Origin of the sequence: Mesorhizobium sp. M0189, assembly GCF_040322135.1 — a bacterium.
In the GTDB taxonomy this organism is placed as follows: domain Bacteria; phylum Pseudomonadota; class Alphaproteobacteria; order Rhizobiales; family Rhizobiaceae; genus Mesorhizobium.
Genome location: NZ_JAMYSW010000016.1, coordinates 1 through 53358, shown reverse-complemented (window position 1 = coordinate 53358; position 53358 = coordinate 1). Strand labels below are relative to the sequence as shown.

61 protein-coding genes and 1 tRNA gene (1 of these 62 only partly in view) are annotated in these 53358 nt (G+C 62.5%); 23 read left to right on the top strand and 39 right to left on the bottom strand.

The annotated features are described in order from the left end of the window. The 6 genes from NKJ09_RS24905 to NKJ09_RS24880 all read right to left on the bottom strand — a co-directional run. Positions 1-1731, bottom strand: partial view of a hybrid sensor histidine kinase/response regulator gene (locus NKJ09_RS24905; RefSeq protein ID WP_352495489.1) — the 5' portion only. It extends 558 nt beyond the left edge of the window; 1731 of the gene's 2289 nt are visible here — the first part of the coding sequence; it begins with the start codon at positions 1729-1731; its stop codon lies beyond the left edge, outside the window. An 88-nt stretch (positions 1732-1819) separates the two neighbouring features. Then, positions 1820-2809 carry an acrylyl-CoA reductase (NADPH) gene (gene acuI, locus NKJ09_RS24900; protein WP_352495488.1) on the bottom strand — a complete coding sequence of 330 codons (990 nt, stop codon included), beginning with the start codon at positions 2807-2809 and terminating at the stop codon, positions 1820-1822. Between the two features lie 52 nt (positions 2810-2861). Next, positions 2862-3338, bottom strand: coding sequence for a signal peptidase II (lspA, locus tag NKJ09_RS24895; RefSeq protein ID WP_023718949.1), 477 nt, complete (start codon positions 3336-3338; stop codon positions 2862-2864). A 26-nt stretch (positions 3339-3364) separates the two neighbouring features. Continuing rightward, positions 3365-4228: a TrmH family RNA methyltransferase gene (locus tag NKJ09_RS24890; RefSeq protein ID WP_023718950.1), complete on the bottom strand. Its 864-nt coding sequence runs from the start codon at positions 4226-4228 to the stop codon at positions 3365-3367. Continuing rightward, positions 4229-5293 carry an RsmD family RNA methyltransferase gene (locus NKJ09_RS24885; protein ID WP_352495487.1) on the bottom strand — a complete coding sequence of 355 codons (1065 nt, stop codon included), beginning with the start codon at positions 5291-5293 and terminating at the stop codon, positions 4229-4231. 89 nt (positions 5294-5382) lie between these two features. After that, the gene (locus NKJ09_RS24880; RefSeq protein ID WP_352495486.1) at positions 5383-5868 is read right to left on the bottom strand and encodes a DUF1772 domain-containing protein; all 486 of its coding nucleotides are present in this window, start codon (positions 5866-5868) and stop codon (positions 5383-5385) included. A gap of 124 nt (positions 5869-5992) precedes the next feature. Here NKJ09_RS24880 and NKJ09_RS24875 point away from each other — a divergent pair, with 124 nt between their 5' ends. Both NKJ09_RS24875 and NKJ09_RS24870 read left to right on the top strand, forming a co-directional pair. Beyond that, positions 5993-6676, top strand: coding sequence for a helix-turn-helix transcriptional regulator (locus NKJ09_RS24875; RefSeq protein ID WP_023718953.1), 684 nt, complete (start codon positions 5993-5995; stop codon positions 6674-6676). Positions 6677-6762: 86 nt separating this feature from the next. Beyond that, positions 6763-7131, top strand: coding sequence for a VOC family protein (locus NKJ09_RS24870; RefSeq protein ID WP_031193999.1), 369 nt, complete (start codon positions 6763-6765; stop codon positions 7129-7131). Positions 7132-7237: 106 nt separating this feature from the next. Here NKJ09_RS24870 and lhpI read toward each other — a convergent pair whose 3' ends face one another. From lhpI to sppA, 4 genes are all read right to left on the bottom strand, one after another. Next, positions 7238-8203: a bifunctional Delta(1)-pyrroline-2-carboxylate/Delta(1)-piperideine-2-carboxylate reductase gene (gene lhpI / locus NKJ09_RS24865; protein ID WP_023718954.1), complete on the bottom strand. Its 966-nt coding sequence runs from the start codon at positions 8201-8203 to the stop codon at positions 7238-7240. 51 nt (positions 8204-8254) lie between these two features. Then, positions 8255-8587, bottom strand: a complete 333-nt coding sequence (locus tag NKJ09_RS24860) for a DUF1049 domain-containing protein (RefSeq protein WP_352483587.1) — start codon at positions 8585-8587, stop codon at positions 8255-8257. A 49-nt stretch (positions 8588-8636) separates the two neighbouring features. Then, complete coding sequence (locus NKJ09_RS24855; RefSeq protein WP_006200394.1) at positions 8637-8921, bottom strand: integration host factor subunit beta; 285 nt, start codon at positions 8919-8921, stop codon at positions 8637-8639. Positions 8922-8999: 78 nt separating this feature from the next. Continuing rightward, a complete protein-coding gene (gene sppA / locus NKJ09_RS24850) occupies positions 9000-9956 on the bottom strand; it encodes a signal peptide peptidase SppA (RefSeq protein ID WP_352495485.1) in 957 nt (318 codons plus the stop codon). A 305-nt stretch (positions 9957-10261) separates the two neighbouring features. On the opposite strand from sppA, the gene lptC reads away from it, so the two are divergent. The 6 genes from lptC (at position 10262) to ptsN (ending at position 15512) form a co-directional block, all read left to right on the top strand. Continuing rightward, on the top strand, positions 10262-10975 hold the full coding sequence (gene lptC, locus NKJ09_RS24845) for an LPS export ABC transporter periplasmic protein LptC (RefSeq protein WP_023718957.1): 714 nt from the start codon (positions 10262-10264) through the stop codon (positions 10973-10975). Continuing rightward, positions 10962-11573 (top strand): LptA/OstA family protein, encoded by a 612-nt coding sequence (locus tag NKJ09_RS24840; RefSeq protein WP_023718958.1) that lies wholly within the window; start codon positions 10962-10964, stop codon positions 11571-11573. The genes lptC and NKJ09_RS24840 overlap by 14 nt, the downstream gene beginning before the upstream one ends. After that, complete coding sequence (lptB, locus tag NKJ09_RS24835) at positions 11573-12391, top strand: LPS export ABC transporter ATP-binding protein (protein WP_023718959.1); 819 nt, start codon at positions 11573-11575, stop codon at positions 12389-12391. Before NKJ09_RS24840 ends, lptB begins: the two co-directional genes overlap by 1 nt. 197 nt (positions 12392-12588) lie before the next feature. Next, the gene (rpoN, locus tag NKJ09_RS24830) at positions 12589-14115 is read left to right on the top strand and encodes an RNA polymerase factor sigma-54 (RefSeq protein WP_023718960.1); all 1527 of its coding nucleotides are present in this window, start codon (positions 12589-12591) and stop codon (positions 14113-14115) included. Between the two features lie 288 nt (positions 14116-14403). Then, positions 14404-14988, top strand: coding sequence for a ribosome hibernation-promoting factor, HPF/YfiA family (gene hpf / locus NKJ09_RS24825; protein ID WP_352483585.1), 585 nt, complete (start codon positions 14404-14406; stop codon positions 14986-14988). A 59-nt stretch (positions 14989-15047) separates the two neighbouring features. Next, positions 15048-15512 (top strand): PTS IIA-like nitrogen regulatory protein PtsN, encoded by a 465-nt coding sequence (gene ptsN, locus NKJ09_RS24820; RefSeq protein WP_023718962.1) that lies wholly within the window; start codon positions 15048-15050, stop codon positions 15510-15512. A gap of 71 nt (positions 15513-15583) precedes the next feature. Here the strand turns inward: ptsN and NKJ09_RS24815 are convergent, their stop codons facing one another. Beyond that, complete coding sequence (locus NKJ09_RS24815; RefSeq protein WP_352483584.1) at positions 15584-15841, bottom strand: BQ00720 family protein; 258 nt, start codon at positions 15839-15841, stop codon at positions 15584-15586. A 63-nt stretch (positions 15842-15904) separates the two neighbouring features. Then, positions 15905-16330, bottom strand: coding sequence for an Hsp20 family protein (locus NKJ09_RS24810; RefSeq protein ID WP_023718964.1), 426 nt, complete (start codon positions 16328-16330; stop codon positions 15905-15907). 144 nt (positions 16331-16474) lie between these two features. Here NKJ09_RS24810 and NKJ09_RS24805 point away from each other — a divergent pair, with 144 nt between their 5' ends. Continuing rightward, positions 16475-17416 (top strand): nucleoside hydrolase, encoded by a 942-nt coding sequence (locus NKJ09_RS24805; protein ID WP_352483583.1) that lies wholly within the window; start codon positions 16475-16477, stop codon positions 17414-17416. Positions 17417-17422: 6 nt separating this feature from the next. Here NKJ09_RS24805 and NKJ09_RS24800 read toward each other — a convergent pair whose 3' ends face one another. The 6 genes from NKJ09_RS24800 to NKJ09_RS24775 form a co-directional block, all read right to left on the bottom strand. Next, positions 17423-17659: a hypothetical protein gene (locus NKJ09_RS24800; protein ID WP_023718966.1), complete on the bottom strand. Its 237-nt coding sequence runs from the start codon at positions 17657-17659 to the stop codon at positions 17423-17425. Between the two features lie 249 nt (positions 17660-17908). Next, a complete protein-coding gene (locus NKJ09_RS24795; RefSeq protein ID WP_023718967.1) occupies positions 17909-18229 on the bottom strand; it encodes a hypothetical protein in 321 nt (106 codons plus the stop codon). Between the two features lie 98 nt (positions 18230-18327). Beyond that, the gene (locus tag NKJ09_RS24790) at positions 18328-18942 is read right to left on the bottom strand and encodes a LysE family translocator (RefSeq protein WP_023675274.1); all 615 of its coding nucleotides are present in this window, start codon (positions 18940-18942) and stop codon (positions 18328-18330) included. Positions 18943-19045: 103 nt separating this feature from the next. Beyond that, positions 19046-20506 carry an amidase gene (locus NKJ09_RS24785; RefSeq protein WP_352495483.1) on the bottom strand — a complete coding sequence of 487 codons (1461 nt, stop codon included), beginning with the start codon at positions 20504-20506 and terminating at the stop codon, positions 19046-19048. A 6-nt stretch (positions 20507-20512) separates the two neighbouring features. Beyond that, complete coding sequence (locus NKJ09_RS24780) at positions 20513-21421, bottom strand: ribokinase (RefSeq protein WP_352515835.1); 909 nt, start codon at positions 21419-21421, stop codon at positions 20513-20515. A 112-nt stretch (positions 21422-21533) separates the two neighbouring features. Then, positions 21534-22427 carry a methylated-DNA--[protein]-cysteine S-methyltransferase gene (locus tag NKJ09_RS24775; protein ID WP_352495482.1) on the bottom strand — a complete coding sequence of 298 codons (894 nt, stop codon included), beginning with the start codon at positions 22425-22427 and terminating at the stop codon, positions 21534-21536. A 114-nt stretch (positions 22428-22541) separates the two neighbouring features. On the opposite strand from NKJ09_RS24775, the gene NKJ09_RS24770 reads away from it, so the two are divergent. After that, positions 22542-23357 carry a class I SAM-dependent methyltransferase gene (locus NKJ09_RS24770; protein WP_352495481.1) on the top strand — a complete coding sequence of 272 codons (816 nt, stop codon included), beginning with the start codon at positions 22542-22544 and terminating at the stop codon, positions 23355-23357. Positions 23358-23360: 3 nt separating this feature from the next. Here the strand turns inward: NKJ09_RS24770 and NKJ09_RS24765 are convergent, their stop codons facing one another. Beyond that, the gene (locus tag NKJ09_RS24765) at positions 23361-23855 is read right to left on the bottom strand and encodes a DUF2244 domain-containing protein (protein ID WP_023718973.1); all 495 of its coding nucleotides are present in this window, start codon (positions 23853-23855) and stop codon (positions 23361-23363) included. A gap of 22 nt (positions 23856-23877) precedes the next feature. Here NKJ09_RS24765 and nth point away from each other — a divergent pair, with 22 nt between their 5' ends. After that, positions 23878-24699: an endonuclease III gene (nth, locus tag NKJ09_RS24760; RefSeq protein WP_352495480.1), complete on the top strand. Its 822-nt coding sequence runs from the start codon at positions 23878-23880 to the stop codon at positions 24697-24699. A 34-nt stretch (positions 24700-24733) separates the two neighbouring features. Here the strand turns inward: nth and NKJ09_RS24755 are convergent, their stop codons facing one another. The 4 genes from NKJ09_RS24755 to NKJ09_RS24740 form a co-directional block, all read right to left on the bottom strand. Then, positions 24734-26245, bottom strand: coding sequence for a tripartite tricarboxylate transporter permease (locus tag NKJ09_RS24755; RefSeq protein WP_023718975.1), 1512 nt, complete (start codon positions 26243-26245; stop codon positions 24734-24736). 9 nt (positions 26246-26254) lie between these two features. After that, entirely contained in the window at positions 26255-26722 is a 468-nt protein-coding gene (locus NKJ09_RS24750; protein ID WP_023718976.1) for a tripartite tricarboxylate transporter TctB family protein, read from the bottom strand. A 76-nt stretch (positions 26723-26798) separates the two neighbouring features. After that, a complete protein-coding gene (locus NKJ09_RS24745) occupies positions 26799-27776 on the bottom strand; it encodes a tripartite tricarboxylate transporter substrate-binding protein (protein ID WP_023718977.1) in 978 nt (325 codons plus the stop codon). Between the two features lie 184 nt (positions 27777-27960). Beyond that, positions 27961-28416: a DUF2214 family protein gene (locus tag NKJ09_RS24740; RefSeq protein ID WP_023718978.1), complete on the bottom strand. Its 456-nt coding sequence runs from the start codon at positions 28414-28416 to the stop codon at positions 27961-27963. A gap of 227 nt (positions 28417-28643) precedes the next feature. Here NKJ09_RS24740 and NKJ09_RS24735 point away from each other — a divergent pair, with 227 nt between their 5' ends. From NKJ09_RS24735 to NKJ09_RS24710, 6 genes are all read left to right on the top strand, one after another. Next, entirely contained in the window at positions 28644-29183 is a 540-nt protein-coding gene (locus NKJ09_RS24735) for a GNAT family N-acetyltransferase (RefSeq protein ID WP_352483639.1), read from the top strand. 203 nt (positions 29184-29386) lie between these two features. Then, entirely contained in the window at positions 29387-30364 is a 978-nt protein-coding gene (locus tag NKJ09_RS24730) for a Bug family tripartite tricarboxylate transporter substrate binding protein (protein WP_352495479.1), read from the top strand. Between the two features lie 155 nt (positions 30365-30519). Further along, positions 30520-31053, top strand: coding sequence for a tripartite tricarboxylate transporter TctB family protein (locus tag NKJ09_RS24725; RefSeq protein WP_023718981.1), 534 nt, complete (start codon positions 30520-30522; stop codon positions 31051-31053). Positions 31054-31057: 4 nt separating this feature from the next. Further along, positions 31058-32581 (top strand): tripartite tricarboxylate transporter permease, encoded by a 1524-nt coding sequence (locus NKJ09_RS24720; protein ID WP_352483579.1) that lies wholly within the window; start codon positions 31058-31060, stop codon positions 32579-32581. 15 nt (positions 32582-32596) lie between these two features. Further along, the gene (locus NKJ09_RS24715) at positions 32597-33781 is read left to right on the top strand and encodes a CaiB/BaiF CoA transferase family protein (protein ID WP_023718983.1); all 1185 of its coding nucleotides are present in this window, start codon (positions 32597-32599) and stop codon (positions 33779-33781) included. 19 nt (positions 33782-33800) lie between these two features. Next, positions 33801-34652, top strand: coding sequence for a citryl-CoA lyase (locus NKJ09_RS24710; protein WP_023718984.1), 852 nt, complete (start codon positions 33801-33803; stop codon positions 34650-34652). Between the two features lie 71 nt (positions 34653-34723). On the opposite strand, the gene NKJ09_RS24705 is transcribed toward NKJ09_RS24710, so the two are convergent. The 14 genes from NKJ09_RS24705 to NKJ09_RS24640 all read right to left on the bottom strand — a co-directional run bounded on the left by NKJ09_RS24705 (position 34724) and on the right by NKJ09_RS24640 (position 47675). Next, positions 34724-35233 carry an NUDIX hydrolase gene (locus tag NKJ09_RS24705; RefSeq protein ID WP_023718985.1) on the bottom strand — a complete coding sequence of 170 codons (510 nt, stop codon included), beginning with the start codon at positions 35231-35233 and terminating at the stop codon, positions 34724-34726. A gap of 126 nt (positions 35234-35359) precedes the next feature. Next, on the bottom strand, positions 35360-35665 hold the full coding sequence (locus NKJ09_RS24700; protein WP_023718986.1) for a hypothetical protein: 306 nt from the start codon (positions 35663-35665) through the stop codon (positions 35360-35362). A 147-nt stretch (positions 35666-35812) separates the two neighbouring features. Next, complete coding sequence (locus tag NKJ09_RS24695) at positions 35813-36505, bottom strand: response regulator transcription factor (RefSeq protein WP_023718987.1); 693 nt, start codon at positions 36503-36505, stop codon at positions 35813-35815. Continuing rightward, positions 36502-39237 (bottom strand): DUF4118 domain-containing protein, encoded by a 2736-nt coding sequence (locus NKJ09_RS24690; RefSeq protein WP_352495478.1) that lies wholly within the window; start codon positions 39235-39237, stop codon positions 36502-36504. Before NKJ09_RS24690 ends, NKJ09_RS24695 begins: the two co-directional genes overlap by 4 nt. A 52-nt stretch (positions 39238-39289) precedes the next feature. Next, on the bottom strand, positions 39290-39859 hold the full coding sequence (kdpC, locus tag NKJ09_RS24685) for a potassium-transporting ATPase subunit KdpC (RefSeq protein WP_352495477.1): 570 nt from the start codon (positions 39857-39859) through the stop codon (positions 39290-39292). 12 nt (positions 39860-39871) lie between these two features. Beyond that, on the bottom strand, positions 39872-41965 hold the full coding sequence (kdpB, locus tag NKJ09_RS24680; RefSeq protein ID WP_352495476.1) for a potassium-transporting ATPase subunit KdpB: 2094 nt from the start codon (positions 41963-41965) through the stop codon (positions 39872-39874). Next, positions 41962-42171: a hypothetical protein gene (locus NKJ09_RS24675; RefSeq protein ID WP_031194001.1), complete on the bottom strand. Its 210-nt coding sequence runs from the start codon at positions 42169-42171 to the stop codon at positions 41962-41964. Before NKJ09_RS24675 ends, kdpB begins: the two co-directional genes overlap by 4 nt. 7 nt (positions 42172-42178) lie before the next feature. Next, entirely contained in the window at positions 42179-43882 is a 1704-nt protein-coding gene (gene kdpA / locus NKJ09_RS24670) for a potassium-transporting ATPase subunit KdpA (RefSeq protein ID WP_352495475.1), read from the bottom strand. Positions 43883-43907: 25 nt separating this feature from the next. Then, a complete protein-coding gene (locus NKJ09_RS24665; RefSeq protein ID WP_023675300.1) occupies positions 43908-43997 on the bottom strand; it encodes a K(+)-transporting ATPase subunit F in 90 nt (29 codons plus the stop codon). 335 nt (positions 43998-44332) lie between these two features. Next, positions 44333-45814 carry a hypothetical protein gene (locus tag NKJ09_RS24660; protein WP_352495474.1) on the bottom strand — a complete coding sequence of 494 codons (1482 nt, stop codon included), beginning with the start codon at positions 45812-45814 and terminating at the stop codon, positions 44333-44335. Positions 45815-45975: 161 nt separating this feature from the next. Next, positions 45976-46158 carry a hypothetical protein gene (locus NKJ09_RS24655; RefSeq protein ID WP_036244723.1) on the bottom strand — a complete coding sequence of 61 codons (183 nt, stop codon included), beginning with the start codon at positions 46156-46158 and terminating at the stop codon, positions 45976-45978. Next, positions 46158-46346 carry a DUF3606 domain-containing protein gene (locus NKJ09_RS24650; RefSeq protein ID WP_023718995.1) on the bottom strand — a complete coding sequence of 63 codons (189 nt, stop codon included), beginning with the start codon at positions 46344-46346 and terminating at the stop codon, positions 46158-46160. The genes NKJ09_RS24655 and NKJ09_RS24650 overlap by 1 nt, the downstream gene beginning before the upstream one ends. A 255-nt stretch (positions 46347-46601) precedes the next feature. Next, positions 46602-46832: a hypothetical protein gene (locus NKJ09_RS24645; protein WP_023718996.1), complete on the bottom strand. Its 231-nt coding sequence runs from the start codon at positions 46830-46832 to the stop codon at positions 46602-46604. Positions 46833-47240: 408 nt separating this feature from the next. After that, positions 47241-47675: a DUF3597 domain-containing protein gene (locus tag NKJ09_RS24640; protein ID WP_352483570.1), complete on the bottom strand. Its 435-nt coding sequence runs from the start codon at positions 47673-47675 to the stop codon at positions 47241-47243. A gap of 319 nt (positions 47676-47994) precedes the next feature. Between NKJ09_RS24640 and NKJ09_RS24635 the strand changes: the two genes are divergently transcribed. The 4 genes from NKJ09_RS24635 to NKJ09_RS24620 all read left to right on the top strand — a co-directional run bounded on the left by NKJ09_RS24635 (position 47995) and on the right by NKJ09_RS24620 (position 50564). Next, a complete protein-coding gene (locus NKJ09_RS24635; protein WP_031194003.1) occupies positions 47995-48420 on the top strand; it encodes a cupin domain-containing protein in 426 nt (141 codons plus the stop codon). 120 nt (positions 48421-48540) lie between these two features. Then, positions 48541-49149, top strand: a complete 609-nt coding sequence (locus tag NKJ09_RS24630; RefSeq protein WP_352495473.1) for a YdeI/OmpD-associated family protein — start codon at positions 48541-48543, stop codon at positions 49147-49149. 462 nt (positions 49150-49611) lie between these two features. Continuing rightward, positions 49612-49884 (top strand): hypothetical protein, encoded by a 273-nt coding sequence (locus NKJ09_RS24625; RefSeq protein ID WP_031194005.1) that lies wholly within the window; start codon positions 49612-49614, stop codon positions 49882-49884. Positions 49885-50156: 272 nt separating this feature from the next. Then, on the top strand, positions 50157-50564 hold the full coding sequence (locus tag NKJ09_RS24620; protein ID WP_023719001.1) for a heme-copper oxidase family protein: 408 nt from the start codon (positions 50157-50159) through the stop codon (positions 50562-50564). A gap of 419 nt (positions 50565-50983) precedes the next feature. Here the strand turns inward: NKJ09_RS24620 and NKJ09_RS24615 are convergent, their stop codons facing one another. Together NKJ09_RS24615 and NKJ09_RS24610 are read right to left on the bottom strand one after the other, a co-directional pair. Beyond that, on the bottom strand, positions 50984-51472 hold the full coding sequence (locus NKJ09_RS24615; protein ID WP_352495472.1) for a GNAT family N-acetyltransferase: 489 nt from the start codon (positions 51470-51472) through the stop codon (positions 50984-50986). Positions 51473-51655: 183 nt separating this feature from the next. Beyond that, positions 51656-51745: transfer RNA gene (locus NKJ09_RS24610), tRNA-Ser, on the bottom strand. A 420-nt stretch (positions 51746-52165) separates the two neighbouring features. On the opposite strand from NKJ09_RS24610, the gene NKJ09_RS24605 reads away from it, so the two are divergent. Continuing rightward, on the top strand, positions 52166-52489 hold the full coding sequence (locus NKJ09_RS24605; RefSeq protein ID WP_023719002.1) for a hypothetical protein: 324 nt from the start codon (positions 52166-52168) through the stop codon (positions 52487-52489). Positions 52490-52561: 72 nt separating this feature from the next. Further along, positions 52562-53224 carry a peptide-methionine (S)-S-oxide reductase MsrA gene (gene msrA / locus NKJ09_RS24600; protein ID WP_352483568.1) on the top strand — a complete coding sequence of 221 codons (663 nt, stop codon included), beginning with the start codon at positions 52562-52564 and terminating at the stop codon, positions 53222-53224. The last annotated feature ends 134 nt before the right edge of the window (positions 53225-53358 follow it).

Below are 53358 nucleotides of genomic sequence, written 5' to 3'. Positions count from 1 at the left end.
GCGGTCGGTCGGCGCGATCAGCGTCACCGCCTCGCAATCGACAAATCCGCTCTGGCGCAGGCGCCTGAGCAGCCTGCCGTCGCTTTGCTCCATGGCAGCATCGACCAGAAGCACGTTGCAGCCCTCGGCGAAAGGGGCGGCCTGGGCGGCGGCGGCGGCCAGATCGACCGTTCCGCCATTGGCGCGAATGGTGCGGGCGATGGCTTCGGCCTCGACCAGGTTCTTCGACACGATTACCGCATGCCGGCCCAACAGCGCGTTCTGGCGGATCTGCAGCGCCTCGACGGCGGAAATAGCGGGAATCTCGAAGACGAATTCGGATCCCTGGCCAAGCCGGCTCGACACCGAGATAGTGCCGCCCATCGCCGTCACCAGGCGCTTGGAAATCGCGAGACCGAGGCCGGCACCACCATGCGTACGGGTCGAGGTGCCGTCAGCCTGTTCGAAGTCCTCGAAGATGCGCTCCATGTCCTCCTCGCGCAGACCGGGGCCGGTGTCGGTGATGGTGAAGCGGATGCGGTTGGTGGTTTCGGTGCGGACGCGGCCGATGCTTGCCAGGACGCCGCCGCTGTCGGTGAACTTGACGGCATTGCCGATAAGGTTGAGCAGCACCTGCCTGACCCTGCCGGGGTCGGCGGTGATCAGCTGCGGCACGTCGGGTTCGACATGGCAGCCGAGGCCGATATCCTTGGCAAAAGCCCGCGCCGCCAAAAGCTCGATGACATTGTCGGCGATCTCGCGCACCGACATCGGTTGCGGTTCGGGATCGAAGCGGCCGGCCTCGATCTTGGAATAGTCGAGCAGGTCCTCGATCAGCGCCAGCAGCGCGCTGGCCGAGGTCGAGATGGCGCCGACATAGGTCCGCTGCTCGGGCGAAAGGCTGGTGTCGGCGAGAAGCCGGGCCATGCCCATGATGCCGTTCATCGGCGTGCGTATCTCGTGGCTGACGGTGGCGAGGAAGCGCGATTTGGCCTGGCTCGCATATTCGGCCCGTTCGCGGGCGGTGATCAGCGAGGATTCGGCGCGTTTGCGGGCGGTGATGTCACGGGCGATGGCGCGATGCGAAACGGCGCCGCTGTCCTTGTCGCGCACCGACAGCTCGATCCAAGAGAACCAGCGTGGGCCGTCCGGCGTGCGAATGGCGACATCAGTGGAACTCAGGCATTCATGGTCGGAAAAGGCGGCGTCGGGAACGATGCCGACATCGATGCCTAGTTCCGCCAGGGTCTTGCCGGCGAGGTCGCGCTGGTCGGTTTCGACAAGGTCGGCGAAAACCTTGTTGGCGTAGACGATATGGCCGTCGCGGTCGCGGTGGACGACGAGATCGCCGAGTGCATCGATCAGACCGCGAAAGCGCTCCTCGCTCTCCTGCATCTCCCACATGCGGTCGGCCAGCGTCTCGATCTCGGCGCGACTGCGGGCGGTCGTGGCATCGAGCAGGGCCACCGCGCGACGCTGGGTGCGCCTGTTGCGCAGATGCATGGCGAGCCCGGCGATGGCTGTCGCCAAAAGGCCAATGGTGATGAAGATCGGCGCTCCGGTCAGATGCGACAGGCCTGCCAGCACGATGATGGCGACGAGAGTCAGGAAGGGCAGGCCGTGGCGGTTGGCGTCCGGCAATTCCGGCGCCAGCGGCGGCGCGGCGACAAGCTGCCGCCCTGACGCCTCGGGGGCCGCCCGGTCGGCCCGTTCGGCTGGTTCCGCCTCTCTGATGCCGGGTTCCGCAATCATACGGAATTCCTGCCAGACAGAGCTTATTGAAGGTTGTGGTTGATCGTTCGAATTTTAGCGGTCGCGCTCTTTTTTTCCCTTTGGAGCCTCACATGTCCACCACCACGCGGCCGCGGATCTTGCCCTCGACGATGTCATGCGCGGCGCCGATGATGCCGTCGAAGCCGATGCTCGTCGACAGGCTGGCAAGCTTTGCGTGATCGAGATCGGTGCCGATGCGGCGCCAGGCCTCGATGCGGACCGCCTTGGGCGCCATCACCGAATCGATGCCGAGCAGCGAGACGCCGCGCAGGATGAACGGGGCGACGCTTGCCGGCAGGTCCATGCCGCCGGCGAGGCCGCAAGCGGCAACGGCGCCGCCATAGGAGGTCATCGACAGGACGTTGGCCAGCGTGTGGCTGCCGACAGCGTCGATGCCGCCGGCCCAGCGTTCCTTGGCTAGCGGTTTTGCAGGCTGCGCAAGCTCGTCGCGTGAAATCACTTCCGCGGCACCGAGGTCGGTCAGATAGGGGCTTTCGGCACTGCGGCCGGTCGAGGCGATGACGTGATAGCCGAGGCTGGACAGGATCGAGACCGCGACCGACCCGACGCCACCGGCAGCGCCCGTCACCACCACAGGGCCGCGGTCGGGCACGATGCCGTGGCGCTCCAGCGCGATGACGCAAAGCATGGCGGTGTAGCCGGCGGTGCCGACCGCCATCGCATCATGCGGGCTCATGCCGTCCGGCAGCGGTACCAGCCAGTCGCCCTTGACGCGGGCGCGTCCGGCAAAGGCGCCGAAATGCGTCTCGCCGACGCCCCAGCCGTTCAATATGACCTTGTCACCCTCGCGCCAGTCGGGATTGGAAGACGAGATGACGGTGCCGGCGAAATCGACGCCCGGCACCAGCGGCCAGCGGCGGATCACCGGCGCCTTGCCGGTGATTGCAAGGCCGTCCTTGTAGTTCACCGTCGTCGCCTCCACCGCGACGGTGACGTCGCCTTCCATCAGGTCTGCCTCGGTGAGCTCGGTCACCGCGACCGACTGGTTTTTCTCGGCGTCGCGCGAAACGAGGATGGCTTTGAAGGCTTCGGGCATTTTTTCTCCTCGGGCTTGCAAATAAGAAATGTGCGGTGCCGGGCGAGTGAGGTCAATCGCTCGATGTTCCGCGCCACCAGCCAATGAGCTCATCGAAGACGACCAGCACGGCACCGACCGAAATGAAGGCATCGGCGAGGTTGAAGATCGCGAAGGACCAGACCGGCGTGTGAAACAGAATATAGTCGATGACATGGCCATAGGCAGCGCGGTCGATCAGATTGCCGAGCGCGCCGCCGACGATCAGCGCGAAGCCGACGCGGGCAAGCAGGTGGCCGGGCGGCGTGCGGGCCGCAAGATAGAGAACGAAAGCGACCACCAGAACCGCGACGACCACCAGGCCGGTGTCGCCGAAGGACGAAAACAGCGAAAACGCGATGCCGGTGTTGTAGGTGCGGTACAGCGCCAGGAACGGCAGGAGATCGAGCCTTTCCTGGAAGGCAAGGCCGGTCTCGACCAGATATTTCAGCCACTGGTCGAGCGCTATCGCGGCGACAACCAGAAAAGCGTAGGGGCTCCAGGACTTCATGGTTTGCAGTTTCACGGTTTGGGATGTCACGATCGGGCATCCTCCGGGCCGAGCTTCAGCGCGCCGCGCCGGATCTCGAACAGCATGACGCCGGTGGCCACCGCAAGGTTGAGCGAATCGGCGCGGCCTGCCTGCGGTATCCGCAGCAGCTTGTCGCAGCTTGCGGCAAGCTCGTCAGGCAGGCCTTGCTGCTCGTTGCCCATCATCAAAAGCACCGGGCCTTTTGAAAAATCGACCGAGCGGTAATCGACCGCACCCTTAAGATGGGTGCCGGCGACGAGGCCGGGAAAGCTCTTTCGCCAGGCGAGAAAAGCCTCGGCCGACGCCTTGGCGACCGGCACGGCGAAGATCGAGCCCATGGTGGCGCGTACCGTCTCGACCGAAAAGGGATCGGTGGTCTCGCCGACCAGGATGACGCCTTTGGCGCCGACGGCGTCGACCGTGCGGATGACGGTGCCGAGGTTGCCGGGGTCGCGGACGCGGTCGAGCACCACCCAGACGTCGCCATCATGGGCGCGAATGTCCTTCAGCGGCAGCAATTTCTGCGAGAACACGCCGACGACCATTTGCGGATTGTCGCGGCGGGTGATGGCGACCAGCACGTTTTCCGAAACTTCAAGTACGGTGCCGCCGGCGGCAACCGTGCGCGCCGCAACTTTTTCAACCGCCGCATTGCCACGTCCGGCCTTGGCGAAAACCAATGTCCTGATAGACCAGCCGAGATCGAGCGCGTCGATGACCAGCTTCAGGCCTTCGGCCATGAAGGCATTCTGCTGGTCGCGGAATTTCTTCTGCGCGAGCGCCTTGATGTCCTTGACCAGCGGATTGGCGAGGCTGGTGACTTCCTTCACCTGCCCTGGCGCGCCCGCGTGCCGTTCGTACGCACTCATTCAGGCCACCCAGCGCGAGAACAGCGAGGTCGAAAGCGCCCGGCCGGCGGATTTCTCGCGGATGATCAATTCGCCGGATTCGACCGTGCCGCCCATGCCGGCGAAGGTGTCGCGCATCAAGGCGTGGATGGCGAAGAAAGAGGCGCGGATCGAATAGGCGGTCAGCACCACAGCGAGCGGCTTCGGCGTCAGGATCGCACGGCAGATGTCGGTCAGCGCCGGCAAATCTTCGAACAGATGCCAGACCTCGCCCTTCGGTCCGCGGCCATAGGCGGGCGGGTCGAACAGGATGATGTCGTAGCGGCTGCCGCGGCGCTCCTCGCGCTCGGCGAATTTCACGGCATCGTCGACGATCCAGCGGATCGGCCTTTGCGACAGGCCCGCCATCTCCTGGTTTTCGCGCGCCCAGCCGATCGCCTTCTTGGAAGCATCGACATGGGTGACCTCGGCGCCGGCACGCGCCGCCACCAGCGAGGCAAGACCGGTATAACCGAACAGGTTCAGCACCTTCACCGGCCGTTTTGCCGCCGCAATCAGCCCGGCCATGTGGTCCCAGTGCGAGGCCTGCTCGGGAAAGACACCGACATGGCGAAACGAAGTGAAGCGGCCGAGATAGTCGATGCCGTCATGCTTCATCGGCCAGGTCTCGCCGAGCGGCGTCTTCGGAAAGCGCCAGCGGCCGATGCCTTCCTCGTCGGTATCGCCGGTGAAAATGGCATCGGCGCGTTCCCAGTCCCTGGCCGGCAATGCCTTTTGCCAGATCGCCTGGCCCTCCGGCCGAACGATGCGGTAGGGGCCGTATTGCTCGAGCTTTTCTCCGGCGCCGCTGTCGAGCAGCGCGTAATCCTGATTGGCGCCGACTTCGAGGATCAGCGGCAGATGTTCGGCAGGCAGCGCGCCATCGCGGCGCGAAAGTGGGCGCGGCGCTGCTTTCTGCTCGGACCGGTCCTGCGGTTTCGTCTCCGGACCAGCGGTTGGATTGGCGTCGCGCCGCCGCGGCTGCTCTATCCCGCCTTTTTTCGCGGGCGGGCGGCTGTCGCGGCGTTTGTCGCGAAAAGGTTTCAAGAAGGCGCATCTCCGGACGGCGGCTGCGCCGCTTCTGCCACAGCGAATTGACCGGCGCAACAAAAGGGCTGCAGGCGTTTGCGAACGGATCAGCCACGCCTGATCGACAGCAGCCCGACTGCGAGCGCGATGAAACCGACGGCCTTGAAGCCGGTGACGACCATATGGCCGGCTTCCCAGCGGCTCCGGATAGCTTCGAAATTGCCCGGGATCGGTCCAGGCACCCAGGTGGCCAGGACATCGTTTGCCGGTTTGACGAGCGCAACCCACGCGACAAGCGCCATCAGATAAAGCATGGTGGCGGCCAACACCCACCAGAATGCCGGGCGGTCGCCGCGCAGCATCCATGCGAGGAGCCCCGGACAGGCGACGGCCGCCACGTCCAGCGGTGCGCCGACAGTCAAAAAGAACTGGAACTGAGCATTGAAGACCGTGGTTTCTCGCCAGAGCGAAGGCGGCCATCTGGTCAGCCGCGGCACCGATTCCAGTACGTGGGCGAAGGATGGTCCGAGGCTTAGGGCAGCACCGGTGGCGGTCAAAACAGACCAGAACAACAGAAGACCGCGTATATCCATAATGGCCAGACAACGGCGTCAGGCCGCATACGTTCCGGTCGGCGATCATCCTGCTTGCCGCCGAAAGCGCAGGCGCACTATCGTCCATCCAAATTGGGCATCCATCCAAACCGGGTTGCGATCCATGTCCCGCGCCGAACGCCTGCTCGACTTGATCCAGATCCTGCGCCGGCATCGCCGGCCAGTCAGCGGCCGCAGCCTTGCCGGCGAAATGGGTGTGTCGATCCGCACGCTCTATCGCGATATCGCCACGTTGCAGGGGCAGGGCGCACCGATCGAGGGCGAGGCGGGGCTGGGTTACGTGCTCAGGCCAGGCTTCATGCTGCCGCCCTTGATGTTCACCGACGAGGAGATCGAGGCGATCGTGCTCGGTTCGCGCTGGGTGGCCAAGCAGCCGGACTGGCGGCTTGCCAACGCCGCCACCGACGCGCTGGCCAAGATCGCCGCCGTGCTGCCGGACGATTTGCGCGAAGAGCTCGATGCCTCGACGCTGCTGGTCGGGTCGCGCACCGAGGTCACCGAAGGCATCGATCTCGGCGTGGTGCGGCAAGCCATCCGCGAGGAGCACAAGTTGAGCTTTGTCTATCGCGATGCCGGCGGCGCTGCCTCCGAGCGCACCGTCTGGCCGTTTGCACTCGGCTTCTTCGACAAGGTGCGCGTCGTCGCGGCGTGGTGCGAGATGCGCCAGGATTTCAGGCACTTTCGCGCCGATCGGATATCCGGCCTCAACGCCACCGAGACGCGTTATCCGCGCCGTCGCCAGGTGCTGCTCAAAGAATGGCGGGCGACGCTCGACAAGCCAAGCTAAGGCTGCCGCTCAGTTAAGACTGCTGCCAGAATCTGGCAGTGGTGCACGCTATGCTGCTCCAGTCGAAACCATCTGGAGAGCAATTCATGACACCGCCCAATTTCGTCATCCTCTATGTCGACAAGCCTGAGCAAAGCGGCGCCTTCTACAGCGCGCTGCTCGGACGCGAGCCGGTCGACACCTCGCCGACCTTCGTGTTGTTCGTGCTCGACAACGGCTTCAAACTCGGCCTCTGGTCGCGTCATACCGTAGAGCCGGCCGCGGCGGCCGCAGGCGGTGGCGCCGAGGTCGTCTTTGCGTTGGATACGCCTGGCGCTGTCGACACCACCCATGCCGAGTGGGCCGACCGTGGGCTGACCATCCTGCAGAGCCCGACCGACATGGATTTCGGCCGCACCTTCGTCGCGCTCGATCCGGACAACCACCGGCTACGGGTTTATTGGCAAAAGGAGTAAGGCAGTAGGGCAGTAGGCGAGAGCAAAGTAGCACTAGGCGCGGCGCCGCACGATTAGCACGGTTTCCTACTGCCCTACTGCCCTACTGCCCTACTGCCCTACTGCCCTACTGCCCTACGCTTGCGCGATACACGGCAATGCCGGCGGCCAGGTCCTCGAGGGCCGCGCCGACCGACTTGAACAGCGTGATCTCGTCATTGCCCTGCCGGCCTTTTTTCTGGCCGCGTGCCAGTTCATAGAGGTCGGCGACGATGGCTTGCGGCTTCAGCACGCCGGAGGCCAGCGGCTGGACGATGTCGCCGGCTTCCTTGGTGGCGCCGGCGCGGGTGTCGACATAGACGCGGGCGCGTGCAATCGCGTCGTCGTCGCTTTCGCGCATCGCCGGCGTGAAGCCGCCAACCAGATCGACATGGGTTCCCGGTTTCAAGAGTACCCCTTTGATCAGTGGCGCGGTGGTGATGGTCGCCGATGACACGATATCGGCCTGGCCGAGTTCGACGTCGAGATCGCCTGCGGCGTCGGCCGCAAAACCCTCGGCACGCAATTTTGCCGCGACCTTTTCGGCATTGGCCGGCGTGCGGTTCCAGATGCGGATGTTCTTGATCGGCCGCACCGCCGAATGCGCCTTTGCAAGGAATGGCGACAGCGCGCCGGCGCCGACCACCAGCAGCCGTGATGCGTCTTCGCGGGCCAGATAGGACGCGGCCAGTGCCGAGGCGCAGGCGGTGCGCCACTGCGTCAGCCGCTGGCCATCGATCAAGGCCTGAGGCTCGCCGGTGGCGCCGTCCAGCAACAGGTAGAGGCCCATCACCGCAGGCTTGCCGACGGCGTTGTTGTCGGGCGACACTGTGACGATCTTGACGCCGATATGGCCATCGGCCGAGGTGCCGGCGTTGAAGTCGGTCCAGGCCGGCATCAGAAGCAGCGTCGAGGCGGCACCGTCGGGCCGCTCGACCGTGTGATGATGCCTGACCGGCTGCACGGCGCCGTCGCGAAAAGCGGCGCGCAATGTCTCGACCAGCCCGGGAAAGGTCAGCGCGCGGTCGACCTCGGCGGCGGAAATGGTCAGCATGATGGCTCCGTGGAGAAATAGGCCGGTTGCGCTTCCTGCCCGAGCCGCGGCTCAGTTCATCGGCTTCGGCAAGGCCGGGCCCTGCGCCGCTGTGGGCGCGCGGCTGACTGCCAGACGCAGGTTCTCGGCCTCGGCGCCGCGCTGGCGCGCCAGCTTGCGGTAGCGGCCCTGCTTGATCCAGGTCGCCAGGCTGCCGACGATCATGCCGATGGCCAGCGCCAGGAACAGGAAAATGAACAGCGGCACGGTCAGCGTCAGCGCCGGATTGCCGGGATTGAACGGATCGAGCGTGAAGGCCACCGGTTCGCGGTTGGCGACGGCCAGCGCAATCAGGATGACGGCCAGCGGCACGAAAACCACGATGAGGATGAAGCGATTGAACATGTTTTTCCGTTCGGAAGAAAAGGCAGCAACGGGTCGGCGGGCGCCGCGCCTATTTGCCTCCGTTCAGCCTTTCACGCAATTCCTTGCCGGTCTTGAAGAACGGCACCCATTTCTCCTCGACCTCTACGGATTCGCCGGTGCGCGGATTGCGGCCGGTGCGGGCAGGGCGGTTTTTCACCGAAAACGCGCCGAAGCCGCGCAACTCGACCCGGTTGCCCTCGGCAAGCGCGTCGGTGATTTCATCGAAGATGGCGCCGACAATGTTTTCGACATCGCGCAGGAAAAGATGCGGATTGCGCGTGGCGATGATCTGCACAAGTTCGGATTTGATCATGAAAAGGCTCCCCGTGAAAGCAGTGCCGCCGAAATTATCAGAATGATTTTATTTGCTTTTTCACTCCCAAGCGGCTCCTCAAGGGTGCCAGACGGAAACGAGACCGTCAAGAAACAAGCGATCCGCTCCAATTTCGTGAAGGACGTCGCCGCCATGGCCAGGCAGGCCAAGCGCAGTGCCGACGGTCTGCGCCATCGCCTTGGAGAACAGGAAACCACCGCGTTTTTCCGTGTCCTTCCATTCCACCACCTTGAGTTTGGCATCGACACCCTTGCCTGCAAGCCAGTCGATCGCTTCGGCCTCGCCGCCGACCGCGTCGATCAATCTGTTGGTGACCGCCTGCCGGCCGGTGAAGATCGACCCGTCCGCGAGCGCCAGCGCCTCCGGCTTGGTCATGTTGCGGCGCTCGGCGACGATGCCGACGAACCAGTCGTAGCTGTCGAGAATGAGTTTGCGGACCATGGCGCGTTCATCGTCATTGGTCGGCTTGAAGGGGGAAGGCGAGGCCTTCAAGGGCGAGGATTTCACCTCCTCCAGCTTGACGCCGAGCTTGTCCATGAGGCCGCTGACGTCCGGGTACTGGATCAGAACGCCGATCGAGCCGACGATCGAGGATTTGCGTGCGACAATATGGTCGGCCGCGGTGGCTATCATGTAACCCGCCGACGCCGCGAGCGTGCCGACCTCGGCCACCACCGGCTTGTCGGCGGCGAGCTTGCGCACTGCCTCGTAGATCGACTCGCCACCGACGGTGGTGCCGCCGGGTGAATCGATCGACAGGATCACAGCCTTGACGCGCGGCGACTGACGGATGGCTTCCAGCCGCTTGATCAGTTCTTCGTCTTCGGTGATGGTACCTTCGATCTTGACCTTAGCGATGTGGTCGACAGCCGCGCCGGTGAATTCGTCACCATAAATCCACGCGGAAAAGGCGATCAGCCCGGCTGCGGCGACAAGAATCGCCGCAACACGCCAGAATGTCAGCTTGCGGCGCAAGCGGCGGCGGTCGATCAGGTCGTCGGCTCTCAATGCCATGGTCAGCCTCGTAGTCGGTGGGAGCAGATGCTTTTAAAGCAACCATTCGCGCCCGGCTACCGTTTCCTGACGGCCTTCGCCAAAGCCGTCTTCGGCGTTCGGGCAAGCTTCAATCTGTCGCGTTCCACAGGCTCTAACACTGTGCGCCCATATCTGGTATGAGGTTCAGGCTGCGCTGGGGCCATTTTCGTTGTATAGGGGCGGCTGTCATATTTTTGCGGTTTTCCTCGGCTTGTGCTTGCTTGAGGGTGCCGGCACCCCACCTATAGGGCGGCCTGGCGGGCAGGGGTTTAGAAGAAGCAGTCATGTTAGCGGGACCAATCGAACCGACCAACACCGAGACGGAGTTGGCTCCCAAGGCCGCAGGCCGGGCGCGGGTCGACGCCTTTGACATCGCGCAGCGTCATTCGCGCCGGGTGCGGATCCTCAAGCTGGCCGTGCCGCTGGTCGCCGCCCTGATCGCGGTCGCGTTTCCGGTCTATTCCTATCTCATGGCTCCCGCTGCAATCGAGGTGCAGGCCGACGGCGGCTCCTTTGCCAATGGCAAGCTGGTGATGGCCAATCCCAAGCTCAACGGCTTCACCAAGCAGAACCTGCCCTATTCGATGACGGCCCTGCGCGCCATACAGGACGTCAGCAAACAAGGCATCATCGATCTGGAAGGCATCAAGGCCAGGCTGCCGATTGCGGCCGACAACACGGCCGCCATCGATGCCGCGCGCGGCACCTATGATCGCGACGGCAACACGTTCAGCCTGACCAGCGACGTGACGGTATCGACCACGGATGGCGTGGTGGCAAAATTCAAATCAGTCTATCTCGACATGGGCGAAGGCACTATGAAGACAAGCGAACCCGTCGATGTCAGCCGCGGCGGGTCGCGGATCAGGGCGGATTCGATGTCGGTCCAGGACAATGGCAAGGTCCTGGTTTTCGAGAACAAGGTGCGCGTCGACATCGATCCCGCCAGTTTGAAGGCGGCAGAGGCAAAGAGCGGAGAGACCAATGCGGTTCAGTAGTTCGGCACGGCGCCTCGCCGCGGTTTCGGCGTTGCTGACCCTCGGGCTGCCATTGGGGCTCACCCTGGGGACGGCTTCGTCGCTGGCGCAGTCCAGCGCCACCAGCCAAATGTCCGGCCTCAGGCTGTCGGGCGACAAGCCGATCCAGATCGAAAGCGACAAGCTCGAGGTGCGCCAGGCGGAAAGCGTCGCCGTCTTCACCGGCAACGTCAACGTCGTCCAGGGTCCAACCGTACTCAAGGCCGGCAAAATGACGGTCTATTACGTCAGGGATGCAGCCGCCGCCAAAGGCGCCGAGCCGGCGGGTGCCGCGGCGATGACCGGATCCGCCAACATCGACCATCTCGTGGTCGACGATAAGGTCTACATCAAATCGGACAATCAGGTTGCCACCGGCGACCGCGGCACCTTCGACATGAAGACCGAGGTGCTGGTGCTTTCGGGCAGCAAGGTCGTGCTCTCGCAAGGCGACAACGTGCTTGTCGGCTGCAAGCTTACGGTGCAGATGAAGAGCGGCCTTGCCCAGGTCGACGCCTGCGGCGGCCGCGTCATGATGTCGATCACGCCGCAGGCGAAGTCTGGAGCAGCGAAACCCTGATGACCGGCATATCGTCGCTGCTGGCGCGTCTTCCAGGGCGCGCCGCCAGCAAACTTGCGGCACCGGCCAGGGTCACCGTCGAAGCGGCAAAGTTCAAGGGAACCTTGATCGCCAAGGGGCTGACCAAAAGCTACAAGGGCCGCAAAGTCGTCAGCGGCGTGACGCTGGGCGTGCGCGCCGGCGAGGCGGTTGGGCTGCTCGGCCCCAATGGCGCCGGCAAGACCACCTGTTTCTACATGGTGACCGGGCTGGTGCCGGTCGACGAAGGCACCATCGAAATCGACGGCTTCGACGTCACGTCGATGCCGATGTATCGCCGCGCCCGTCTCGGCATCGGCTATCTGCCGCAGGAAGCGTCGATTTTTCGCGGCCTGAACGTCGAGCAAAACATCCGGGCCGTGCTCGAAGTGGTCGAAAAGAGCCGCAAGGAGCGTGAGCGCCTGCTCGACGAATTGCTCGAGGAATTCCACATCAGCCATCTGCGCAAGGCTCCATCGCTGTCGCTCTCCGGCGGTGAGCGGCGGCGCCTCGAAATTGCCCGTGCGTTGGCAACCCGCCCCGCCTACATGCTGCTCGACGAACCGTTCGCCGGCATCGACCCGATCGCCGTCGCCGACATCCAGCAGCTCGTGCGCCACTTGACGGCACGTGGCATCGGCGTGCTGATCACCGACCACAATGTGCGTGAGACCCTTGGCCTGATCGACCGCGCCTACATCATCCATGCCGGTCAGGTGCTGACCCATGGCCGAGCCGACGAAATCGTCGCAAATGCCGATGTGCGGCGGCTTTATCTTGGCGAGGGATTTACGCTCTAAATGCGAAATTCCGGTTCGAACGGGATTTCCGGCGTAGTCCGGCAGCTTTTTCTTCGATTTTCTGCCTGAAAAACGCGCTGGCAGGCGAGTTTTTCCGCACCTCGCCTTGACAAGCAAAAGCCGGGCCAGTTTCTATGCTGGCCTGGAAAATTCTTTCCAGCAGTGCGGGCGCGTAGACGGGGCGTTGAAACCGAACCATGGCGTTGGCGGCAAAACTACAGCTACGACAGTCGCAGTCGCTGGTGATGACGCCGCAGCTGATGCAGTCGATCCGCCTGCTGCAGTTCACCCACCTCGAGCTGGAACGCTTCATCGACGACGAGATCGAACGCAATCCCCTGCTGGAACGCGCCGAACCGCAGGACGACGCCGCCAGCGACCAGGCGCAGAAGAGCGACGCCGCATCGGAACCGGCAGCCGACGGCGACTGGTTCGAAGCGGAGACGGCGTGGAGCGCCGAGGCGATCTCGGAAAAGCTCGATACGTCGCTGGAAAACCTGTTTCCCGACGATCCTGGAACGAGCGAGCGGCTCGGCCCCGACCTGACGGCGCAATGGAAATCGGCGTCCGGCAATAGTTCCGCCTCTTCCTCCGACGGCTTCGACGTCGCGGATATGGCGGCGGCTGCCATCACGCTGCGCGACCATGTCGGCGAGCAGGTGGCGCTCGCCTTCGCCGATCCGGCCGCGCGCCTGATCGCCAGCGAGCTTGCCGACGGCGTCGATGAGGCCGGCTACATGCGTGCGGACATGGCCGAGATCGCGGCCCGCCTCGGCACGGACGCCACGGCGGTGGCAAGGGCGCTGGCGATTTGCCAGACATTCGAGCCCGCCGGCATCTTCGCCCGCGACCTCGCCGAATGCCTGTCGCTGCAGCTTGCCGTGCGCGACCGGCTCGATCCGGCGATGAGGGCATTGATCGCCAATCTCGAACTCCTGGCACGGCGCGATTTCCAGACGCTGAAGCGGATTTGCGGTGTCGACGAGGAGGATCTGCTCGACATGCTGGCCGAGATCCGGGCGCTCGACCCGCGGCCGGGAATGGCGTTTTCGCGCGGTGCCAGCGATGCGATCGTGGCCGACGTCGAGGTGCGCGCAGCCAATGACGGCAGCTGGACGGTCGAGCTCAATGCCGAGACGCTACCGCGTGTGCTGGTCGATCACATCTATTTCGCTCAGGTCACGCCGCATGCGAAAAACCAGGCGGAAAAGGATTTCCTCGCCGAATGCCTGCAGAATGCCAACTGGCTGACGCGCAGCCTCGACCAGCGGGCGAAGACTATCCTCAAGGTCGCCTCCGAGATCGTGCGCCAGCAGGACGCTTTTCTCGTCCACGGCGTGCGGCACCTGAAGCCGCTCAACCTGCGCACGGTGGCGGACGCTATCGGCATGCACGAATCGACGGTCAGCCGGGTCACGGCAAACAAATACATGCTGACGCCGCGCGGCGTGTTCGAGCTGCGCTATTTCTTTACCGCCTCGATCGCTTCGTCGGGTGGCGGCGATGCGCATTCGTCGGAAGCGGTGCGCGACCGCATAAAGCAGCTGATCGACGAAGAGAAAGCCGTCGATGTGCTTTCCGACGATGCCATCGTGGACATGCTGCGGGAAAGCGGCGTCGACATTGCCAGGCGCACGGTTGCCAAATACCGGGAAGGCATGAACATACCCTCTTCGGTGCAACGGCGGCGCGAAAAACGCGCTTTGGCCAGCGCCGGCCGTTGAACTCCGGCAGAATTTCCACAGCTTTCGCGTTCATTGACAAGCGGCAACGAAGTGGCTAGAAGCCCGCCCGCATGAGACGGGCTGGCGAGTGGATTTGAGTTCGCTGATGCCCGCACGAGGGATGGTCCGTCACGACGTAGGCCACGGACGGCCAAGAAGGCGGCTTGTGATCAACCGGAAAGTTCGGATTTAAAATCGGCGCAAGTGACGCCGCAAAGCTTGTGCGCACGGACCACGAGTATAAACTCGGGACAGTTTGAAGCCTGAGCAAGGAAGGTCAGTTTTCAGATGACACTGCGCATATCGGGAAAACACATGGATATCGGCGATGCGTTCCGTACGCGCATCAACGACCGTGTCGGGGAAGTGATCGGGAAATATTTCGATCGGGGCTTTTCAGGGCAAATCGTAGTCGTCAAATCGGGGTCGCGCTACACGGCCGATTGCATGATCCGGCTGGATTCCGGTGCTTCGCTGCAGGCGACCGGCGATGCCCAGGATCCGACGCTTGCCTTCGATGCCGCGGCGGACCGTCTGGAAACCCGCCTCAGGCGTTACAAGCGCCGGCTGAAGTCGCACAATTCAGGCAATAGCAATGGCGAACTCACCGACGTCGCCTATACGGTGATGGCCCCGCTTGCCGATGACGACGAGGAGATACCGGAGAATTTCGCGCCGGCCATCGTCGCCGAATCGACCATGACGCTGCGGACCATGTCGGTGGCGTCAGCCGTGATCGAGCTCGACACCAAGGACAGCCCGGTCCTGGTCTTCCGCAATGCCGGAAACGACCATCTCAACATCGTCTATCGCCGGCCGGACGGGAATATCGGCTGGATCGACCCGTCTACGGCCAAGGTCGCGCAGGGGTAAAAACCAGCCGCACGCAAGCGTGGGGACTGGCGACGGCAGGCGAACAAGGGATTTCAAGCATGGATCTGAGCGATCTCGTCAACGTTCCGGCAATCATGCCGGCGTTGAAGGCGAACTCCAAAAAGCAGCTGCTGCAATTGCTGTCTGAAAGGGCGGCGGCAATTTCCGGCATTCCGGAGCGGGAGGTGTTCGACACCATCCTGCAACGCGAGCGGCTGGGTTCGACCGGCGTCGGCAACGGCATCGCCATTCCGCATGGCAAGCTGGCCGGGGTGAAGCGGATCGCTGGAGTTTTTGCCCGGCTGGAGACACCGGTCGATTTCGAGGCCCTCGACGATCAGCCGGTCGACCTGGTGTTTCTGCTTTTGGCCCCCGAAGGTGCCGGCGCCGACCACCTCAAGGCGCTGTCGCGCATCGCGCGGGTGCTGCGCGATGCCGACACGGTTGCCAAGATCAGGGGCACGCGCGATGCCGTGGCTATCCACGCGCTGCTGTCGGATACACAGGCCTCGCACGCCGCCTGAGTTGATTGGACCCGTTGAAGGGCCGCCGTGAGCGGCCCTGTCCGTTTCAGCCAGATCGGCGCGCCGTGTTGTTAGTGGATAGCGACGGGGGTCAGATCGTTTTCCAAGGCGCCGGCCAGCGCCCGGTCGCGAGCATCCGAAAGCAGGATCGGCTGGCCGTTGGCGGCAAACAGGGCCCACAGTTCCAGCCCGGGCGCGATTTCGCCGAGGCCCGGGAAACGGCCGCGCAGATCGTCGCTCGACACTTTCCTGAGATAGGCGACCGAACCTTCGCCGAGATGAGCGAATTCGCCGCTGGTCATGATGATATTTTCGTCAGTTCTGGTCATTTCAAGCCTCCTTGCCGCGAGACGCCGCTCAAGGCCATCCCGCATGAGAGCTATCGGCAAAACTCAGTCTTTCACCGATATGTTTATTTTTCGTACCAGCCGTTCGGACTCCGGCCGATCGAGATCGATCGACAAGAGGCCGTTCTTCAATTCCGCCGCAATCACCCGCATGCCGTCGGCCAGCACGAAACAGCGCTGGAACTGGCGCGCGGCGATGCCGCGGTGGAGGAATTCGCGCTCGGTGTCGTCGTTCTGACGGCCGCGCACGACCAACTGGTTCTCCTCCGTGGAGACATCGAGATCGCTTTCCGCGAAACCGGCGACGGCGAGCGTGATGCGCAGCCTTTCGGTTTTGCCGTCGGCACCGCTGAGGCGCTCGATGTTGTACGGAGGATAGCTGTCACCCGACTTCGCCAAGCGCTCCAGTGTCTTTTCCATGGAATCGAAACCGAGGAGAAGCGGGCTGGAAAAAGGCGTCATTCGGCTCATGTTACAGTGTCCTCTCAAGAGCGACATAAAGTGGAAAAACCCGGATGGCATTTTTCCCGATGGTCTTGATATGGTCCGCCGCCCGGCAGACTTCAAGCCGTCACACGTCCCGCCCAAAAAGACTTGCCAAAACAAGGAATTGAAATGCCCCAATCCCGCAGGATCATCATCGACACTGACCCCGGCCAGGACGATGCCGTCGCCATATTGCTGGCGCTCGGCAGCGCCGAGCTGGAGATCGTCGGCATCACCGCGGTGGCCGGCAACGTGCCGCTGAAACTCACCGAAAAAAACGCACGCAAGATCTGCGAGTTGGCCGGCCGGCCGGATGTCAAGGTCTATGCAGGCGCCATCCGGCCGCTGGCGCGTGAACTCGTCACCGCCGAGGAAGTGCATGGCAAGACCGGCCTCAACGGACCGCAACTGCCTGAGCCAAAGATGAAGCTGCAGGATCAGTATGCGGTCGATTTCATCGTCGAGACGCTGATGAAGGAGGAGACCGGCACGATCACGCTTTGCGCGCTCGGGCCGCTCACCAATGTTGCGCTGGCGCTGATCCGCGAGCCGAAAATCGCGCCGCGCATCAAGGAGATCGTGCTGATGGGCGGCGGCTTCTTCGAGGGCGGCAACGTCACGCCGACTGCCGAGTTCAACATCTATGTCGACCCGCATGCCGCCGATGTCGTGTTCAAATCCGACATTCCGATCGTGATGATGCCGCTCGACGTCACCCACAAGGCGCTGACCACCGCCAAGCGCACGAAGGCTTTCCGCAAGCTCGGCACCAGGGTCGGCACGGCGACGGCGGACATGCTGGAATTCTTCGAACGCTTCGACGAAGAGAAATACGGCACCGATGGCGGCCCGCTGCACGATCCTTGCGTCATCGCCTATCTGTTGAAGCCGAAGCTGTTCAAGGGCCGCAACTGCAATGTCAGCGTGGAAACTGCCTCGGAGCTCACCATGGGCATGACGGTGATCGACTGGTGGGGAGTGACCAAGCGGCCGAAGAACGCCATGGTGATGCGCGACATCGATCATGATGCGTTTTTCGCGCTGTTGCTGGAAAGGCTGGGGCGGCTTTAGTGCCGCTCAGTCATTGAGCAGGCGGTAGGTGCTGGTGCCGTTATTGCGGTGCTGTTGTTCGATCGAGACTTCCGATCCGATCATGTGGGGCGTCTCCACCTCACCATCGATAAATACCAGTGCGTTGCCGTCATGGAGACGGACTTCATATCTATAATAAAGTCCATGGCCGACGGAACCTTTCGGATTTAGAGGCATCGTCGCAACATCTTCGACGATGCCTCCTATGCGTTGCGTGCCCATGATCGGGCTATTCTGTCTTGTTACAATCGCCACGGCGGCCACAAGAGCGAATGAGCAAAAGAAAGCGACGCCAACGACTGTATCGCGAAACTCTTCCCGAAGCAGAAGAAGGCGGTTTCTAAGAGAAAGATTCGTCGGCCCCATCACTTAGAGTTGAATAGCGTAAGGGCTTTGTTCAAGAGCGATTTCTTCGAAGAGAGCTCTGTCACTCGTTTACCTTCGAAAACAGCTTCATTGATCGATCGCCGTTCAATTTGGAAATCGGTAGAAGACAAAGCCATTGTCGCGCGTGACGCGCTCGATGCCGACGTGCGAGCCGATCAGGCGCGGACGATCGTCGTCGATGAAAACAGATGAACCGTCTTCAAGGACCAGCATGTAGACACTTCGGCCTTTGCCCCAATGGGCACTTTTGACGGCTGCATCGATTGGGTCCACCGAGCGGATCGGGCTGGCGTTATTCGTCCACTTGAGCGGATCGAGGGCCAACACCGCCGCAAACAAAGCAACAATCAGGATCACGCCGATCGCGTGCCTTTTCACATCCACAAAAGTCCATGGCACCGGCATGAACCCCCAACTGTCGATTCATGTGGTGCACAGAAGGCTGACTTTCAATCGGGCTTCCTGTTCCAGGAGATTGCTATTTGCGTCCCGGCTCGCGGCTGTTACTTCGCCTTGGAAAACGCCAGCCACAGGCCGCCGCCCACCAGGAAGCTGCCGCTGATTCGCGACAAGAGCTTGACGCGGCCGGCCGAGAGCAGGCGTCCGGCGCGGCCGGCGGCCAACGCGTAGGTCGAATCCGAGACGGCGGCGAAGATCATGGCGGTGAGACCCATGACGCCGATCTGTAACGCGTAATTGCCTTCGGGGGCGATGAACTGCGGAAAGAAGGCGCCGAAGAACACCAGCGTCTTCGGATTGCTGATCGCCACCAGCAGGCCCTGCAGGAAGAAGCCGCCGCGCGGCTTTTTAGCCGATCCGTCGGCGTTCAGCTTGCCTTTCGAGCGGAACATCTGCACGCCCATCCAGATCAGGTAGGCGGCGCCGATCAGCCGGACCCATTCGAACCAGTGGCCCATGCCGGCGATAAGCGAGGTCAGCCCGATGCCGACGATGGCGATCATGATGGCCAGCCCGGCCTGGGTGCCGGCGACATTGGCGAGGCCGGCGCGCGAGCCGTGGCGGATGCTGTTGGCGATGATCAGCGTGACCGTCGGCCCCGGCACAAGAATGATGACGATGCAAGCGACGACGTAGGTGGCGTAGAGTTCCAGCGACATTTTTCCCTCCGCAGAATGCCGCTCGTGCGGCGCGCTGTCGCGATCAATGCATGGCGATGAGTTGCGTGCAAGCCGGCGAGGCGCCGACAATGCGGAGCTGATTTCAGCAGGCGCCGGCCTGCCATGGTAGCGTTGCCTCATAGGCGGCAGCCGCCCCCAGCACCGAGAGGTCAGCGCGTGGCCGCCCGATCAATTGCATGCCCATCGGCCTGCCCTTGGGGTCGAAGCCCACCGGCACATTGATCGCCGGGCAGCCGCCGAGCGTGGCGAACGCTGAAACCTGCATCCAGCGATGATAGCTGTCCATGGCACGCCCGGCCACTTCCCTTGGCCAGTGGGTGGAGACCTCGAAAGGGAAGACCTGCGCGGTCGGCAGCGCGATGAGATCGAATCGATCGAAGAGCGACAGCAGGGTTTTGTGCCATGACGAGCGCCTCACCGTGGCGGCGTGGATCTGCGGTGCGGTGAGGCCCAGTGCATGTTCCACTTCCCACATGGCCTCCGGCTTGAGAAGGCGGCGTTTCAAGGGATCGTCGTAATGCACCTTGAGCGCACAACCGCTGCTCGCCTGGCGAAGCGTTACAAAGGCCTGCCACAGCGCTTCGAACTCGAATTCCGGCATCAGCGGCTCGGCCTCGAAGGATAGATCCGCTAACCGGCCGAGTGCTGCCTCGCAAAGCTGTAGAATGCCTGCTTCAATCGGCAGATGACCGTCAAGATCGCCGAGCCAGGCGATGCGCCCGCCGGCCGCCCGCGATTCCAGCCCTTCGAGGAACGAGCCTGGCTTATCATGCGACAGCGGCGCGCGAGGATGATAGCCGGCCTGAACGTCGAGCAGCAGGGCGATGTCGCGCACGTTACGCCCCATCGGCCCTTCGACGCCCATTTGCGCATGAAACACATCAAGATCAGGGCCGGCCGGTACCAATCCCTGCGACGGGCGGAAGCCATAGACATTGTTGTAGGCAGCGGGATTGCGCAGCGAACCGCCGAAGTCGCTGCCATCGGCAATGGGAACCATGTCGAGCGCCAGCGCGACCGCCGCGCCGCCGCTCGAGCCGCCGGCGGTCAGCGCTGGGTCGAACGCGTTGAGCGTCTGTCCAAACACGGTATTGTAGGTGTTGGAGCCGAGCCCGAATTCGGGAACGTTGGTCTTGCCGATGATGATGGCGCCGGCCTGCCGAACACGCTCGACGAAGAAGTCGTCTTCCTCAGGCACGAAATCGGCGAAGATCGGCGAGCCGAAGGTGGTTCTCAGGCCTTTTGTCAGCGCAAGATCCTTGATCGCGATCGGCAGACCGAACAGCGATCCGGTATCTGCTCCTCGCGCCAAATGAGCGTCTGCCTCGTCGGCCTCGCGCAGGATGTCGGCACGCTCACGCAATGAAACGATGGCGTTGACCTGTGGGTTCACCGCCTCGATCCGGTCCAGGAATGCAGCGATCACTTCGCGCACCGAAAGCTGCCGGCGCCTGATCCTGTCGGCCAGTTCCACGGCGGACAGGCGGCAGATGTCGCCGGCGGGCGGCACGGCATGCCTGGTGGTCGGGCGCGTGGCTGTCATCGCGCTTCAGCCGGCAGATGTCGGCATGGCGGCGTCGACATCCCTGGCCAGCGGGATGGCAGGCTGGGCGCCGGCTTTCAGGCAGGCCAGCGAACCGGCTGCGGCAGCGCGGGCAAGCGCCTGGTCGAGCGGCAGGCCTGCCGCCAGTCCGGCAGCAAAATAGCCGCAGAACGTGTCGCCGGCGCCGACCGTGTCGAGCGGAGTGATCTTCAGCGCCGGAACCATCAGGAGATCGTCCGGCGTCGCGGCGAGAACGCCGTCTGGGCCAAGCGTGACGACGATGGTGCGGCCAGTTCTCGAGGCATAGTCGCGCATCCGTGCCGGGCGGTCGCGGCCACTCAACGACAGCGCCTCACCATAGAGGTCGAACTCGGTCTCGTTGGCGACGAGATAGTCGGCCTTGCCGAGGAAGCCGGCCGCGTCGCCGTGGAAAGGTGCGGTGTTGAGCACGGTGACCGCGTTGGCCGTCCTTGCCGCGTCAAGCGCTGTCTCGATCGTTTGCAACGGGACCTCCAACTGCAGCAGCACGACATCGCCGTTTTTCAGGAAAGCCTTGGAAAGATCACCCGGCACGACCGAATCATTGGCGCCCGCCACGACGGCGATCACGTTCTCGCCGTCGGCGCCGACCATGATCAACGCGGTACCCGTCGAGGCAAAGGTCTCGCCGACGCCGGACAGGTCGATCTTGCCGTCGCGCAGCAGCGCCAAAGCCTCGCCGGCGAAGCTGTCCTTGCCGACCGCGCCGACCATGCGCACCTTGGCGCCGGCGCGGGCGGCGGCCAGCGCCTGGTTGGCTCCCTTGCCGCCGGGGGCGGTGGCGAAACCGGAGCCGCGCACCGTTTCGCCGGGACCGGGCAAGCGGTCGACACTGGCGATGAGGTCGAGATTGATGGAACCGATGACGACGATCAAGAAGTGCCTCCCGCTAGCGCATGTCACTCTAATTGCGCGGGAAGCTACTCCGTAAGATCGCTGCTTGTCACCCTCGGGGCCCTTCGCTCCTATCGTTCCATTCGTTGGCTATTCAAGAAGAGACTTGTCCCGCCTCCCAGCCGAGGATGGCGCGTTTGCGCGTCAGGCCCCAATGGTAGCCGGTGAGCGCGCCGGACTTGCCGAGAGCCCGGTGGCACGGCACGACGAAGGACATCGGATTGGCACCGACCGCGGCACCGACAGCCCGGCTGGCGCTCTGTGCGCCGATGCGCGCGGCGATCGAGGAATAGGTGCAGGCCTTGCCCATCGGAATGCGCAGCAAGGCCTCCCAGACGCGGACCTGGAAGTCGGTGCCGATCATGACGACGCGCAGCGGCTGGTCGGCGCGCCACAGCGTCGGATCGAAGATGCGCGCGGCATAGGGCGCCGTCGCCGCCATGTCCTCGACATAGGTCGCATTCGGCCAGCGGCTGGACATGTCGGCAAAGGTCGCGCGCTCGCCGCCGGGGTCGTTGAAGGCGAGGCCGGCAAGGCCGCGGTCCGTCACCATGATCAAAGCGATGCCGAAAGGCGAGATATGATAGCCGTAGCGGATGGTGAGCCCTGCGCCGCGGGTCTTGTAGTCGCCCGGCGACATCGCTTCATGGGTGACGAACAGATCGTGCAGCCGGCCTGGGCCGGACATGCCGAGTTCGAACGAAGTTTCCAGCAGCGGCATGCCGGAATCCAGCAGTTTGCGCGCATGATCGAGGGTGACGGCCTGCAGAAAAGCCTTCGGCGACAGGCCGGCCCAGCGGGTGAACAGCTTCTGCAGCCCGGTCGGCGTCTCGCCGACCTCCTCGGCCAGCACTTCCAACGAAGGCTGGTCGCGATAGTCGAGGCTGATCTTTTCGATGGCACGACGGACGATTTCGTAGTCGCCGCCTTCAGGCGTGATGTCTTTCTGAAGGATTGCTGTCGTTTTGAGAGGCATTTGGGCGTTCATGGTAGTATCTCCTTGAGTGCGAATATCGTCCTTCGCGGCGCCGATCACCACCCGAAACTTGCTTTCCCGCAGCATGTACCCAGATAGAGTTGGCTTTGAATGGGGAGGACAATCATGGCCGGCGAGAAGATGCAGCTGACCAAGGAAAAAGAAACGCTGCTGATCACCGTCTACGGCAAGGCGCTGGAAAGCCGGCTTCCCAACTCGCTGCTGAAAGACCGCTTTGCGGACGAGGCGGTTCGCCGCATCGACTACGATTTCTCGCGGCTCAAGGTCGACAACAATCTCGGCGTCGGTCTGGCGATCCGGGCCAAGACGCTGGACGACTGGGTTTCGGCTTTTCTGGCGAACAACCCGAACGCCATTGTACTGCATCTCGGCTGCGGGCTGGACACACGAATATTCCGTATCGACCCGCCAGCCGGCGTCGACTGGTTCGACGTCGACTACGCCGAAGTCATCGAGCTCAGGCGCAAGCTCTACCCGATGCGCGAGCATTACCACCTGATCGGATCATCCGTCACGGAGCCTGGCTGGTTGGATGAAGTGTCCGGCGATCGCCCGGCGATGGTCGTGGCGGAGGGCCTGACCCCCTACCTTGCCGCTGACGAGGGCCCAAGACTGGTTTCGCGGCTTGTGTCGCATCTGGCCAGCGGCGAATTTATCTGCGATGCCTACAGCGACCTGGGTCTAAAGCTCGTGCGCCTCAACCGGTCGTTCCGCGCCACCGGAGCCGAACTCCACTGGGCGATCAACGATCCGCGCGACTTGGAACGGTCAGTGCCCGGCCTGCGGTTGGTCGAGGAAACGATGGCGTACAAACCCGAACATGCCGCCCGTGTGAGCTGGTTCGCCGGACTGGTCTTTCGCCTCTGGAGCCACGTTCCGGCTCTTCGGAGGGTCGGCAGGCTGTTGAGATTTCGGTTTTGATCGTCAGCGCGCCTTGGCGGTCGCCAGAGCGCGCGAAAATGCGGTGGCAAAACTTTCGCGGTCGTCGGGGTTGAGGAAGCCACCGATCGAGACTGTTTTTCCTTGCGCCTCGACCGCCATTCTGGTGATGCCGATTTCGGTGTGGCGGGCGATCGAAAAGCGTGCCCAGAACGGATTGAAGCGATGTGCTTCCGATTTGCCTGACGGGGCAGTCTTGCGGATATCGAGGCTGGTGCGAGACACCGACACCTCCTCGCGAGCCCGAGCGGCACGATAATTGGCGCGGAAGGCGATATAGATGGCAATAACATCGAGGCCGAAGAAGCCGAACACCGGCCAGGCGCCGCGCGACAGGAAAAACGCTCCGGTCACCAGCCACCCGAACAGCAATGCGCCCATCAGGATGACAAAGCCGGTCTTGCCCAGCGACCGGTGCGGTATCAGCAGCGCCTGGAAGAATGGCTCGTCGGCCTGAAATGAGGCGTTTGTGTCGCTCATTACAGAATATTATAGGAAAGCAATGACAAGCCCCAAGTCCAAAAACTCTTCGGCGCTAAAAAAAGACCTGTTGCCCGGCCGCCGCGACGGCTCGAACGCCAAGCCGCGTCCGCGGCCGGCGAGGTCGCGGGCGCTTTACAGCCCGGCCGAGGTGCATGAGATTTTCCGGCGCTTTTCCGTTCAGCGGCCGGAACCGAGAGGCGAACTCGAACATATCAACGCCTTCACGCTGCTGGTGGCGGTGGTGCTTTCGGCGCAGGCGACGGACGCCGGTGTCAACAAGGCGACGCGGGCGCTGTTCAAGATCGCCGACACGCCGCAGAAAATGCTGGCGCTGGGCGAGACCAGGCTCGGCGACCATATCCGCACCATCGGGCTGTGGCGCAACAAGGCCAAGAACGTCATCGCGTTGTCGGAAGCCCTGATCCGCGACCACGGCGGCAAGGTGCCCGATGATCGCGATCAACTGGTCGAGCTGCCGGGTGTCGGCCGCAAGACCGCCAATGTCGTACTCAACGTCGCCTTCGGCCAGCATACGATGGCGGTCGACACGCACATCTTCCGCATCGGCAACAGGCTCGGCCTGGCGCCGGGCAAGACGCCGGAACAGGTCGAGCAAGGATTCCTGAAGATCATTCCGGACGAATATATGCGACATGCGCATCATTGGCTGATCCTGCACGGCCGCTATGTCTGCAAGGCGCGTAAGCCGGATTGCCCTGCCTGCGTCATCGCCGATATCTGCAAGGCCAAGGAAAAGACGACCAGCGTGCCTGCACCACTGGTCGAGATCGCGCCGCTCGGGCCAGTAGAGGCGGCTACTGAATCAGTGCCAGCCAAGTGACTCTGAAGTTCCTCCTATGTGGCGCCATCCACGTTCAGGAGCTCTCTTCGACAAACACCTCCTCGCGCTTCTTCCTGACCGCGGGGAGAAACACGATGACGAGCACGGCGAGCGCGATGAGGAGCAGGCTGGCGCTGATCGGTCTCGTCACGAAGGTACTCGGATCGCCGCGAGAGAGGATCATGGCGCGGCGCAGGTTTTCCTCGAGCAGCGGGCCGAGCACGAAGCCAAGCAGCAGCGGCGCGGGTTCGCAGCGCAGCTTGGTCAGGAGATAGCCAAGCAAGCCGAAGAGTGCGACTGCATAGAGGTCGTAGACGTTGGTGTTGACGCTGTAAACGCCGATCGAGCAGAACGCCATGATGATCGGGAAGAGCACGTAATACGGGATCGTAAGCAGTTTCACCCAAAGCCCGATTAGCGGCAGATTCAAGACGATCAGCATCAGATTGCCGATCCACATCGAGGTGATGATACCCCAAAACAGTGCAGGCTGTTCGATCGCAACATTGGGGCCGGGTACGATGCCCTGGATGATCATCGCGCCGATCATCAGCGCCATTACCGGGTTGGCCGGAATGCCGAGCGTCAGCATCGGGATAAAGGAGGTTTGTGCGCCGGCATTGTTGGCCGATTCCGGTCCGGCGACGCCTTCGATTGCGCCTTTGCCGAATTCCCCCGGACTTTTCGAGACACGTTTTTCGACGGTGTAGGAGGCAAAGGCGGCAAGGATCGCGCCGCCTCCCGGCAGGATGCCGAGCGCCGAACCGATGATTGTTCCGCGCACGATGGGGGCCGCCATGCGCCGAAAATCTTCGCGGGTCGGCATAAGGCCGGAGATCTTTCGGATCAGCACGGAACGCTCATGCTCGTTTTCGAGGTTGCGCAGTATCTCGGCGACGCCGAAGACACCGACCGCCACTGCGACGAAATTCAGCCCGTCGGCATATTCGCGGATGCCGAGCGTGAAGCGGGGCGTGCCGGTGTAGATATCCGTGCCGACAAGTCCGAGCAGCAGGCCGAGCACGACCATGGCCAGTGCCTTGACGATCGAGCCGTGGGCGAGCGCGACGGACGAGACCAGGCCGACAATCATCAGCGAAAAATACTCGGCTGCGCCGAATCTCAGCGCTATCGCCGTCAGCGGTGGGGCAAAGATGGCGACGAGGAAGGTCGACACCGTGCCGGCAAAGAACGAGCCTATCGCCGCGGTCGCCAGTGCCGCCCCGGCGCGACCGTTCCTGGCCATTTGGTAGCCGTCGATGGCGGTGACGGCCGACGAAGATTCGCCGGGCATGTTGATGAGGATGGCGGTAGTCGAACCGCCATACTGCGCGCCGTAATAGATGCCGGCGAGCATGATGAGGGAGGAAACCGGATCGCCGATCTGGAAGGTGATCGGCAACAGCATGGCAATGGTTGCGGTGGCGCCGATGCCGGGCAGGACACCAATCAGCGTGCCGAGAAGGACGCCGATCAGGCAGAAACCGAGGTTTGCCAAAGATGTGGCCGTCGAAAAGCCGAGTGCGAGATTGTTGAGGAGTTCCATTTCATCTCCTCACAATGATAGGGGCAGCCACGGGCCGAAACGCCGGAACGGCAGGCCGAGTGCGTAGCTGAAGACGACGAATGCGAACAGCGTCAGGCCGGCCGACAGCACGAGCGCGGTCAGCGGCTTCATACGGCCGCTGCCGAACGATGCGATTAGCGCCGTCAGGAAGATCGAGGGGATAAAGCCGAGGCCGCGCACCGTCAGGCCGAAGAAGATCGGAGCGGGCAGAATGAACAGCATGCCGCGCCACGCGATGTGGCCGATCGGGTCGCTCTCGAAACGCACCGCTTGGACGAGGATGACGGCGCCAAGCAGGATCAGCACGATCGCCAGCACCAGCGGGAAATAGCCCGGTCCCATACGGAAGGCGGTGCCGATTTCGAGGCCGAGCGACTGCAGCGCGAAAAATGCGCCGAGGAAGATGAACAGCGCTGCGCAAATGCCGTTGGTTCTGTCGATTGCGAACGGTTTCATGACGTCCTCCCGGGCCGCGCCGCGGGCTTGCCCATGCCGTGTAAAAACGGGGCGCTGGTGGCGCCCCGTTCAAGCTTTAGTCGGCGTACTGGCCGGCCGCTTCGATGATAGGCTTCCACCGCGCGATCTCACTTTCCAGCTTGGCCTTGAGCGCGGCCGGCGTGGCGTCGGCCTCGGGCGACGGCTTGGTGCCGAGTTCGGCAAAGCGGGCGACGACGTTCTGATCCTTCAGCGCCACCTGCAGCGATTTCGACAGGCGCTCGGTGATCTCGGCCGGCGTGCCCTTGGGTGCATAGATTCCGTGCCAGATGCCGACCTGCACCTGCGGAAGGCCGGCTTCCGTCGTTGTCGGCACGTCCGGAAGCACGTCGAGGCGTTGCGCCGAGGTTACGGCATAGCCCTTGATCGTGCCGCCCTGGATCTGCTTGGTGGTGTTGGTCGTCTGGTCGCACATGATGTCGACCTGGCCGCCGAGAAGGTCGGTCATGGCCGGGCCAGTGCCTTTGTAGGGAACGGTGACCAGCGGCGTGCCGATGGCGCTCATGAACAGCATGCCGCACAGATGCGAGGCCGCGCCTATCCCGGCATTGGCGACGGTGACGGTGTCCTTGTTGGCCTTGGCATAGTCGACCAGTCCCTTCAGATCGGTCGGCTCGAGATCCTTGCGGCCGACGATGGTCATCGGCACTTCTGTGACGAGACCGATATATTCGAACGCGTTCAGCGTGTCGTAGGCGAGGTTCCTATACAGCGTCGCGCTGGTCGCCATGCCGATGTGATGCAGGAGCAGCGTATAGCCGTCAGGATCGGCATTCGCGACGCGGCCGGCGCCTAGCGTGCCGCCGGCGCCGCCGACATTCTCGACGATGACCTGCTGGCCGAGGTCCTTCGACATGGCTTCCGCGACAAGACGCGTGACGGTGTCGGTTGGGCCGCCGGCCGAAAACGGCACGACAACGGTGATGGTGCGTTCGGGGTACGTCTGCGCGCCCGCGGCCAACGGGTAAAGCATGGCGACCGCAACGGCAGCCAGCGCGGCGACGAATTTTCTCATCGTGATTTCCTCCCAGAATACGAATTACCAACCGCTGCGCGGAGTTCCTCTCAAACCGAATGTAGATGGAGCAATAACTAGCGCAACCCGACAAATGACAATCGCCTCAAACGGCAAACTGCACGTTTGTCCGCGCAAATGAGTGGAAAGGTCGGGCCGCGCGATGCCCCTCCTCCGACCTATCTTAATAGCCGTAGCCGCGCGCCATCGCCGCCGCGAACACCGGGATCAACAGGAAGATGAATGCCTCGGTGCGGACATAGGTGCGAACGGACGCTAGCTCCGCCGCAGGCACCTGGAAGCCGGGACTGGCGCTCGCCTGCCTGCTCCAGGACAGGAATCGGACGGTCGGGATAATCGACAACAGGCCGACAATTGCGAAAGCGGCCATCTTTGCCCAGAACATCCAGTTGTAGACGTAGAATTCCCAGCCCTTGAGACCATAGATGACGCGGCCGATGCCGACGACGATGATCAGCATGGCAATGATGCCGTAATGGCGATCGATACCGACAAGCCGCTTCAGCGTCGCGGCGGACAGGTCGCTGCGGATCAGGACGAATTCGGCGCCGATGATGCCTGCCAGCGAAAACACCAGCAGATGATGGAAGATGGCAAGCACAAGGTCGGTGGTGTCCATGCTGTTTCCCCTCTGTCGGACGGCAGCGCCGAAACCGAACGCAGTGAACCAAATACTGGCGAAAAACTAACACCGCTTGGCGGGATTCACATCAGCCTGGAAGATGATCTACACAGCCTTGGTTCTTGTTTTACGCAACGGATTTTGATTCCCCATTTCATGCATGTCGCTGTCCTAACCGTTGGATGACCGGCATTAGGCACCGGCAACACAACCGAGGCATGACCATGACCAGTCCGCAGACAATTGTCGCCCCAGTGATTGAGACCTCTCGCACGGTCCTGCGACCGCACCGGCTGGACGATTTCGACGCCTATGTCGCAATGTGGGCCGATCCCGTCGTCACCCGTTTTATCGGCGGCAAGCCGCGCACGCGGGAGGAAAGCTGGATGCGTTTCCTGCGCCATGCCGGCCTGTGGTCGCTTCTGGGCTACGGCTTCTGGGCGGTCGAGGAAAAGGCGACCAGCCGCTTCATCGGCGAGGCCGGCTTCCACGATCTGAAACGCGACATGACGCCGTCGATCGAGGGCATTCCGGAGGCCGGATGGGCTCTGGTTTCGGGCGTGCATGGCCAGGGGTTGGCCAGCGAAGTCGTCGCACGGGTGCTTGCCTGGGGCGATGAGGCATTTGCAGCCGCGAAGACCGTCTGCATCATCGATCCGGAAAACACCGGCTCGCTGAACGTCGCGGCAAAATGCGGTTATGGCGAAGTGCTGCGAACCGTCTATCAAGACAAGCCGACCATCCTGCTGCAGCGGCAGCCCTGACGGATGCTGTCTGGGCACTGCCTGCCGTCGTCGGGCGTCGAGTTCGCCAGCCTGAACATCGCACGGGCCGATTGTGGCGCATGGGGAGTGTTCTGTCTTTGACAGGATGACGCAAACTCTGCATGAATTTTATCGAGCGGGTCTGAATTCAGGCTACGTTTCTGGCAGGCACCGGAGGAGGTGTCGCGATTTGGAGGAATCCCATGCTGAACAGACGCAGATTCTTGATGAGCACCGCGGCGGCAGGTGCTGCCGGGCTCGCGGCATCGCATTTTATCCCCGCTTTCGCGCAGGACGCACCGCAGCTGCAGATTTTCGTGCCGGCGGCGCCGGGCGGCGGCTGGGACCAGACGGCGCGCGCCATGGACCAGGTGCTGCGCAGTGAAAAGCTGATCTCCGGCTCGCAGATCACCAATGTCGGCGGCGCCGGTGGCACCGTCGGCCTGCCGCAGTTCGTCAACCAGTGGAAGGGCAAGGGCAATGCGCTGATGATGGCTGGCATGGTCATGGTCGGCGCCATCATCGCCAACAAGGCGGCCAACAACCTTACCGAGGTCACCCCGATCGCCCGCCTTACCGGCGAGTTCGAGGCGCTTGTGGTGCCGGCCGCCTCGCCGTTCAAGACTGCGGCCGACTTCGTTGCCGCCCTCAAGGCCGACCCGACGCAGGTTCCAGTCGCCGGCGGTTCGGCCGGCGGCTCGGACCACATCTTGTTCGGCCTCATCGCCAAGACCGTCGGTGTTCCTGCAACCAACCTGTCCTATGTGCCGTTCGCCGGCGGCGGCGAGGCGCTGTCGGCGCTGCTCGGCAACCAGGTCGCGGCCGGCATCTCGGGCTATGGCGAGTTCGCCGAACAGGTCAAGGCGGGCGCGCTGCGGCTGCTGGCGATATCTGCCGACAAACGCCAGGAGGGCATCGATGCTCCGACCATGAAGGAAGCCGGCATCGACGTCGAGCTGTTCAACTGGCGCGGCGTCTTCGCGCCGCCCGGCGTCTCGGACGCCGACAAGGCAGCAATGATCAAGCTGATCGAGACGATGGCCAAGAGCGACGCCTGGGCCACCGAATGCAAGAACCGCAACTGGACGCAGATCCTGCTCACCGGTGACGACTATGCGAAATTCGTCGCCGAAGACACGGCCCGCATCGGGACGATCCTCAAGGACCTCGGCCTGGCGTGATGCTCTCGGCAAGGCGCGGCCTGCGCCAACCCTTGCCGACTTTCGCCAGCCGCATGGACATACGCGGCGCCGGAGGTGAAACTACGCCGAGATCGGCCGAGTGAGACCGGTCCAAGGAGAACCGGCCCCAAGGGACCGACATTGGGAGGACGATGATGAGCACCAGCGACCAGCAGGCGCCGCCGCGCCTTGCAGTGCCCGAACTGCTGATCGGCGTTGGGCTCCTCGCCTGTGCGGGTGCGGTTGCCTGGCAGACGCTGGCAATCCCGGTGTCGCCGCTCTATTCCAAGGTCGGTCCGACCGTCTTTCCCTACATCACCATGACGGGGATGGTGATCCTGTCGCTGCTGCTCATCATTGCCGCCTTGCGGGGCGGATGGCAGCCGGAGGACGAAAAGGAGACGCCGACCGACTGGAAGGCGATGGGCATCGTCGTCCTCGGACTGATCGCCAACCTCGTGCTGATCCAGCCGCTCGGCTTTACCGCCGCATCTGTCATCATGTTCGTTCTCATCTGCCACGGTTTCGGCAGCCGGCGTCCGCTGCGTGACGTGCTGCTCGGTCTGATCCTGGCGCTGGCCGCCTATTTCGGCTTTGCCAGGGCACTCGGCGTCAATATCGGCGCCGGCTTCATCGAAAACCAGCTGAACGCGATCGTCGATTCGGTCGTTGCCGTGCTGAGGGGCTGACGCCATGGAAACGCTCGGCCATCTCGCGCACGGATTTTCGGTCGCCTTCTCGCCGATCAATCTCATATGGTGCCTGGTCGGCACCACGCTGGGGACTGCGATCGGCGTGCTGCCCGGCCTCGGACCGGCATTGACCATCGCGTTGCTGTTGCCGATCACCTACCAGGTGGCGCCGGAGGCGTCGTTCATCCTGTTTGCCGGCATCTATTACGGCGCCATGTATGGCGGCTCGACGACATCGATCCTGCTCAACACGCCTGGCGAAAGCGCCACTATCGTCACCGCGCTGGAAGGCAACCGGATGGCCCGCTCCGGCCGTGGCGGTGCGGCCTTGGCAACCTCGGCGATCGGCTCCTTCGTCGCCGGCACGCTGGGCACGATCGGCGTTGCCTTCCTGGCGCCGATCGTCGTCAAATTCGCGCTGGCTTTCGGTCCGGCCGAATATTTCTCGCTAATGGTGCTGGCCTTCATCACGGTTTCGGCGGTGCTCGGCTCGTCGTCGGTGCGCGGCCTGACCAGCCTGTTCGTCGGCTTCGTCGTCGGCATGATAGGCGTCGATCTGCAGACGGGGCAGCCGCGCTTCACCTTCGGCATGAGCGAATTGTTGGACGGCGTCGACGTCATCGTCGTCGCCGTTGGCCTGTTCGCCGTTGGCGAGACGCTTTACATGGCCTCGCGCCGCTATGCCGGCAAGGACGACATCGTGCCGTTGAAAGGGTCGCTCTACATGACCGCGGCTGAATGGTCGCGCTCGTGGAGGCCATGGCTGCGCGGCTCCCTGATCGGCTTCCCGATCGGCGCCATGCCGGCCGGCGGCGCCGAAATCCCGACCTTCCTCTCCTATGCCATCGAGAAGAAACTCTCCAGACACAAGGAGGAGTTCGGCACGGTCGGTGCCATCGAGGGCGTTGCCGGGCCGGAAGCGGCCAATAATGCATCCGCCGCCGGCGTGCTGGTGCCGATGCTGACGCTCGGCCTGCCGACCTCGGCGACGGCCGCGATCATGCTGTCGGCATTTCAGAGCTACGGCATCAATCCGGGGCCGCTGCTGCTGACGACGCAGGCCGACCTGGTGTGGGGGCTGATCGCCAGCCTGTTCATCGCCAATGTCATCCTCGTCGTCCTCAACCTGCCGCTGATCGGGCTCTGGGTGCGATTACTGAAGATTCCGGCGCCGCAGCTCTATGCCGGCATTCTGGTGTTCGCCACGGTCGGCACCTACGGCATTTCGCAATCGCCGATCGACCTCATCATCCTCTATCTGCTCGGTGCCGCCGGCTTCCTGATGCGGCGTTTCGATTTCCCGACCGCGCCAGTCATCATCGGCATGATTCTCGGGCCGCTTGCCGAAACGCAGTTCCGCCGCGCGATGACCATCTCGAACGGCGATTGGACGGTGTTCTACAAGCATCCGCTGTCGCTGACGCTGCTGACGCTGGCCTTCATCGGGTTGGTTGGACCGCATATCTGGGCCTACATCGAGCACAGGCGCATGCGCGGACCGGAGCACGTGCCGGGCGATGCCTGAGCTGTTCGTGACGTCATGACAGACCTGCTTTCCGGCATCCGCATCCTTGACCTGACCAATGTGCTGGCCGGCCCCTATTGCGCCTACCAGCTGGCATTGCTCGGGGCCGACGTCATCAAGGTCGAGACGCCGCAAGGCGGTGATCTGGCGCGCCAGCTTGGCGCCTCGCCGGAGCTCAACCGGGTGGGCATGGGCGCTTCGTTCCTGGCGCAGAATGCCGGCAAACGCTCGGTGGCGCTCGATCTCAAGCAGGAGGCCGACCGCGAACGCTTCCTCGATCTGGTCGCTTCGGCCGACGCGCTGGTCGAGAATTTCCGCCCCGGCGTCATGGACCGGCTGGGGCTTGGCCATGCCAGGCTGAAGGAGGTCCGGCCAAGCCTTGTCTATTGTGCGATATCGGGCTTCGGCCAGACCGGGCCGATGCGCGACAATCCAGCCTATGACCAGATCATCCAGGGTCTTTCCGGCATCATGAGCATCACCGGTACACCGGAAACGGCGCCGCTGCGTGTCGGCTATCCCGTCGCCGATACGCTTGGCGGGCTGGTCGGGGCGTTCGCCATTACCGCCGCGCTGGTCAAGCAGAAGACGACAGGCGAGGGTGCGTTCCTCGACGTCTCTATGCTCGAATGCACGCTTTCTGCGCTCGGCTGGCCGGTGTCGAACTATCTGACGGCGGACGTCGAGCCGCAGCCGATGGGCAATGAAAACATGACGGCCGCACCGTCTGGCGCGTTTCGCACCGGCGACGGCTTGCTCAACATCGCAGCCAACAAGCAGGAGCAGTTCGTCACACTGTGCCGGTTGATCGATCGGCCGGAGCTGGCGTCGGATGTCCGCTTTGCCGAGCGCGAAACGCGCAAGCAGAACCGCATTGCATTGAAAGCGCTGATCGAGGATGCCTTGGCGAGCGGCTCTGCCGCCGCCTGGGAGGAGACGTTCAATCGCGCCGGCGTGCCGGCAGGCCGGGTGCTGACAATCCCGCAGGTACTGCAAGAGCAACAGGTGATCCAGCGCGGCATGACGGCGCGCTTCCAGGCTGTGTCCGGGATGGACCGGCCGCTGATCGTGGTGCGCGGCGGCTTCATGGTCGATGGCGAGGCACCTTTGCCGAGCAGGCCGCCGCCGGGGCTCGGCGAGCATATGGACGAGGTTTTTGCCGGTTTGCCGCCACGCGCCAAGAAAAGAGCGAAGGTATGAGCGGCACGGAAAAGAAGGCATGAGCGACACGGAAAACAAGACTGGCCGCGCGCGCGGCGAGGAATGGTGGCAGACCGGCATCATCGAGATGCGGCCCGGCGTCATCCGGCTGCGCGGCTATGAGATCCAGGATCTGATCGGCCGCGTCAGCTTTCCCGCAATGATCTGGCTGATGATGCGCGGCGAACTGCCAAGCGAGGAGCAGGCGACGCTGCTTGGCATCGCGCTGGGTGCCGCCGTCGACCACGGACCGCAGGCGCCGTCGATCGCCATCGCCCGTATGGCGATCACTTGCGGCGTCGGCATCAACAGCGCCATGGCGTCGGCCATCAACGTGCTTGGCGACGTGCATGGCGGCGCCGGCGAACAGGCGCTTTCCTTCTACGGAGACATCGCCGCCGAACTGGACGCCGGCGTGCCGCTCGCGGACGCCGTGTCGGCGCGGGTTGATCGTTTCCTTGCTGGGGAAGACGGTTATGTGCCGGGGCTCGGCCATCGTTTCCATCCGGTCGACCCGCGGGCACCCCGCCTCATCGAGCTGACCCGCGACTTTGCCGCGCTCGGCGTTGTCAGCGGGCGCTTCGCCGACATCGCCGAGGCGATCGAGGCCGAGGTTGCGCGGCGCAAGGGCAAAAAAATCCCGCTCAATATCGACGGCGCCACGGCCGTCATCTACGGAGAGCTCGGCTTCCCGCCGCCGCTGACGCGAGGCCTTTTCGTACTGTCGCGCTCGGTCGGCATCCTGGCCCATGCATGGGAACAGTCGCAGGAAAGCGACCGCAACAAAGGGCCGCTGCCGCGCGAATGGCTGTGGGCCTATACCGGCACGCCGGCGCGGCCTTTGCCCGAGGAAGACGAAGGCAGTCAGTGAGATGTCGGTTCAAGCGACAGCGGAGGGCGCTGGAGCCAATTCCCGATAGAGTCGGGATAGACCCCCATGTTTTATTGAGCGTGATCTTTTCCGAAAGCCGGATTCTGCTTTTTGGGGGTATGCTCCAGCTCGGGACTCCTGATGTTCCTCACCAGCGTCGAAAGATCCGGCTCGTCGATCAGCAGCGCCGCGTCGGCCGGTGCCAGCCATGCCCGCTGCCGCCTGTTGGCTTCTTGCCAGTCGGCAAGTTCCTCGGTTACCTCCAGCAAATAGACGACGACGTCGACGCGGACGAAGCGGTTCGCCAGCCGCTTCCAGTAGCAATAGGTGCCGGCCGGCTGTTTCAATATCCTGCCGAGGACGCCGGCTTCTTCCTGTGCTTCGATGGTGGCCGCCTTGCGACCGCCCTTGCCCTTCATCGGCCAGCCTTTCGGCACGATGAAGCGCCTCGTCGTTCGCGATGTGACGAGCATAACCTCGACTTCGCCATGCTCGCTCAGCCGAAAGGGGATCGCCGCGACCTGGCGAATCCGGGCGCCCTTCCTTGCCTTACGGACGACCTTCTTTCTGCTGGCTGCCATTCAAAAATCCAGTCGAAGCGGTGCCCAAAGCACGAAGGGCAGCATTGCTAAACCCAAACCGCCTTCGATGTTATCTCAGGTGCGGCGGCATCCAAGCATAATAAGTCGGCTAAATAAATGAAAACGTTAGCGGCAAGTGCTGACAAAGCCGCTCCCTGACGGCAGCAACTGACAAGTCGGCTTCATCTGCGGCACCACCTGCGGTTGGGGCGCCGGGATTTGGCGGTCCTGCGCACGGTATTGCTGTTGCTGCTGCTGATATTGCTGCCGCTGCAGCCTGTTCTCCAGCATCTGCAACTGGTTTTGCTGGATCAATGCGTTGCGGTCGGCGGGGCTGACGATCTGTGCCGATGCGGCAGGATTTACGCCCGACAGCATCACCGTTGCCAGCATTGCCGACCCTAAAAACGTCAATAGACGAAGCTGTGACATTCATTAATTCCCGCACAAAACCGACCTCAGATTAATATAGGGGTTTTGCCCGGCGATGCCATGGCCGCCGCTGATTCGCGGCGAATTGCTACGTCGTCCTGCCGGCTTTGAGGAGGCATTGCGGTACGCGAGGCTGGCTCTCCCATTTCACTCGACTTCGCGCAGCCGATATCCGACGCCGGTCTCGGTGGTGATATAACGGGGCTGGTCGGGCATCTTTTCGATCTTTTGCCTGAGTTGCCGGACATAGACCCTGAGATATTGAACGTCGGTGGAATCGCCCCAGACCTGCTTCAGCAGGAATTGGTGGGTGAGAACCTTGCCGGCGTGCTGTACGAGGATGCGGAGGATGTCGTATTCCTTCGGCGAGAGCTTTATCTCCTTGTCCTCGACCTTGACGATGCGCTTCACCAGATCGACGGAGAGGTCGCCGGTGTGGAACACCGGTTTCTCACCCTGCTGCTGGAACTTGTGGCGCAGCGCCACGCGGATGCGTGCCACAAGCTCGTTCATACCGAACGGCTTGGTGACATAATCGTCGGCGCCGAGTTCGAGGGCCGAGACGATGCCGGCCTCATCAGTGCGGCTCGAAAGAATAACCACGGGAATGTCCAGGCCATCATCCCGCCATTTGCGCAGCAGCTCATGCCCGCTCATGCCGGGCAGGCCGAGATCGAGGAGGACCAGGTCCGGCTTTTCCGTCTCCATGAGTTCAATCGCCGCGCTGGCGTTCGGCGCCTCGCTGATCGCATAGCCTTGGCTGCCGAGCCCGACGCGAAGCAGTTTCCGGATCGGCGGCTCGTCGTCGACCACCAATATCCTGACGTCCAAATTCGTCATGACAGGTGGTCCATGTTTCGATCGTCAGCATCGGGTTCACCGACATCGGGGAGTTCTGCCGGCACCGGCATTCTTATGGTGAAAACCGCGCCCGAGCGGTCGGTCCTGTTCGCCGCCGAGAGCGTCCCGCCCATCGCTTCGATGAAGCCGCGGCAAATCGACAATCCGAGCCCGGTGCCGGCACGCACCTGGTCACCCTTGCGCACACGGTAGAAAGTGTCGAAAACGCGCTCCAGGTCCGCTGGCGGAATGCCTGGTCCCTCATCCATGATCTGCAGGATGACGCTGCCATTGTCGGCCCAGGCCTGCAGGCGGATCGTCGAACCTGGCGGCGCGTATTTTGCAGCATTGTCGAGGAGATTGAACAGCACCTGCTCGAACAGAACGGGATCGACACGCAACATCGGCAGATCCGATGGAATATCGATCTCGGTCTTGTGCTCGCCGACGATTTTGCGGGCCCGATGCAGGGCTGAGCCGACAATGTCACCGACATAGTGGAACGCATAATTTGGCTCCATCGTGCCGGACTCTATCTTGGTCATGTCGAGCAGATTGGCGATGAAGCGGTTCAGCCTTTCCGATTCATCAAGCACGGTCGACAGCAGTCCCGCCCGGTCCTGCTCGGGAAGCGCGGCTTCGAAGTCGCTGAGTGTTCCGGCCGCGCCCATGATGGCGGCAAGCGGCGTTTTCAAATCGTGGGAAATGGAGGTGAGCAAGGCCGAGCGCAGACGGTCTGCCTCGGCCGCAAGCTTGGCCCGGTCAACATCGGCGACGAGCTGGATGCGCTCGATGGCGACCGCCGCCTGGTCGGCGAGCGCATCGAGCAGACGCTGCTGGTCGGGTGTCAGCAGCGGGCCTTGCTTGTCGTTGTCGAGGCCAACGACGCCCACCGCCGTGCGTCCGGTCCGCAAGGGCAGATAGAGGCGTTTTGCGCCCGGCAGCGTGTCGGCGCCGCGCCCGGCGGCGCGGTTGTGTTCCCAGGCCCAGAGCGCTGCGGCAATGTCTGCCTCGGCCAGCGTGTCGTCGGGCGGGTAGCCGGCCTTGACCACAATCGTGCCGTTCTCCGGCAGAAGCAGCACCACGCGAAGCTTCAGCATCGAGGCGATCTGGAAGGCAGTCGCCCAGAGAACGTCGTCGAGCGTGCCCGTTCCGGCCAGTTTCTTGGAGAACAAATAGAGATCCTCGGTAGTGCGGGCGCGGGATTGTGCTGCCACGACCTGGCGCTGCACCCGAGCCGTCAAATTGCTGGCGATGATCGCCACGCAGAAGAAGAAGCCGAGTGCGACGGCGCTTTCAGGATCGCTGATATTCAGCGTGTAGAGAGGATCGAGGAAGAAGAAATTGAAGACCACGGCGCTGAGAACGGAAGCGAATATCGCCGGCCAAAGCCCGGCCGTGACCGCTGACGCCAGCACAGCCATGAGAAAGACAAGAGCGATGTTGCGCACATCCAGCACGCGCGACAGCAATTCGCCGAACAACAGCCCTGCCACGACATAGAAGACGACAGTCAGATAGGGCCTGATGTCGAGGCGCGGTGGTTGAGCGGGAGTCAGCCCCCGCGACGCCGGGACTTGCGCCTGGGCGTCACCGGAGACGACGTGAACGCTGATCTTGCCGGCATCGCGTATCAGGTCATAAGTGGCGGAGCCGTCAAATAACTGCCGCCAGCGCGACTTGCGTGGCTTGCCAGTGATGATGTGGGTAACGTTATTGGCCGCCGCATAGCGCAGGATGTCTACGGCAACGTCGTGGCCAGGTATGGTCACGGCAACGCCGCCCAATTGTTCAGCAAGGCGAAGCGTTGATGCCAGCCTGTCGCGATCCTGCTCGGACAGCCCGGTCGAGCGTGGCGTCTCGACATAGAGCGCCAGCCACGAGGCGCGAAGCCGCTCTGCCTGGCGGCGGGCATAGCGTACAAGCGACGCGCTGCGCGGATCCTCATCGACCCAGACCAGGACACGCTCGCTGGCCGCCCAGGGTCCCGGGATGGCGTGGGCCTGCATATGGTTGAGCAACTGCTCATCGACCCGCTGGGCGGTGCGGCGAAGCGCCAATTCCCGGAGCGCGGTCAGATTGCCCGGCGAGAAATAGTTCTCGATGGCGCGCTGGGCGGTGTTGGGGAAGTAGACCTTGCCTTCTTCCAGCCGCTTGATCAGGTCGTCGGGAGTGAGGTCGATGATCTCGACGTCGTCGGCTTGATCGATGATGGAGTCGGGAACGGTTTCACGCACCCTGACGCGCGTGATCTGGGCCACGACGTCGTTCAGGCTTTCGACGTGCTGGATGTTCAGTGTCGTGTAGACATCGATGCCGTGCGTCAGGATTTCCTGGACGTCGAGGTAGCGCTTGGGGTGGCGGCTGCCGGCGACGTTGGTGTGGGCGAGTTCGTCGACCAGAACCAGCGCCGGGCGCCGGGCGAGGATGGCGTCGAGATCCATCTCCTCGAGGATCCGCCCCTTGTAATCGATCTCAAGGCGAGGAATGACCTCGTAGCCTTCGACCAGCGTCTGGGTTTCCTTGCGGCCGTGCGTCTCGACGATGCCGATCACCACGTCGACTCCTTCGGCCAGCCTGGCGCGGCCTGACATCAGCATCTCGTAGGTCTTGCCGACACCGGGGGCGGCGCCGAGAAATATCCTCAGCCGACCGCGCTCCTCCCGCTCGGCGTGCGCGAGCAGCGCGTCGGGAGAAGGCCTGGTTTCGGCGGTGCGGCTGTCGTCTGGCATAAGGGTCAATCATGAACGGCGCCGGCTTCGGTGTCGATCCCGGCGCCGCCCTTCATTGTTTCATCGCATCGTCCAGCGCAAGGTTGAGGGCCAGCACATTGACCACCGCCTCGCCCATGAATCCCAATTCGCGATCCTCGATATGGCTGTCGACGAGCGATTTGATCCTGGATTCATCGACGCCCCTGGCCTTAGCCACCCTGGCGACCTGAAAATAGGCCGCATCGGAGCTGATATGCGGATCGAGGCCGCTGCCGGACGTGGTGACCAGATCCATCGGTACCGGCTGGTTCGGGTTTTCGGCTCTCAACTTCTCGGCGTCGCTCTTGATACGGTCGATCAGCTTCGGGTTGGTCGGGCCGAGATTCGAACCTCCCGAGGCGGCGGCATTGTAGCCGTCGCCGGCAGCCGACGGACGGCCATGGAAGTAGCGGTCGCTGGTGAAGGCCTGGCCGATCAGCTCGGAACCGACGAGTTTGCCGTCCTTCTCGATCAGGCTGCCATTGGCCTGGCGCGGAAACAGCGCCTGGGCAATGCCGGTCATGCCGATCGGATAGACCAACCCCGTCAGAACGGTGAAGAAGACGATCATGACGATCGCAGGCCTGATTTGATTGAGCATCGACGTGGTTCCTTATGCGAGACCGAGAGCAGTGACGGCCATGTCGATCACCTTGATGCCGACGAAGGGCACGACGACGCCGCCAAGGCCGTAGACTATGAGATTGCGGCTGAGCAGCGCACCGGCGCCGACAGCGCGGTATTTGACGCCCCTCAGCGACAGCGGGATCAGCGCGATGATGATCAGCGCGTTGAAGATGATGGCCGAGAGGATAGCGCTCTGCGGCGTTGCCAGATGCATGACGTTGAGCGCTTGCAGCGGCCCGGCGGTTTGGCCCGGGGCGATGTAGAAGACGGCGAATATTGCCGGGATGATGGCAAAATACTTTGCGACGTCGTTGGCGATGGAGAAGGTCGTCAGCGAACCACGCGTCATCAGCAGCGCCTTGCCGATTTCGACGATCTCGATCAGCTTGGTCGGATCGCTGTCGAGATCGACCATGTTGCCGGCCTCGCGTGCCGCGACCGTGCCGGTGTTCATGGCGACGCCGACATCGGCCTGCGCAAGCGCCGGCGCGTCGTTGGTGCCATCACCGCACATCGCGACCAGCTTGCCCTTGGCCTGTTCGTCGCGGATCAGCTTCAGCTTGTCCTCGGGCGTCGCCTGGGCAAGGAAGTCGTCGACGCCGGCTTCCGCCGCGATCGCCGCCGCGGTCATCGGATTGTCGCCGGTGATCATCACCGTGCGGATGCCCATGCGGCGCAATTCGGCAAAGCGTTCTGCGATGCCGCCCTTGACGATGTCCTTCAGGTGGACGACGCCGAGCAGGCGCCCATCGCGCTCGACCGCCAGCGGGGTGCCGCCGGATTTGGCGATCTCGTCGGCGATGGTTTGAAGGTCGCGGACGGTGTCGCTGCCGGGGCGCGTACTGCCTGTGGCAATGGTCGAGAGGTTGACGCGGGCAAGCACCGCATCGACTGCGCCCTTGCGGACCGAGGAGCCTTCCAGGTCGACGCCGCTCATGCGGGTTTGCGCGGTGAAGGGCACGAAACTCGCGTGCAGGCTTGCCATGTCGCGGGCGCGGATGGCGTATTTCTCCTTCGCCAGCACGACGATCGAGCGGCCTTCCGGCGTTTCGTCGGCAAGCGAGGCAAGTTGGGCGGCGTCGGCCAGTTCCTGTTCGGTGACGCCCCTGACCGGACGGAATGCCGTTGCCTGGCGGTTGCCCAGCGTGATCGTGCCGGTCTTGTCGAGCAGCAGCGTGTCGACATCGCCGGCCGCCTCGACGGCGCGGCCCGACATGGCGAGCACGTTGAAACGCACCAGGCGGTCCATGCCGGCGATGCCGATGGCCGACAGCAGGGCGCCGATCGTGGTCGGGATCAGCGTGACGAACAGGGCGACCAGCACCGTCACCGAGATATAGCCGCCCGAATAGGAGGCAAAACTCGGGATCGTCGCTGTCGCCAGCACGAAGATCAGCGTCATGCCGACGAGCAGGATGTTGAGGGCGATCTCGTTGGGTGTCTTCTGGCGCTCGGCGCCTTCGACCAGCGAGATCATGCGGTCGAGGAACGTATGGCCGGAAGCCGCGGTGATGCGCACCCGGATCCAGTCGGACAAGACTTGCGTGCCGCCGGTCACCGCCGAACGATCGCCTCCGGATTCGCGGATGACAGGTGCGGATTCGCCAGTGATCGCCGCCTCGTTGACCGAAGCCACGCCTTCGACCACCTCGCCATCCGAGGGGATGATGTCGCCGGCTTCGACAAGCACGATATCGCCGACCTTCAGGCTGGTGCCGGGCACCAGCTTGAACTTGCGGCGGTCGCCGCCGTTCAACAGCTTGGCTTGCGTCTCGGTTCGCGCCCGACGCAGCGAGTCTGCTTGCGCCTTGCCGCGGCCTTCGGCCACCGCTTCGGCGAAGTTGGCGAAAAGCACTGTGAACCACAGCCAGATGATGATCTGCAGCGTGAAGCCAAGATCGCCGCCGCTGGTAACGAGATCTTTGACGAACAGCACGGTGGTGAGCGCCGAGACGACGGCGACGACGAACATCACCGGGTTTCGCATCAAGGTGCGCGGGTTCAGTTTTCTGAAGGATCCGCCGATGGCGGGCAACAGAATGCGGGGATCCATGATGCTCACGGATTTCGACTGGCTCATTTGGTGGCTCCAGTGTCGATGTTGGTGACCGGTCGATCGTGTGCCGAACGAAGGTGCGGCGGCCCGTAAGCCAGCAGCCAGATAATGATCAAGGCTGCCGCAATAGCGAGGAATGTGGACAGGGTCGGGAAAGGAGGAGGTGTTTTCTCCCCCTCCGGCTCGGGACGATGCCGGGCCTTTCGAGATATGATCTTGAACCAGGGCATGGCCGTTTCAGAATGTCTGACGGTGAATCATCGCCAGGTGCTCGACGATCGGTCCGACCGCCAGGGCCGGGAAGAAGGTCAGGCCACCAACGATCAGGATGACACCGACCAACAGCCCGACGAACAGCGGACCGTCGGTCGGGAAGGTGCCGGCGGAGGCAGGGACGGTCTTCTTCGCCACCAGCGATCCAGCAATCGCCAGCGCCGGAATAATGACCAGGAAGCGGCCCATCAGCATGCCGATGCCGAGCGTTATGTTGTACCAGGGCGTGTTGCCGCTGAGACCGCCAAAGGCGGAGCCATTGTTCGCCGCGGCCGAGGTGTAGGCATATAGGACCTCGGAGAAGCCGTGCGGGCCGGCGTTGGCGATGGAAGCAACGCCGGTCGGCAGCACCACCGCGATGGCGGTGAAGACCAGCATCGCCAGCGGCAGGCAGAGGACGGCCAGCATTGCCATCTTGACCTCCTTGGCCTCGATCTTCTTGCCGAGATATTCGGGCGTGCGTCCGACCATCAGCCCGGCAACGAAGACGGCGATCACGATGAACATCAGGATACCGTAGAAGCCGGCCCCGACGCCGCCGACAATGACCTCGCCGAGCTGCATGTTGATGATGGGGATCATGCCGCCGAGTGCGGTGAAGCTGTCATGCATGGCGTTGACCGCGCCGCAGGACGCGGCGGTGGTGATGACGGCAAACAGTGCCGACAGAGCGATGCCGAAGCGGCTTTCCTTGCCCTCCATGTTGCCGCCGTCGATGCCCAGCGCATGGACGAGCGGATTGCCGGCGGCCTCGGCCCAGTAGCAGACGGCAACGCCGGCGATGAACAGCACGCCCATCGCCGACAGAATTGCCCAGCCCTGGCGCTGGTTGCCGACCATGCGACCGAAGACATTGGTTAGCGCCGCGCCGAAGGCGAAGATCGTCACCATCTGGATCAGGTTCGAGATCGCGTCGGGATTTTCGAAGGGATGCGCTGCATTGGCGTTGAAGAAGCCGCCGCCATTGGTGCCGAGCATCTTGATGGCAACCTGCGAAGCGACCGGCCCGACCGCGATCGTCTGTTGCGCGCCTTCCAGCGTCGTCGCGTTGACGTAAGCACCAACCGTCTGCGGCATACCGAGATAGACATAGACAAGCGTCAACACGATGCAGAACGGCACAAGCAGATAGAGCGTGCAGCGGGTCATATCGACCCAGAAATTGCCGATCGATTTGCCTGAGGCTCTAGCAAAACCGCGGATCAGTGCGACCGCGATGGCGATGCCGGTCGCGGCCGACAGAAAGTTCTGCACGGTCAAGCCGGCCATCTGCACGAGATAGGACATCGTGCTTTCGCCGCCGTAGTTCTGCCAGTTGGTGTTGGTCATGAAGCTGGCGGCGGTGTTGAAGGCAAGCCCAGGTTCGACGGCGGTCATGCCGCCCGGATTGTAGGGCAGGCCGCCTTGCAGCCGCTGCAGGAAATAGAGCACCAGGAAGCCGGCCAGGTTAAAGAACAGCAGGGCCGCCGCATAGGAGGTCCAGTGCTGCTCCTCGCGCTCGCTGGTCCCGGACATACGGTAGAGCCCGCGCTCGAGCGGGGCCAGAATTGGCGACAGGAATGTGCGCTCGCCGCTGAAAACGCGATGCATGTAGCCGCCGAGCGGCTTGGCCAGCAAAACGACGATCCCGCAATAGACGAGGATCTGCAGCCATCCGTTGATTGTCATGGGGTTGGCTCCTTGCCAGCGGAGATCAGAAGCGTTCCGGGCGAACGAGGGCGTATGTCAGGTAAGCGAGAAGGAACAGGGTCACGGCGCCGCCGAGGATATAGTCGAAGAGCATGTTTCGATCCCCTAAACTTACAGCCCGTCGCAGGCTTTGATGTAACCGAAGCATAGAGCAAAGAACGAGATTCCTATCCCGACAACAATGATGTCCATCGTGCAATTTCCTATATTGAGTTTGTTCTTTTCAACTTGGACAAAACTGTCCAAGCCCGCTCACCGCTTCACATCGGCGGCCGGATACATCGCTCTGCCGAATATGGATCAAAGTGCCATAAAGGTTCGAGACGGGACGCGGAGCAAAGAAATCAAAATCCCATAAGGATTTCGCCGCCTCGGCGCTGGCCACAGCTTCAGGGGGAGGTGCGCACCGGCGCGCGAAGCTGCCGGGGATCAGTCTGCGCGGGTATAGATCAGAGCGTAATCGTCCGCATAGGCCCGCTTCCAGCCCAGTTCGTCGAAGAACGGAATGCGGCTGTCGTCGGCGGTCAACAATGCCCAGCCTATCGCATATTTCTCGAGCTGGGCTTTCAGGATCGGCTTGCCCCGGCTGTGCCCAGTCTGCTCATCCGTTTCCGTAAAGCCGTTCAGGAAGAGCTGATCCGCCCGGCCGTCGATAAACGTCTTGATGCCATGGAAAATCAGCGTGCCGCCGAAATTGTAGGAATTCAGCAGATTGCCTGACAGATTATGGGCTTGGGCGAAGGCCAGCGCATCCCTCGCCGAAGTCTTCTGGCTCGGCACGACCGGATAGGCCAGGAAGACCGCGGCCGCCAAAACCAGCAAAACGGCAAGTCCAGCGCAAATTCTGGAAAATTGCCGCGCGAAAAATTGTTCAAGTCCGTCGCGCTTTTCCGCGGCCCATGTAGGGGCTGAAAGCGCTGGATATTGTTGCGCAACCTCGACGGCAAGGACGACCGGGACAAGAAGAAAGAACAGATACATGAACCGTATGTGGGTGAGATAGACGTGCAAGGTGAAGACAAGGAACAGCGCCTTGGCCCAGCCAATACGCAATCTCGACACGAGCAGCCCGAAAAACGCCACCAGCAGGGCCACCTCCTGGAGGGTATGCCGCGAGGCGTCGAAGGGTTGCCACTCCGCAATGTAAGGCACCGCCTCATTGCCATAGGCCACGGTGAATGTGGCGAGTATGGCCTTGACGCCATAGGGATTGAGCAGGCTGACCAGCGGGCAAAGCAGCCCGAAAGCGATCCACTTGGCCAGCAGCCGGGAGTTCGACAAGCGCGTGCGCATGACGAGATCGAGGCCGGCGAAGGCGGCGATAATGAAACCGAAGGTGAAGGTGGCATGGAGATTGGCCCACAGGCAAAGCAGCGCCAGCAGCCATAGAGGCGGCGCTTTCTCGTTGCGTGCGGCTTGGAAAAGACCGGCGGTCCAGACGACGATAATGGGCAAGGTAAAGATGTGGGGTCGGGCGACATAGATTGGCCCGATCAAGAGCGCGAGCACCAGTGTCAGTGCTATCGCCAGCGTCGGCTTCAACGACGCGCTGAGATACCACGACGTCAAGAAGGCCGTCAGCGCGATTACCGCAGTCGCCAGCAGTACCACGCCGTTCCAGCCGCCGGCTTCGAAGGCAAGGGCAAGGAGAACCTGGCTAAGCCATTCCTTGGCGATCCATGGCTGGCCGGCAAAAGTGTAGGAGTAAATGTCGACGGAGGGGAATGTGCGGCTTGCCAGCATATCCATGCCGACCTTGATGTGCCACCAGCTATCGGGATCCTGCAGGAGGGAGGTGGCAAAGGCGAGGAGCGCCGTCGCCATCACGACGGCCGCCAGCAGGCAAAACACCAGCCTCACATGCCGTATGTCGTCTATCGACGGCCTCGCCTCACCAGACATCCCGCGCATATGGCATCCCTGAGCCGCGATAGCGGAAGGGATAGCCCGAATTTGTTAGAAAACCGATAAGCTGCAGGATTGCGGCCACAACCCTGTGCCGCGCGTCTAACCGGCTGGGCACGTTGAGCAGCGACTACTAAGTTGCGGGTGAGGGGCAGACCTCCGGCCGTTCAGCCCTCGGCCTTGAAGTTCTTGGCTTCCTTCTCGACTTTCGGGCTGTCCTTGCCGTGCTTGCGCATCAGATCCTTCGCCTGCTTCGGCGAAACGTCGGTGGTTTCGGCCAGGTGCAGAGCCTTCTTTTCGTCCGGATCGCGCGTCTTGCGGTCGGCCATTGCGGTTTTCTTGTTAGCCATTACGACGCTCTTATGCTCTCGGCGATTTCGTTCAGCACCTTGCGGTCGGTGCCGTGGCGCTTGATCAGCGTGCGTGCCTGATCAGGGGTAATGCCCGCTTCCTCGGCGAAATGGCGTACCTCATAGTCTTCGCCGCCCGCCACTCGTGAGCGGTCGCGACTGTCGGTCCTGGTTTTGTCGTCGGCCATGGCAGCTCTCCTCATCTCAACGAGAGCATAACGGGCAAGATTTCAGCGAGTTCCTTCGAGCGTGTCGCCCAGTTGCCTACCCTCGGGCATGACCCGACATGAGCGGCGGTTTTTGCTCAAAGCAAGGGCACGGTGCCAGGCTGGCCTTCGCGCACAAAAAGGCTCGCTTCCTTGGCCGCACCAGTAAATTTCCGCCGCGCGCTGCCAACCGCCCGCCACTGCTCCTGGGCGCAGCCTGGTATTCGTTGCGGATTGCTAAGGGTAGCGATGGTCGAACACGACCCCCATGGTCCTACCAACGGCCGTCATGACGATAATCTCGACCAGATCGTCGTCACTGTCACCGCAGGCCGGGGCCGTCCGGCGAACGATGTCCAGCATCGCCCTCGTCGATATGGTGTCGCCGGCGCCGAATCTTGAAAGCGCAGATGAAACAAGCTCTTGGGCCGTCAAGTCGGCGACAGTCACCCTCTGCACCACGTTCATTGGCTTCCTCCCACCATGAACCCTCTCCCGCGAGAATGATACGCCGAACGTCGGGTTTCGCCAGCGAAATGGTGGTCCTACCAGCGCGCGGGGCAGCGACCGAAATCGTCGGTTTTGCGTGAGGCAATCCAGGCGCGAGGCGGCAGCACTTTTGTGCCATGCGACTTCGCCACAGACCCATCCCGGCGGCCGGGATGGGTCTCAATTTATTTACTTGGCAGTTTGATTGCTTGGCAGTCGGGTCTGCTCGGTTGCGGTCGAAGTCAGCGCAGCAAGAACCACGGTGCGGGCAGGACCAGGACGGTTCTTCGTTTCACGGAACGCCGAACCGGTCTGTCTTTTTTGTTTGACGCAATTCCGGATGGAAAACCGTTCACACGTTTTCCTGGAATTGCTTGTCTTATGACTCTAGGCGGCCAGATCGCTCGGAAGCTTGCCGCCATTCTCGACCAGCTTTTTCATCAGTGCATCATGCAGCCACAGATTCATCGTTACGGTGTCGTTCATGTCGCCGGTGTAGTTCAGCTCGTGAGCAAGCTCCTTGCGGGCGCCGAGGCTGCTATCGATATTCAGAGCCTTCATCAGGTCGACGATCGAATTCTTCCAGTTGAGCTTTTGCCCTTTCGCGGCCACCGCCTTGTCGAGAATGGCAGCGATGTCAGGAGCAGAGGACGGCGCGGATGGCGTTGCCGGAGCCGGGGTTGCAGCCGGGTCGGGTCGGGTAGGCGCCGTCGGCTGGGTGGCCGTGCTCGAAGCAGGCGCGGGAGACGGTTGCGCCGGCGGCGCTTCGGCCGCAACCGCGTTTCCGAAAATCGCACCTTTGATACTGTCGAAAATGCCCATTGCTATCTCCTGGGTTGCCTTCACGGTGTGTTGCCTTGACGGTCGGTGAGGCGACCGTTGCCGAATTCGCATTGAGCGCCCTGGTTGTACCGGACCACGAACGCAACGCAGGGGCAACTCCAAACTGGCTGAAAGGTAAAGGCTTGGTTGCATGGTGAAATCGGCTCAGTGATCCGATCCCAGAGTAGAATGGTCAGATCGCGGCACGACAAATAGTTACGCGCAATGGGCGAGGAAACGGTTGGCAGCCAGTTTTGCTGACGCAGACCAGAAAAATCATCTAGATTCGTGTTCGCCATTCGCTGAGAGGAACGAAGCCATGACAGCAGTCGTCGCATCCGACAGGCTCGAACGTTCGCTGGTTTGGGCAGAGGACGATCCGTCGGTCAAATGGGCCGGCGCTTTCGCGGTTTACGGCGGGCACGGCACCACCCAGTCCTCAGTCATTGTCTACGAGATCGAGCCCGGCAAGCGGCTCGGCTGGCACACCGACGCCACCGAGGAGACGCAATACATCATCGCCGGCACCGGCGAGCTGCACATCGAGGGCGGCAGCATCCACCCGGTCAGGCCCGGCAGCGTCCTGGTACTTCCGACGCCGGTCCGGCACGACCTCGTCAACACCGGCACCGAAACCCTGCGCGCCGTCGCTTTCTTTGCGGCGGCGATGTTCACGCAGACATTCGACGACGTCATGCTGCCGCCGAAATCCCATGTCCTCGGCACGCCCAATCGCGCAGGCTGAACGCGTGCCAGCGGGAATCATCCGGCCTGCGGATTGCGGACTTGGAGCTGAGATGAGCGCGCGCGCGGCCGGCAAGCGGTTCGGCGTCGTTACGCGCCTGTGTCACGGGCGGACCGGCTGATGGCGCCCGTCAAGGTCGACCCGGCCAAGGTGCGCGAGTTCAGGGATGCCGAAAGCTTCCATGCCTGGCTTGGCGAGCATCACGACAGCGAGGACGAAGTCTGGATCAAGATCTATAAGCGCGATTCGGGGCTGCCGTCGATCACGCCGAAGCAAGCCATCGACGTGGCGTTATGCTGGGGCTGGATCGATGCGGTGCGCAAGGCCCTGGACGGCAAAAGCTATTTGCAGCGTTATACCCCGCGCGGCAAGAAGAGCACCTGGAGCCAGATCAACGTCGACAATGTCGCCCGGCTGATCGAGGAGGGCCGGATGACCGAGCATGGGCTGAGGCAGGCCGAGGCAGCCAAGGCCGACGGCCGCTGGGCGCGCGCCTATAGGAGCGGCAAGGAGATGAAGATCCCCGACGACCTCCAGGCGGCAATAGACGCCGAGCCCAAGGCGAAAGAGATGCTGGCGAAGCTCAGCGAGCAAAACCGCTTCGCGCTCGCCTTCCGCACCCACAACATGAAGACCGAAGCCGGACGCAAGAAGAAGATCGCGGCGTTCGTGGAGATGCTGAAGCGCGGCGAGACCATCCATCCGCAACGAAAACGCGATTCTGGCTGAACATTCTGACCGCGCTTGTCTCCCGCATCTTGTGCTTGTCCCTGCCGGTGAGCCCCGAATGCGGCCGGATCGCAGCCCAGGCCCACCTTCGATCCTGGCGATGTCGCAGACGATTGTTTTCGACCAGCGTCGCCTGACATTTCGACAACATCTCTCATTCGTTTGATCGATGCAGGAACAAAGCTCCGTCCTCACAGTCGGTATGGTATATTAGCAGGCGCTGTTATGAGGTTTTTGCCCGTTCAGGAGCCGACTGGCACGTGGGCCGTGTTTGATGCGACCGTGGACGTGCCTGCGGATTTCGCGGGCAGTTGCCTTATCGGCTTGCCGCGGGAGCGGGCGGAGTGGCTCGCAGCAAGAGCCAATCGAGATGCTGCAAAAGGCACTTCGACTTGGCAGTTGTCAGCTGCCGGACCGGCAAAAGCCGCGGTTCTTAGACTTAGACCGTTAGGAGAGATTTCGATGATGCACGAACAGGTAATGGAAGCTGCGTTGGCAGCCAGAAATCAGGAAGTGGATATTTGTGGTGTCTTCGACATCACCAACAAAACCGATGCGCCAATTGGCTCTCGCCGATTGGGCGAGGCTATCCACTTTGTCGCCAATGCACCTATCGTTGGCTATGATGTTCACGCCGCCGTCATCCGATATGGCCCACTCGGAACCCCCAGCCTCAGAGCAACAGATTGCACACAGCTGTGGGAGAAGTTTGGCGAGGCCTTGCTGCAACACTGACAGGCTGACCTTTGGCGCGTATGGCACCACCATCGTGCAGGACACTTCCCTTGTGAGAACGACGTGGAAGCCTGGCGGGTGATATTGCAATCAAATTAGCGTGAGCGCATATTTTTTACCGGCTGGACTCGCAACCGGCCAGTCTCGGTGGCCGGCCGCCAACGGGCCGTCAGGCCGCCAACAAATGGTTCGGCAGGCCCGACGGTCCCCCCTTGGCAAGGTCGCCGGAAACAAAGCATGATGCGGCGGCAAAACGGGTTTGGGAGAATGACATGCCTAAGGTTTCGGAGCTCTTTTTCAAGACAGCCATCGTCTTTCTTATTCTGGGAATTGCAGCTGGCCTGCAGATGGCAATTTCAGGCGATCACGGCGCGTTTCCGGCTCACGCGCACATCAACCTGCTGGGATGGGTCACTAGTGCAATATTCGGCGGCTACTATGCGCTGAACCCGGCGAAGGCTGCCCGCAGGACGGCGATGATCCACTATGGCGTGTACAATCTCGGCCTGGTCGTGATGTTGCCGGCGCTTTACCTGATGCTGCAGGGAAATCCGGCGCTCGAGCCGATCGTCGCCACCGGCTCAATGATTGTCGCTGTCGCCGTGCTGATCTTTGCCTTCGTGGTTTTCTCCGGCGAAACAGAGCGCTCGGTCTCGGGAATACAAGCGGTTCCGCGCTAGACGCGTAGCGACACTAACGAACCTGTCGAAGCCCGCGCTCTGGTGGAGCGCGGGTCGTTCGGCTTGTGGGCTGATCTGGGGTAAGGGGTGCGGCGCAGATGGAGCCGCTCAGTAGCGATCCTTCGCGCCCTCTGCAAATTACGAATTACGGTGACAGTGCACCATTTTCTTTTTCCCGCCTGTCGCGTTTCCCAATTTCACTGCTCTTTCCGGTTTGCTCGGCAATCACGGTCGAGAAGTGCTTCGCTGCCCATCGGTTGCACGACATCGGCGGCGCGGTAATGCAAGTCGAGCCATGCGTTCAATTTACGCACAGCGACAGCCGAGCAAACATGACAAATAGTGCACTGTCACCGTAATTCTGTCGCCGTAATTCAAAGTGCACTGTCACCGTAATTCAAACGTCCGCTTGCTGACCCTTAGCTGACTCTCACAAGCTTCTTGCAAAGTGCAATGTTGTACGGAACGCATCCTTGCGACCCAAAGAAATGCCGCGCGTCGAGATTGGCTGCCCAGATGCCCATAGCAATTTCGTCGAAACCTTCGCAAGCAGCTCGCTGTTCAACATGGCACATCAAAGCTGCGGCAACTCCACGACGACGAGCTTCCGGCATAACCGAGATGTGGTGCACATAGATCAGGGGCCGAGGGAAAGTGAACGGCGTTTCTGGCAGCGACTGAATTTCAAACCAGACGTAGCCGACTGGAGCACGATCAATCTCAGCAATCGCGATCGAGCTCTTCGGATCAGCCAGCCTCGCTGCGAAGAATGTCCTCACCGCAGACGGATCGGCTGCCTGTTTGAAAACGTCTGGATGCAATTCAGCATGGAGACTCTGAACCACCTGATTGAGCCGAACGAGCGCGTCAAAGTCTGCCTCCGAGGCAGCCCGGATTTCCACTGACATTGAGACACCTCCCCGTTTGTAGACGACGCTGCGACGGTGATGTCTTTCTGTCAACGAACGTCGGTCTTCCACCCATCTCGGCCATTGGCGGAGTTTTGACCCTAGTGATTAGTAGGCTGGTTAGTAAGCTACTAACCGAACCTTACCAAACGCCCGGAAAATAAAGGGTTTCTCGGGATTAGCTGGCGGAGAGAGCGGGATTCGAACCCGCGTTACGGTCTCCCGTAAACACACTTTCCAGGCGTGCGCCTTCAACCACTCGGCCACCTCTCCGTCCTTTTAGCATCTTCGACGCGGCCGGTTTCGCCGTGCGGGTTGGGGAGATGCATCTCCTTTGGGATTCCGGCCCGGAATTCCGGCCGTGGGCGCCGTCAACCAGCGGATACCCTTTCCCCGCACCCGAGCCGTCAAGCAACAGGCGCGGGGCTCATCTAGTCGATCCGGTGCCGAATGCCAAGACACTCTATTCGCTTTGCCGGACAGGGATGCTCAGCCCATGGCATCAGTGTGCTCGTTGGGCGCCTACAAACCAGTCGGCCGCGGCGTCTTCGCCGTCTGGCTCGTCAGCCGGCCCAGGTGCAAGCCGCCGGCGTAAGTTCAACTTCGCGTGTCGCGATTGCAGACGAAGCAGGTAAATCCTATTTAACAGTCCGACACGACATTCCGATAAACTCCTGGGGAGGAAGGGTCTGGATGTTTCGCTTCGTCTTTCGTCTCGCTGCAATGGTCGCGCTTTCGGTTTCGGTCATCATGGCCGTGCTCGACGCGACCCGGTCGGTGGCGGCTTCGGCGCTGGTGATGACCCCGCTCAACACCAGCTGGCTCGCCGTCTCGCCGGACACGCGCAGCGCCTTTGAAAGCTTCGTCCGCGACAAGCTCAATCCGCTGCTGTGGGACGGCGCCATCGCCTGGGTGCTCAGCCAGCCCGGCTTTGCCGTGTTCGCGGTGCTGGCCTTCGTTCTTTATGCCATCGGCTACAGGCGGCAGCGCCCCAGCGGGCGGTTCGCCGCGACCTAAAATTCCTGCGTTCCCGGATCCAGCGTTCCCCGGATCGGGGAAGGCTCAAGCAAGAAGAAAAGGAAATCGCACATGTTTCTCAGCGATATGCTGAACAAGAAGCTCAACCTGCCGAAGCCCTCCGAGGCGTTGCCCGGCCGCGACCGGCCGATCCCGACGGCATCGAAGCATTTCGTCTCGAACAGGCCGCTCAAGGGTCCCTATCCCGAAGGGCTTGAGACGGCGATGTTCGGGCTGGGCTGTTTCTGGGGTGCCGAGCGCCTGTTCTGGCAGGTCGATGGCGTCTGGGTCACGGCGGCCGGCTATGCTGGCGGCGTCACGCCCAACCCGACCTATCAGGAAACCTGCACCGGGCTCACCGGCCATGCCGAAGTCGTGCTCGTCGTCTACGATCCGAAGATCGTGTCCTATGCCGAGCTTTTGAAGCTGTTCTGGGAAAGCCACGACCCGACGCAAGGCATGCGCCAGGGCAATGATGTCGGCACCACCTACCGTTCGGCGATCTACACGTTCAACGACGCGCAACACCAGGCGGCGCTCGCTTCGCGCGATGCTTACGAGGCTTCGCTGCGCGGTGCCGGACGCGGCAAGATCACCACCGAGATCGCGCCGGCGCCGGAATTCTACTTCGCCGAGGAAGACCACCAGCAATATCTGGCGAAGAACCCCTACGGCTATTGCGGCCTGCAGGGAACCGGCGTCTCCTGCGCCATACCGGCCGCCGTCTCCGCCTGATTTTACGCCCCTGACGCAAGGAATATGCTGTGGGGGCGGGCGGGGGGGGGCCCGGGTTTGGAAACCTGAAAAAAAAAACGGGATTTTTTTTTTGGGGGGGGGCGGGTTTGTGGGTTTTTAAGCAAAGGACGCGG

What these genes read in the sequence shown, in the direction of transcription:
- NKJ09_RS24710 (WP_023718984.1), top strand. Translation starts at nt 33,801, where the DNA reads ATGAGCGACACGGAAAACAAGACTGGCCGCGCGCGCGGCGAGGAATGG.
- NKJ09_RS24665 (WP_023675300.1), bottom strand. Translation starts at nt 43,997, where the DNA reads ATGCTCTTCGACTATATCCTCGGCGGCGCCGTGACCCTGTTCCTTCTC.
- rpoN (WP_023718960.1), top strand. Translation starts at nt 12,589, where the DNA reads ATGGCGTTGGCGGCAAAACTACAGCTACGACAGTCGCAGTCGCTGGTG.
- NKJ09_RS24870 (WP_031193999.1), top strand. Translation starts at nt 6,763, where the DNA reads ATGACACCGCCCAATTTCGTCATCCTCTATGTCGACAAGCCTGAGCAA.
- NKJ09_RS24660 (WP_352495474.1), bottom strand. Translation starts at nt 45,814, where the DNA reads ATGCGCGGGATGTCTGGTGAGGCGAGGCCGTCGATAGACGACATACGG.
- NKJ09_RS24705 (WP_023718985.1), bottom strand. Translation starts at nt 35,233, where the DNA reads ATGGCAGCCAGCAGAAAGAAGGTCGTCCGTAAGGCAAGGAAGGGCGCC.
- lptB (WP_023718959.1), top strand. Translation starts at nt 11,573, where the DNA reads ATGACCGGCATATCGTCGCTGCTGGCGCGTCTTCCAGGGCGCGCCGCC.
- lspA (WP_023718949.1), bottom strand. Translation starts at nt 3,338, where the DNA reads ATGAAGTCCTGGAGCCCCTACGCTTTTCTGGTTGTCGCCGCGATAGCG.
- NKJ09_RS24815 (WP_352483584.1), bottom strand. Translation starts at nt 15,841, where the DNA reads ATGACCAGAACTGACGAAAATATCATCATGACCAGCGGCGAATTCGCT.
- msrA (WP_352483568.1), top strand. Translation starts at nt 52,562, where the DNA reads ATGTTTCTCAGCGATATGCTGAACAAGAAGCTCAACCTGCCGAAGCCC.
- lptC (WP_023718957.1), top strand. Translation starts at nt 10,262, where the DNA reads ATGTTAGCGGGACCAATCGAACCGACCAACACCGAGACGGAGTTGGCT.
- NKJ09_RS24700 (WP_023718986.1), bottom strand. Translation starts at nt 35,665, where the DNA reads ATGTCACAGCTTCGTCTATTGACGTTTTTAGGGTCGGCAATGCTGGCA.
- NKJ09_RS24690 (WP_352495478.1), bottom strand. Translation starts at nt 39,237, where the DNA reads ATGCCAGACGACAGCCGCACCGCCGAAACCAGGCCTTCTCCCGACGCG.
- NKJ09_RS24635 (WP_031194003.1), top strand. Translation starts at nt 47,995, where the DNA reads ATGACAGCAGTCGTCGCATCCGACAGGCTCGAACGTTCGCTGGTTTGG.
- NKJ09_RS24840 (WP_023718958.1), top strand. Translation starts at nt 10,962, where the DNA reads ATGCGGTTCAGTAGTTCGGCACGGCGCCTCGCCGCGGTTTCGGCGTTG.
- NKJ09_RS24745 (WP_023718977.1), bottom strand. Translation starts at nt 27,776, where the DNA reads ATGAGAAAATTCGTCGCCGCGCTGGCTGCCGTTGCGGTCGCCATGCTT.
- acuI (WP_352495488.1), bottom strand. Translation starts at nt 2,809, where the DNA reads ATGCCCGAAGCCTTCAAAGCCATCCTCGTTTCGCGCGACGCCGAGAAA.
- NKJ09_RS24785 (WP_352495483.1), bottom strand. Translation starts at nt 20,506, where the DNA reads ATGACAGCCACGCGCCCGACCACCAGGCATGCCGTGCCGCCCGCCGGC.
- NKJ09_RS24630 (WP_352495473.1), top strand. Translation starts at nt 48,541, where the DNA reads ATGGCGCCCGTCAAGGTCGACCCGGCCAAGGTGCGCGAGTTCAGGGAT.
- NKJ09_RS24620 (WP_023719001.1), top strand. Translation starts at nt 50,157, where the DNA reads ATGCCTAAGGTTTCGGAGCTCTTTTTCAAGACAGCCATCGTCTTTCTT.
- hpf (WP_352483585.1), top strand. Translation starts at nt 14,404, where the DNA reads ATGACACTGCGCATATCGGGAAAACACATGGATATCGGCGATGCGTTC.
- NKJ09_RS24775 (WP_352495482.1), bottom strand. Translation starts at nt 22,427, where the DNA reads ATGAACGCCCAAATGCCTCTCAAAACGACAGCAATCCTTCAGAAAGAC.
- NKJ09_RS24675 (WP_031194001.1), bottom strand. Translation starts at nt 42,171, where the DNA reads ATGCCCTGGTTCAAGATCATATCTCGAAAGGCCCGGCATCGTCCCGAG.
- NKJ09_RS24770 (WP_352495481.1), top strand. Translation starts at nt 22,542, where the DNA reads ATGGCCGGCGAGAAGATGCAGCTGACCAAGGAAAAAGAAACGCTGCTG.
- NKJ09_RS24740 (WP_023718978.1), bottom strand. Translation starts at nt 28,416, where the DNA reads ATGGACACCACCGACCTTGTGCTTGCCATCTTCCATCATCTGCTGGTG.
- NKJ09_RS24725 (WP_023718981.1), top strand. Translation starts at nt 30,520, where the DNA reads ATGAGCACCAGCGACCAGCAGGCGCCGCCGCGCCTTGCAGTGCCCGAA.
- NKJ09_RS24755 (WP_023718975.1), bottom strand. Translation starts at nt 26,245, where the DNA reads ATGGAACTCCTCAACAATCTCGCACTCGGCTTTTCGACGGCCACATCT.
- NKJ09_RS24720 (WP_352483579.1), top strand. Translation starts at nt 31,058, where the DNA reads ATGGAAACGCTCGGCCATCTCGCGCACGGATTTTCGGTCGCCTTCTCG.
- NKJ09_RS24860 (WP_352483587.1), bottom strand. Translation starts at nt 8,587, where the DNA reads ATGTTCAATCGCTTCATCCTCATCGTGGTTTTCGTGCCGCTGGCCGTC.
- NKJ09_RS24605 (WP_023719002.1), top strand. Translation starts at nt 52,166, where the DNA reads ATGTTTCGCTTCGTCTTTCGTCTCGCTGCAATGGTCGCGCTTTCGGTT.
- NKJ09_RS24625 (WP_031194005.1), top strand. Translation starts at nt 49,612, where the DNA reads ATGATGCACGAACAGGTAATGGAAGCTGCGTTGGCAGCCAGAAATCAG.
- NKJ09_RS24730 (WP_352495479.1), top strand. Translation starts at nt 29,387, where the DNA reads ATGCTGAACAGACGCAGATTCTTGATGAGCACCGCGGCGGCAGGTGCT.
- NKJ09_RS24880 (WP_352495486.1), bottom strand. Translation starts at nt 5,868, where the DNA reads ATGGATATACGCGGTCTTCTGTTGTTCTGGTCTGTTTTGACCGCCACC.
- NKJ09_RS24640 (WP_352483570.1), bottom strand. Translation starts at nt 47,675, where the DNA reads ATGGGCATTTTCGACAGTATCAAAGGTGCGATTTTCGGAAACGCGGTT.
- NKJ09_RS24695 (WP_023718987.1), bottom strand. Translation starts at nt 36,505, where the DNA reads ATGACGAATTTGGACGTCAGGATATTGGTGGTCGACGACGAGCCGCCG.
- kdpB (WP_352495476.1), bottom strand. Translation starts at nt 41,965, where the DNA reads ATGAGCCAGTCGAAATCCGTGAGCATCATGGATCCCCGCATTCTGTTG.
- lhpI (WP_023718954.1), bottom strand. Translation starts at nt 8,203, where the DNA reads ATGCTGACCATTTCCGCCGCCGAGGTCGACCGCGCGCTGACCTTTCCC.
- NKJ09_RS24615 (WP_352495472.1), bottom strand. Translation starts at nt 51,472, where the DNA reads ATGTCAGTGGAAATCCGGGCTGCCTCGGAGGCAGACTTTGACGCGCTC.
- NKJ09_RS24790 (WP_023675274.1), bottom strand. Translation starts at nt 18,942, where the DNA reads ATGTCGCTGGAACTCTACGCCACCTACGTCGTCGCTTGCATCGTCATC.
- NKJ09_RS24875 (WP_023718953.1), top strand. Translation starts at nt 5,993, where the DNA reads ATGTCCCGCGCCGAACGCCTGCTCGACTTGATCCAGATCCTGCGCCGG.
- NKJ09_RS24855 (WP_006200394.1), bottom strand. Translation starts at nt 8,921, where the DNA reads ATGATCAAATCCGAACTTGTGCAGATCATCGCCACGCGCAATCCGCAT.
- NKJ09_RS24655 (WP_036244723.1), bottom strand. Translation starts at nt 46,158, where the DNA reads ATGGCTAACAAGAAAACCGCAATGGCCGACCGCAAGACGCGCGATCCG.
- NKJ09_RS24735 (WP_352483639.1), top strand. Translation starts at nt 28,644, where the DNA reads ATGACCAGTCCGCAGACAATTGTCGCCCCAGTGATTGAGACCTCTCGC.
- NKJ09_RS24750 (WP_023718976.1), bottom strand. Translation starts at nt 26,722, where the DNA reads ATGAAACCGTTCGCAATCGACAGAACCAACGGCATTTGCGCAGCGCTG.
- NKJ09_RS24715 (WP_023718983.1), top strand. Translation starts at nt 32,597, where the DNA reads ATGACAGACCTGCTTTCCGGCATCCGCATCCTTGACCTGACCAATGTG.
- kdpC (WP_352495477.1), bottom strand. Translation starts at nt 39,859, where the DNA reads ATGCTCAATCAAATCAGGCCTGCGATCGTCATGATCGTCTTCTTCACC.
- kdpA (WP_352495475.1), bottom strand. Translation starts at nt 43,882, where the DNA reads ATGACAATCAACGGATGGCTGCAGATCCTCGTCTATTGCGGGATCGTC.
- NKJ09_RS24805 (WP_352483583.1), top strand. Translation starts at nt 16,475, where the DNA reads ATGCCCCAATCCCGCAGGATCATCATCGACACTGACCCCGGCCAGGAC.
- NKJ09_RS24645 (WP_023718996.1), bottom strand. Translation starts at nt 46,832, where the DNA reads ATGAACGTGGTGCAGAGGGTGACTGTCGCCGACTTGACGGCCCAAGAG.
- NKJ09_RS24800 (WP_023718966.1), bottom strand. Translation starts at nt 17,659, where the DNA reads ATGGGCACGCAACGCATAGGAGGCATCGTCGAAGATGTTGCGACGATG.
- NKJ09_RS24810 (WP_023718964.1), bottom strand. Translation starts at nt 16,330, where the DNA reads ATGAGCCGAATGACGCCTTTTTCCAGCCCGCTTCTCCTCGGTTTCGAT.
- ptsN (WP_023718962.1), top strand. Translation starts at nt 15,048, where the DNA reads ATGGATCTGAGCGATCTCGTCAACGTTCCGGCAATCATGCCGGCGTTG.
- nth (WP_352495480.1), top strand. Translation starts at nt 23,878, where the DNA reads ATGACAAGCCCCAAGTCCAAAAACTCTTCGGCGCTAAAAAAAGACCTG.
- NKJ09_RS24795 (WP_023718967.1), bottom strand. Translation starts at nt 18,229, where the DNA reads ATGCCGGTGCCATGGACTTTTGTGGATGTGAAAAGGCACGCGATCGGC.
- NKJ09_RS24890 (WP_023718950.1), bottom strand. Translation starts at nt 4,228, where the DNA reads ATGAGTGCGTACGAACGGCACGCGGGCGCGCCAGGGCAGGTGAAGGAA.
- sppA (WP_352495485.1), bottom strand. Translation starts at nt 9,956, where the DNA reads ATGGCATTGAGAGCCGACGACCTGATCGACCGCCGCCGCTTGCGCCGC.
- NKJ09_RS24765 (WP_023718973.1), bottom strand. Translation starts at nt 23,855, where the DNA reads ATGAGCGACACAAACGCCTCATTTCAGGCCGACGAGCCATTCTTCCAG.
- NKJ09_RS24650 (WP_023718995.1), bottom strand. Translation starts at nt 46,346, where the DNA reads ATGGCCGACGACAAAACCAGGACCGACAGTCGCGACCGCTCACGAGTG.